General features: G+C 54.0%; 54 protein-coding genes and 2 tRNA genes (1 of these 56 running past the window's edge). 29 read left to right on the forward strand and 27 right to left on the reverse strand.

Annotated features, from left to right (window positions below; genetic code table 11):
* Positions 1–247, forward strand: a 247-nt coding sequence (locus QEH53_RS03670; RefSeq protein WP_309021778.1) for a hypothetical protein, incomplete at its 5' end; no start/stop codon positions are given.
* A gap of 783 nt (positions 248–1030) precedes the next feature.
* Here QEH53_RS03670 and QEH53_RS03675 read toward each other — a convergent pair.
* Together QEH53_RS03675 and QEH53_RS03680 are read right to left on the reverse strand one after the other, a co-directional pair.
* Positions 1031–2770: an RHS repeat-associated core domain-containing protein gene (locus tag QEH53_RS03675; protein WP_309021779.1), complete on the reverse strand. Its 1740-nt coding sequence runs from the start codon at positions 2768–2770 to the stop codon at positions 1031–1033.
* A gap of 77 nt (positions 2771–2847) precedes the next feature.
* Positions 2848–2922: transfer RNA gene (locus tag QEH53_RS03680), tRNA-Glu, on the reverse strand.
* A 263-nt stretch (positions 2923–3185) separates the two neighbouring features.
* Here QEH53_RS03680 and QEH53_RS03685 point away from each other — a divergent pair.
* The 3 genes from QEH53_RS03685 (at position 3186) to QEH53_RS03695 (ending at position 4684) form a co-directional block, all read left to right on the forward strand.
* Entirely contained in the window at positions 3186–3467 is a 282-nt protein-coding gene (locus tag QEH53_RS03685; RefSeq protein ID WP_309021780.1) for a hypothetical protein, read from the forward strand.
* Between the two features lie 294 nt (positions 3468–3761).
* Positions 3762–4415 (forward strand): hypothetical protein, encoded by a 654-nt coding sequence (locus QEH53_RS03690; RefSeq protein WP_309021781.1) that lies wholly within the window; start codon positions 3762–3764, stop codon positions 4413–4415.
* Between the two features lie 56 nt (positions 4416–4471).
* Positions 4472–4684 (forward strand): hypothetical protein, encoded by a 213-nt coding sequence (locus tag QEH53_RS03695; protein WP_309021782.1) that lies wholly within the window; start codon positions 4472–4474, stop codon positions 4682–4684.
* A gap of 308 nt (positions 4685–4992) precedes the next feature.
* Here the strand turns inward: QEH53_RS03695 and QEH53_RS03700 are convergent.
* Positions 4993–5070, reverse strand: a tRNA-Glu gene (locus QEH53_RS03700).
* 183 nt (positions 5071–5253) lie between these two features.
* On the opposite strand from QEH53_RS03700, the gene QEH53_RS03705 reads away from it, so the two are divergent.
* The 8 genes from QEH53_RS03705 to QEH53_RS03740 all read left to right on the forward strand — a co-directional run bounded on the left by QEH53_RS03705 (position 5254) and on the right by QEH53_RS03740 (position 15719).
* Positions 5254–7116 (forward strand): FHA domain-containing protein, encoded by a 1863-nt coding sequence (locus QEH53_RS03705; protein WP_309021783.1) that lies wholly within the window; start codon positions 5254–5256, stop codon positions 7114–7116.
* A gap of 67 nt (positions 7117–7183) precedes the next feature.
* On the forward strand, positions 7184–9301 hold the full coding sequence (locus QEH53_RS03710) for a hypothetical protein (RefSeq protein WP_309021784.1): 2118 nt from the start codon (positions 7184–7186) through the stop codon (positions 9299–9301).
* Positions 9298–12303, forward strand: coding sequence for a hypothetical protein (locus QEH53_RS03715; RefSeq protein ID WP_309021785.1), 3006 nt, complete (start codon positions 9298–9300; stop codon positions 12301–12303). Before QEH53_RS03710 ends, QEH53_RS03715 begins: the two co-directional genes overlap by 4 nt.
* 204 nt (positions 12304–12507) lie before the next feature.
* The gene (locus QEH53_RS03720) at positions 12508–12972 is read left to right on the forward strand and encodes a type IV pili methyl-accepting chemotaxis transducer N-terminal domain-containing protein (RefSeq protein ID WP_309021786.1); all 465 of its coding nucleotides are present in this window, start codon (positions 12508–12510) and stop codon (positions 12970–12972) included.
* Between the two features lie 193 nt (positions 12973–13165).
* Entirely contained in the window at positions 13166–13693 is a 528-nt protein-coding gene (locus QEH53_RS03725) for an N-acetyltransferase family protein (RefSeq protein WP_309021787.1), read from the forward strand.
* Positions 13694–13787: 94 nt separating this feature from the next.
* Entirely contained in the window at positions 13788–14711 is a 924-nt protein-coding gene (locus tag QEH53_RS03730; RefSeq protein WP_309021788.1) for a phosphoribosylaminoimidazolesuccinocarboxamide synthase, read from the forward strand.
* Positions 14712–14722: 11 nt separating this feature from the next.
* Positions 14723–15202 carry a DUF2127 domain-containing protein gene (locus QEH53_RS03735; RefSeq protein WP_309021789.1) on the forward strand — a complete coding sequence of 160 codons (480 nt, stop codon included), beginning with the start codon at positions 14723–14725 and terminating at the stop codon, positions 15200–15202.
* A gap of 91 nt (positions 15203–15293) precedes the next feature.
* Positions 15294–15719 (forward strand): cytochrome c, encoded by a 426-nt coding sequence (locus QEH53_RS03740; protein ID WP_309021790.1) that lies wholly within the window; start codon positions 15294–15296, stop codon positions 15717–15719.
* A 69-nt stretch (positions 15720–15788) separates the two neighbouring features.
* Here the strand turns inward: QEH53_RS03740 and QEH53_RS03745 are convergent, their stop codons facing one another.
* Positions 15789–16052 carry a YecH family metal-binding protein gene (locus QEH53_RS03745; RefSeq protein WP_309021791.1) on the reverse strand — a complete coding sequence of 88 codons (264 nt, stop codon included), beginning with the start codon at positions 16050–16052 and terminating at the stop codon, positions 15789–15791.
* Positions 16053–16252: 200 nt separating this feature from the next.
* On the opposite strand from QEH53_RS03745, the gene QEH53_RS03750 reads away from it, so the two are divergent.
* A complete protein-coding gene (locus tag QEH53_RS03750; RefSeq protein WP_309021792.1) occupies positions 16253–16693 on the forward strand; it encodes an Rrf2 family transcriptional regulator in 441 nt (146 codons plus the stop codon).
* A 55-nt stretch (positions 16694–16748) separates the two neighbouring features.
* Here QEH53_RS03750 and QEH53_RS03755 read toward each other — a convergent pair whose 3' ends face one another.
* Positions 16749–17096 (reverse strand): hypothetical protein, encoded by a 348-nt coding sequence (locus QEH53_RS03755; RefSeq protein WP_309021793.1) that lies wholly within the window; start codon positions 17094–17096, stop codon positions 16749–16751.
* A gap of 355 nt (positions 17097–17451) precedes the next feature.
* On the opposite strand from QEH53_RS03755, the gene QEH53_RS03760 reads away from it, so the two are divergent.
* Positions 17452–18537 carry a hypothetical protein gene (locus QEH53_RS03760; protein ID WP_309021794.1) on the forward strand — a complete coding sequence of 362 codons (1086 nt, stop codon included), beginning with the start codon at positions 17452–17454 and terminating at the stop codon, positions 18535–18537.
* A 17-nt stretch (positions 18538–18554) separates the two neighbouring features.
* Here QEH53_RS03760 and QEH53_RS03765 read toward each other — a convergent pair whose 3' ends face one another.
* Positions 18555–18908, reverse strand: a complete 354-nt coding sequence (locus QEH53_RS03765; RefSeq protein WP_309021795.1) for a metalloregulator ArsR/SmtB family transcription factor — start codon at positions 18906–18908, stop codon at positions 18555–18557.
* 299 nt (positions 18909–19207) lie between these two features.
* Between QEH53_RS03765 and QEH53_RS03770 the strand changes: the two genes are divergently transcribed.
* The 4 genes from QEH53_RS03770 (at position 19208) to QEH53_RS03785 (ending at position 22331) form a co-directional block, all read left to right on the forward strand.
* Positions 19208–20071, forward strand: coding sequence for an SHOCT domain-containing protein (locus tag QEH53_RS03770; protein WP_309021796.1), 864 nt, complete (start codon positions 19208–19210; stop codon positions 20069–20071).
* A gap of 169 nt (positions 20072–20240) precedes the next feature.
* Positions 20241–20603, forward strand: a complete 363-nt coding sequence (locus QEH53_RS03775; protein WP_309021797.1) for a DUF4112 domain-containing protein — start codon at positions 20241–20243, stop codon at positions 20601–20603.
* Positions 20603–21640 (forward strand): SMP-30/gluconolactonase/LRE family protein, encoded by a 1038-nt coding sequence (locus QEH53_RS03780; RefSeq protein WP_309021798.1) that lies wholly within the window; start codon positions 20603–20605, stop codon positions 21638–21640. Before QEH53_RS03775 ends, QEH53_RS03780 begins: the two co-directional genes overlap by 1 nt.
* Positions 21641–21692: 52 nt before the next feature.
* Positions 21693–22331, forward strand: coding sequence for a MarC family protein (locus tag QEH53_RS03785; RefSeq protein ID WP_309021799.1), 639 nt, complete (start codon positions 21693–21695; stop codon positions 22329–22331).
* A 24-nt stretch (positions 22332–22355) separates the two neighbouring features.
* Here QEH53_RS03785 and QEH53_RS03790 read toward each other — a convergent pair whose 3' ends face one another.
* The 7 genes from QEH53_RS03790 to QEH53_RS03820 form a co-directional block, all read right to left on the reverse strand.
* Complete coding sequence (locus tag QEH53_RS03790; RefSeq protein ID WP_309021800.1) at positions 22356–23294, reverse strand: calcium/sodium antiporter; 939 nt, start codon at positions 23292–23294, stop codon at positions 22356–22358.
* Positions 23295–23304: 10 nt separating this feature from the next.
* Positions 23305–23748: a DUF2721 domain-containing protein gene (locus QEH53_RS03795; protein WP_309021801.1), complete on the reverse strand. Its 444-nt coding sequence runs from the start codon at positions 23746–23748 to the stop codon at positions 23305–23307.
* Positions 23749–23895: 147 nt separating this feature from the next.
* Positions 23896–25920: a glycoside hydrolase family 3 C-terminal domain-containing protein gene (locus QEH53_RS03800; RefSeq protein WP_309021802.1), complete on the reverse strand. Its 2025-nt coding sequence runs from the start codon at positions 25918–25920 to the stop codon at positions 23896–23898.
* A gap of 173 nt (positions 25921–26093) precedes the next feature.
* Complete coding sequence (locus QEH53_RS03805; RefSeq protein ID WP_309021803.1) at positions 26094–26666, reverse strand: gluconate 2-dehydrogenase subunit 3 family protein; 573 nt, start codon at positions 26664–26666, stop codon at positions 26094–26096.
* Between the two features lies 1 nt (position 26667).
* The gene (locus tag QEH53_RS03810) at positions 26668–28374 is read right to left on the reverse strand and encodes a GMC family oxidoreductase (protein ID WP_309021804.1); all 1707 of its coding nucleotides are present in this window, start codon (positions 28372–28374) and stop codon (positions 26668–26670) included.
* Positions 28375–28639: 265 nt separating this feature from the next.
* Entirely contained in the window at positions 28640–30025 is a 1386-nt protein-coding gene (locus QEH53_RS03815; RefSeq protein ID WP_309021805.1) for a GH1 family beta-glucosidase, read from the reverse strand.
* 581 nt (positions 30026–30606) lie between these two features.
* Positions 30607–30747, reverse strand: coding sequence for a hypothetical protein (locus tag QEH53_RS03820; RefSeq protein WP_309021806.1), 141 nt, complete (start codon positions 30745–30747; stop codon positions 30607–30609).
* 134 nt (positions 30748–30881) lie between these two features.
* Between QEH53_RS03820 and QEH53_RS03825 the strand changes: the two genes are divergently transcribed.
* On the forward strand, positions 30882–31820 hold the full coding sequence (locus QEH53_RS03825; RefSeq protein ID WP_309021807.1) for a glycoside hydrolase family 5 protein: 939 nt from the start codon (positions 30882–30884) through the stop codon (positions 31818–31820).
* 174 nt (positions 31821–31994) lie between these two features.
* Here QEH53_RS03825 and QEH53_RS03830 read toward each other — a convergent pair whose 3' ends face one another.
* Complete coding sequence (locus QEH53_RS03830) at positions 31995–32918, reverse strand: metal ABC transporter solute-binding protein, Zn/Mn family (protein WP_309021808.1); 924 nt, start codon at positions 32916–32918, stop codon at positions 31995–31997.
* A gap of 197 nt (positions 32919–33115) precedes the next feature.
* On the opposite strand from QEH53_RS03830, the gene rpmH reads away from it, so the two are divergent.
* From rpmH to QEH53_RS03850, 4 genes are all read left to right on the forward strand, one after another.
* Complete coding sequence (gene rpmH / locus QEH53_RS03835) at positions 33116–33253, forward strand: 50S ribosomal protein L34 (RefSeq protein WP_185661099.1); 138 nt, start codon at positions 33116–33118, stop codon at positions 33251–33253.
* Between the two features lie 35 nt (positions 33254–33288).
* Positions 33289–33696 carry a ribonuclease P protein component gene (gene rnpA / locus QEH53_RS03840; protein ID WP_309021809.1) on the forward strand — a complete coding sequence of 136 codons (408 nt, stop codon included), beginning with the start codon at positions 33289–33291 and terminating at the stop codon, positions 33694–33696.
* Positions 33697–33780: 84 nt separating this feature from the next.
* Positions 33781–35607, forward strand: coding sequence for a membrane protein insertase YidC (gene yidC, locus QEH53_RS03845; RefSeq protein ID WP_309021810.1), 1827 nt, complete (start codon positions 33781–33783; stop codon positions 35605–35607).
* Between the two features lie 47 nt (positions 35608–35654).
* Positions 35655–36401, forward strand: a complete 747-nt coding sequence (locus tag QEH53_RS03850; RefSeq protein WP_309021811.1) for a YebC/PmpR family DNA-binding transcriptional regulator — start codon at positions 35655–35657, stop codon at positions 36399–36401.
* Positions 36402–36559: 158 nt separating this feature from the next.
* On the opposite strand, the gene QEH53_RS03855 is transcribed toward QEH53_RS03850, so the two are convergent.
* Both QEH53_RS03855 and QEH53_RS03860 read right to left on the reverse strand, forming a co-directional pair.
* On the reverse strand, positions 36560–38200 hold the full coding sequence (locus QEH53_RS03855; protein ID WP_309021812.1) for a hypothetical protein: 1641 nt from the start codon (positions 38198–38200) through the stop codon (positions 36560–36562).
* A 48-nt stretch (positions 38201–38248) separates the two neighbouring features.
* Complete coding sequence (locus QEH53_RS03860; RefSeq protein ID WP_309021813.1) at positions 38249–40021, reverse strand: hypothetical protein; 1773 nt, start codon at positions 40019–40021, stop codon at positions 38249–38251.
* Between the two features lie 76 nt (positions 40022–40097).
* Between QEH53_RS03860 and QEH53_RS03865 the strand changes: the two genes are divergently transcribed.
* Both QEH53_RS03865 and QEH53_RS03870 read left to right on the forward strand, forming a co-directional pair.
* Positions 40098–40913, forward strand: coding sequence for an ion transporter (locus QEH53_RS03865; RefSeq protein ID WP_309021814.1), 816 nt, complete (start codon positions 40098–40100; stop codon positions 40911–40913).
* A 50-nt stretch (positions 40914–40963) separates the two neighbouring features.
* The gene (locus QEH53_RS03870) at positions 40964–43387 is read left to right on the forward strand and encodes a prolyl oligopeptidase family serine peptidase (RefSeq protein ID WP_309021815.1); all 2424 of its coding nucleotides are present in this window, start codon (positions 40964–40966) and stop codon (positions 43385–43387) included.
* Positions 43388–43558: 171 nt separating this feature from the next.
* On the opposite strand, the gene dctP is transcribed toward QEH53_RS03870, so the two are convergent.
* From dctP to QEH53_RS03900, 6 genes are all read right to left on the reverse strand, one after another.
* The gene (dctP, locus tag QEH53_RS03875; RefSeq protein ID WP_309021816.1) at positions 43559–44587 is read right to left on the reverse strand and encodes a TRAP transporter substrate-binding protein DctP; all 1029 of its coding nucleotides are present in this window, start codon (positions 44585–44587) and stop codon (positions 43559–43561) included.
* A gap of 118 nt (positions 44588–44705) precedes the next feature.
* Positions 44706–45617 (reverse strand): TRAP transporter TatT component family protein, encoded by a 912-nt coding sequence (locus tag QEH53_RS03880; protein ID WP_309021817.1) that lies wholly within the window; start codon positions 45615–45617, stop codon positions 44706–44708.
* Positions 45618–45730: 113 nt separating this feature from the next.
* A complete protein-coding gene (locus tag QEH53_RS03885) occupies positions 45731–47026 on the reverse strand; it encodes an ammonium transporter (RefSeq protein ID WP_309021818.1) in 1296 nt (431 codons plus the stop codon).
* A gap of 135 nt (positions 47027–47161) precedes the next feature.
* Positions 47162–48004, reverse strand: coding sequence for an anti-sigma factor (locus QEH53_RS03890; RefSeq protein WP_309021819.1), 843 nt, complete (start codon positions 48002–48004; stop codon positions 47162–47164).
* Positions 47997–48626, reverse strand: a complete 630-nt coding sequence (locus QEH53_RS03895) for a sigma-70 family RNA polymerase sigma factor (RefSeq protein WP_309021820.1) — start codon at positions 48624–48626, stop codon at positions 47997–47999. Before QEH53_RS03895 ends, QEH53_RS03890 begins: the two co-directional genes overlap by 8 nt.
* A complete protein-coding gene (locus QEH53_RS03900; RefSeq protein ID WP_309021821.1) occupies positions 48604–49170 on the reverse strand; it encodes a hypothetical protein in 567 nt (188 codons plus the stop codon). Before QEH53_RS03900 ends, QEH53_RS03895 begins: the two co-directional genes overlap by 23 nt.
* A gap of 197 nt (positions 49171–49367) precedes the next feature.
* Between QEH53_RS03900 and QEH53_RS03905 the strand changes: the two genes are divergently transcribed.
* Positions 49368–50507, forward strand: a complete 1140-nt coding sequence (locus QEH53_RS03905; protein WP_309021822.1) for a homoserine O-acetyltransferase — start codon at positions 49368–49370, stop codon at positions 50505–50507.
* Here the strand turns inward: QEH53_RS03905 and QEH53_RS03910 are convergent.
* Together QEH53_RS03910 and QEH53_RS03915 are read right to left on the reverse strand one after the other, a co-directional pair.
* Positions 50504–51013 (reverse strand): hypothetical protein, encoded by a 510-nt coding sequence (locus QEH53_RS03910; protein WP_309021823.1) that lies wholly within the window; start codon positions 51011–51013, stop codon positions 50504–50506. The genes QEH53_RS03905 and QEH53_RS03910 overlap by 4 nt on opposite strands.
* Positions 51014–51151: 138 nt before the next feature.
* The gene (locus tag QEH53_RS03915) at positions 51152–51754 is read right to left on the reverse strand and encodes a methionine biosynthesis protein MetW (RefSeq protein WP_309021824.1); all 603 of its coding nucleotides are present in this window, start codon (positions 51752–51754) and stop codon (positions 51152–51154) included.
* A 470-nt stretch (positions 51755–52224) separates the two neighbouring features.
* Between QEH53_RS03915 and QEH53_RS03920 the strand changes: the two genes are divergently transcribed.
* On the forward strand, positions 52225–53424 hold the full coding sequence (locus QEH53_RS03920; protein ID WP_309021825.1) for a glycosyltransferase: 1200 nt from the start codon (positions 52225–52227) through the stop codon (positions 53422–53424).
* Here QEH53_RS03920 and QEH53_RS03925 read toward each other — a convergent pair.
* Complete coding sequence (locus QEH53_RS03925) at positions 53387–54643, reverse strand: glycosyltransferase family 2 protein (protein WP_309021826.1); 1257 nt, start codon at positions 54641–54643, stop codon at positions 53387–53389. The genes QEH53_RS03920 and QEH53_RS03925 overlap by 38 nt on opposite strands.
* 117 nt (positions 54644–54760) lie before the next feature.
* Here QEH53_RS03925 and QEH53_RS03930 point away from each other — a divergent pair, with 117 nt between their 5' ends.
* Complete coding sequence (locus QEH53_RS03930; protein WP_309021827.1) at positions 54761–55570, forward strand: ABC transporter permease; 810 nt, start codon at positions 54761–54763, stop codon at positions 55568–55570.
* Positions 55567–56940, forward strand: a complete 1374-nt coding sequence (locus QEH53_RS03935; RefSeq protein WP_309021828.1) for an ABC transporter ATP-binding protein — start codon at positions 55567–55569, stop codon at positions 56938–56940. Before QEH53_RS03930 ends, QEH53_RS03935 begins: the two co-directional genes overlap by 4 nt.
* 65 nt (positions 56941–57005) lie before the next feature.
* Here QEH53_RS03935 and atpC read toward each other — a convergent pair whose 3' ends face one another.
* A complete protein-coding gene (atpC, locus tag QEH53_RS03940) occupies positions 57006–57410 on the reverse strand; it encodes an ATP synthase F1 subunit epsilon (protein ID WP_309021829.1) in 405 nt (134 codons plus the stop codon).
* Positions 57411–57433: 23 nt separating this feature from the next.
* Positions 57434–57671 carry the 3' end of a F0F1 ATP synthase subunit beta gene (gene atpD / locus QEH53_RS03945; RefSeq protein ID WP_309021830.1) on the reverse strand. It continues 1181 nt past the right edge of the window, so only the last 238 of its 1419 coding nucleotides appear in the window; its start codon lies off the right edge, out of view; the stop codon is at positions 57434–57436.

The following is a 57671-nucleotide window of genomic DNA, read 5'->3' on the forward strand; positions in this document are numbered from 1 at the left end:
CTGCCGCACCCGGGTCTCCCAACTGCTCCAACTGAAACGGCTTCCCGAGGACATCAGAAAAAAGCTAGAGCACGCCCCCGAGAAGCTCGACGTTTTGATCAACATCCATTCCCTGCGGAAGCTGGTCGCTTCCAAAAACCAACGGATACAGCAAAAACACGCGGGCCAACCTCTCAACGCCTTGCGATTGCGAAAACAACTGTTGAAATCCGTCGAACATAGCGAAGACAGTCGCATCCATACCTAGTTGTTGGCGAGGTCGCGGGGCTCTTGAGTGAAGCCTAGGCATCGTCCGTTGACGGGGACAAGCGCCACGAGGAGGGCCAGGCGTTTGGGTGTCCTGAGCGATAAGGCACACTTCCCTCGATATCGACATACGACATTTCCGGTAGCGGAACAGCTTCCTTCTTGCCGTTGGGCCAAGGCGAACCAGCCAGCCCTGCAGGGAAGCTTGCCGAGCGAAACCTCAACATGTCCGCGGGGCTTCAAGGCTAAGAAGCTGCTCTTTCGCGTTTCGTTACTGAAGTTGGCATCCGCTTGGCAGGCGTGCTATTGGTTGGCCTGTACGTTCTGAAATTATGTAAGGAGGCAAGAGTTCGGCCACGTTGGCCGAACGTGCCGACGAAGCAAAGCAGATGACATGACAGGCGGAACGACTGGCGTGAGTGCGAAGCACCGACGACTCCGGAGGAGCATCTGCCACTATGCAGGAGTTGAACGAAGTTGGATTTTGGATCGATCAGGAGGTATCAGGTATTGGATTGACCCTATTTTATCTCCTTACAGTGCAGGAGAACGCAAGTTGATCGTAATTGATTTTTGGGCAAGACGAACAACCAGGACAATCATTCCTTTTTATCTTTCTTTCCACCGAGGAAGATAATGTAAGCTACAGCAAAGCATACTCCCACGTAGATAAAGCTCTGGGGGTGGACCCATTCACCCCACTCAAATCTGAGCTTTATTAGATAGGCAGCTATCACCAAGCCAACAGCGGTGCAGAAGATAGAAGAGATTATGTATCCGATTCTCATTCGCAGTGCTCAGCGTAGTCGCTTCGAGCTTGGTCAACCTTGCCCTGCTTCTGCACCTTTAGCCCGCTAAAAAACTCGATGTCTTGGCGTGCCCAATTGAGCTGCTGGCTAGCAATTGAGACTTGCTGGATCTCCAATGCTCCAGTGGCTGCTATTTCCGTCGGTGTAGTTATCCATGCACCTGCTCTCTTAAATAGCTGCTTCCAGGCAGCTTTTGACTTAACATTGGAAAGGATGGTGTTCGCACCTGTCGCGATAAATTCACCAGCACTCTGGAAACCGCCTCCAATATCGCCATCACGGAAGTTGACTGAAGCCGATATAAACTGGTCATGCAGGGAAACGAAGGCCGCACTGTTACTAGCCCATATGCCTCCGATCTCTTGCCACTGCTTCTTTCCATAAGTTCCCAATATGCCACCTGCGAGGGCAAGACCTCTATTTCCTCTTCGAACCGTCTCAAGCAAGTCTGGATCATTCGACCTATTACGAGCCCCGTCGATGGACTCTTGAGCTCGCTGCACAGACAACTCGAGATTTCCGATCTGCGACTTCAATTCAGCACACCGTTTCTCGTCCCACTGATCCTTTTGGGCCGGTGGAGGCTCGCCATCAGCGGGATTGCCATATGTGGGATTGCCATCAGTAGGTTGTTGGGTCCCAGATTTGTAGGGAATCGAAGCATAGGACTCACCCTCCGGAATCCAAACTCGTGACCAGTTACCACACCTCCCGGTCGACTGCACCTTAAATCCAAAAAGCTTACTGTCCCATTTCATAGTTGCTTCGTAGCCTGCACACCATTCAAACCAATATAAACCAAATGCATCCACCCGATTCACCGGATCGTTGCCGACGAAGCGGTGGAGGTTGAGGCCTCCGGCTTCGCCGATGGGGTCGCGGGTGAGGAAGCGGCCCTTGCTGGGGTCGTAGTAGCGGAAGCCGTAGTACACGAGGCCCGTTTCGTCGTCGGTGTATTGGGTCGAGAAGCGGATGGGGTTCTTGTTTTTCATGCCTCCGATCGCCGGTTCACCGGACGTCTCCAGCTTGCCGAAGGCGTCGTACTCGTACCAGGCGACCCAGGTGCCGGTGTCATCGAGCAATCCCGTCACGTTTCCGTTCAGGTCGTAGCTCGGGTAGTAGGTCTTGCCTGTCTGGTAGTCGCACCACATCAGCAAGCCCATCGCGCCTCCGGCCCCGCCGCGGGACTCGGACTTGTCGAGGCCCCAGTGAAAGCTCTTGCGCATACCGCCCGAAGCGTCCATCTCGGCCACCAGCTCCATGCCTTGATAGGCGAATTTGAGGTGGGTGCTTTGCCCGCTCGCCCAATGCGATTCTGTAGTGAGACTCTTTGGTCCGGAGTCCCAAACCTTCTTTTCCACGCGGCGCCCCATGTAGTCGTACTTGAACTCGAGGGACTTGCCGGACTTGGTCATGCGGTGGAGGCGATTGTTCGCGTCGTAGGAGTAGGTCCAAGTACCGTCCGAAGTCAAACTACCGTCCGCGTCGTAGCCATGCTGGTTCGACTGGTTGAAACCATTATAGGTCAGAGTAGTCCCATCAAAACCAGTTGGATTTCCGGCAGCGTCCCAAGTGTAACTCGATTCAGTCCCGGTCTCACGGGTGGTGTCCCAAGTCTTGACCTGACCCAACTTGTCGTAGGTCGCGTTGTAGTAAATATGGCCGCCTCCAGACTTTATCTGGTCGTTGAGCGAGTTGCTCCCGTAGTCATACATCAGCTGCTGCGTGATTTGGCTCTGGGTGGTGCGGTTTGTGACAACGTATCCAGCCCTAGATTCGTAACCAGATCCGCCGTCCCGTAAAGGATTCGAACCTCTGTCTCTTGGATGAAATCCAAGTGTCCTAAACCTGGCTAGACGAACGGGACCGGCAGGCAAAGCAGCGAAAGCTAGAAATCGGCCTATCACATGCAAGTATTTTAACCAGACGGACTCCATAGGCGGCTGAATTCACATAGTCCGAGGGCGCTTCTACCGCGGGAATCCGAAAGCCGATTACGTCGAGAGCCCTTCTTTAAACTCTCGAGGATTATGTGAAGCGAAGATAAGAGCTCCGCTGAAGCTCGGCAATCAATCTGTATTCTGTCTCCGACCATTATACGGAAGGGATGTAAGCCGACGCACTACAGGAATGGCCAAGCCAATCAAGCAACAAAGAGCGTCGACGAGGAGGACATTCGAGGCAGACGCCGGAGATAGCGTCTTGATTATAGTCTCGGAACAGGTTCCGGAGGGTGAAAGCGAATCGCTTTTCAGACCGAACATCAATCTCTTCGATCCAGACGGCGAACTACTCGACTTCACAAATGGAGCGATCAGCGCCCACCTAAACGAAACATTGCCAAAAACAGGCCAATATACCGTCCGGGTGAATGGATTGTCCGATGTGTGGTCCGCTTACTACGCTCTCTGACTAGTAAAAGCCCCGGGTGCCAACATGACTCCAGAGGGGGACGAAGGTAGACTTCTGGAAAACGGGGCGAACGAAACTGGATACCTCGACGTGGGCGATATCGACGGCTGGAGAATCGAAGCGAACTAGGGCGATGCCTTTTCGCTCTCTCTCACCCGGATCGGACCTTACGGCGAAGGCTTCGCATTCGAATAATCGATCCCGATGGACAAGAAAAGCGGGACGAGACCAATGATGTCGCGGGAGAGGTATCCTTTCGCGCCGAAAAGTCCGGATCCTATTCGATAGTGGTCAATGACGAAGACAGCGACAACCCCCGGGGCACCCGGGATGTACGAACTGCGGTTGGTCCAATTCCCCCATCCGATGGGGGTGGACTCCAACGACGAATACGGACAACGAGATAACGGGGGTTCCCGTACCGGCATTATCGAAACAGGAGATATCGACTTTTTTGTTTTCACTCTCGAGAGCGTTTCCAAATTTGTCCTCAACCTTTCAGAAATCATCGAGACCGGACAATCTGAAACACCCTTCAGGCCCAGCTTGAGATTATATGACAGCGATGGAACGCAGCTGCTCGACCTCGTCAATGACACAGCCGTTGAAGTCGAGAGATCCAACTATGCGGCCGGGACCTACTTCCTTCTCGTTTCAGACGGAACAGAAAAGAATCCCGGGCCCTATTCCTTAAATCTCATCCACTTCCCTGTGACGATAGAAACGGCAACCGTTCACTCGATCTATGGCTCAAGCGAGACGATCGTGGAAATCACCGCAGTAGATCCCGAGAACCCTGCAAAGCAAACCGTCTTGGCAATTCAAGACGCGCCCACTGGTATGACGCTAGAAACAATCTCGCCATCCACCGCCCAAATCAAAGGGACTCCGTCAGACGACCAAATCCCCAGCACGCGCGAACGCTTACCGCCACGAATACGTATCTAGACAGTGAATACACTTCGACTAAGAAAATCCTGTTCTATGTTCGAGAGCTCGTCATCGTGCAAGACATCGCCAGTTTCGCCGCGAATTCATCGGAACAGCTAAACATTGCCATAAACGGCGAGGGGGAAAGCAACTATCGCCTGGAGAGGTCAACAGACCTCCAAACCAGGGAAACAATACAAAGCTTCCAAGGCACCTTAAACTTCGAGCTCGATTTCGAAGACGTAGAGCCAGACGGACACGTCTTTTACCGCGCCGTGTTGGAGTAACCCCTGCCCTAAGGCGAGAAGATGTTCAATGAACCTTAAGCTAAGTTTCACGGGTTATTCATTCTCGTACTAAAAGGTCACCGTACACAGAAAAAACGCCACTCGCGAAAGTGACGGTTTTACGAAAATGGTACCCCGTAGGGGATTGATTCGCTACGCTCAGGGCTACGCCCCGGCCTCCGGTCGCCCCTCTTCGCTCGCAAGCTCGCTTCGTCGCCTCCTCTGACAGGGCTTCTCATCCCCGTACCCAAGGAGACCATTTCTCCAACAAAAAACCGTCACTCGTGAAAGTGACGGTTTTATGAAAATGGTACCCCGTAGGGGATTCGAACCCCTGTCGCATGGATGAAAACCATGTGTCCTAGGCCTGGCTAGACGAACGGGGCGCTTAGCAAGAGTCGCAGAAGCTAGAAATCCGCATCCCTCGTGCAAGGCTTTTTTGAAAAAAAGTTATATCTTATTCTAAATCAGCGACTTTTAATGAGCCCCCTCTCCACGATCCCGAACTTGCCATCCCCAAAACTCCTCCTCAGTCTCCTTTCCGTAGCTAACTATCCCTCCTCCTGCCTATGGGCCTGCTCGACTTTTTCCGACCCAAGATACGCCTTGCCATTGGCGACTGCTCCTCTCGCTCACTCACGCACGCCGAGACCTTCCCGGTAAACCTGAGCGGCCGAAACCTCGATGGCACCAAGTCCCCACTGTGCCGCATCCACCAACTAGACGGCGAATTCTCCCTAGAACCCCTATCCAACGAACATCCCATCAAGCTCAATGGGCAAACCGTCGCTCGCGAAACGCCGCTCAAGCCCAACCAGAACTACGGACTAGCCCTCGACAAACACCTCATGGTCCTCCGGCTCACTCGCAAACCTCAACGCATCGGCGATGGCTTCAGCGAAGGGAATTGGGATATTGCCCCCCGAGACAATCCCGAAGACCGTGAAACACTTCCCCCTTCTCAGGTCACCCCAGAAAGCATCGCCACCCATATTGAGCGCCCCGAGGACCATCTCGCTTTCCCCACCTACGGAGATACCTGTTTCCTCCTCTCCGACCTCCTCTCCAGTCTCGACCCTAGCGCAGCACCCGCCAGTGACGCGCCTCCGCCAGCCCCTAACACGCAGCACCCAAGGACCTCCCGCCCCCTCTTACCCAAACCACCCTCGCCCGCCCCCCACAAGCCGGAACCCGGGAGTCAATCCTCCCCTTGCCCTTACTGCTGGAAACCTTTCACCGCCGGTGACGCCCTCAGTATCGCGGTGCACGATTCCCTGACCGGAGACCCCGTCCTAGGCTCACACGTCAAGCTCCGCTTTGCGGCAGAGCGCTTCAACTCCCTCGGCCAAGCCCTCGATGCAGAAGGCGTCCCCTGTCCCGACCACGCATGCCCCCATTGCCGCGGTCGGCTGCCCCCTTCCTTCTTTTCCCAGCCCCAGCACATCCTTTCTCTCGTTGGAGCTCCTAGCTCCGGCAAGTCCTACTACCTCTCCGTACTGCTACGTCAGCTTCCCGAAGACCTTATCCGCCACTACTCCGCCAACCTCCAAGACGGCGATCCCTCCGGCAACGCCCAGCTCAACGAGATGAAAAACAGGGTCTTTTCGGCCAACACTCCCGAAGACGCCTTCATCTCCAAGACCGACTTCGAAGGCGTCATGTACGAACGCCTCTACCGCGATGGCAAACTCGTCCCCCTGCCGCGTCCCTTCGTGTACTACCTGCAAAGCCTCACCGACCCCGAATGCCGCGCTTCTCTCGTCTTCTACGACAACGCAGGCGAGCACTTCAAACCCGGCATCGCCCTCGACGAGTCACCGGGCGCGCTGCACGTGGCCGCATCGGCCGGACTTCTCTTCCTTTTCGATCCCTCTTCCTCGCCCGCTTTCCGCAAACTACTCCGCCGCAAGCGCGATCCTCAGCTCCACACAGACGCCTCCGACGAGCAAGACACCATTCTCTCCGAGCTAGGCGTCCGCGTAAAAAAGATGCGAGCCCTGGAAAGCCATGAAAAAGTGGATACTCCCCTCGCCATCCTCGTAGGCAAGTTCGACCTCTGGCAAAATCTCCTGCCCCCCGAAACCCTTCACCTCTCCGAAGACTGCCCACTCACCCCCGAAGCGATCGCCCAAAACTCGCGCCACGTACGCAGCTTGCTCGCTCAACTCTGCCCCACCATCGTCGCCAACGCCGAATCCATCTCAACAAACGTGACCTACTTCCCGCTCTCCTCCCTCGGGCATTCACCAAAGGAAATCCCCGAAGGTCCTCTCGCCGGTCGCCTCGCACCCAATCCCAAACGACTGAAACCCATCCAAGCCACAGCCCCAGTTCTCTGGATCCTCTCCCAACAATCCCCCAGCCCCATTCAAAGAGTGAACGGTGCAATGAGCGAAGCTACGCTTGAGGAAGCAAGCGACGAAACAACCTGAAGGGTCATCATTCAATATTTCTCAGCTCGACTCCTAGAAACTAGAATCCGGTACGCGGAACCCACCCTTGAGCTTCCAATACATCCACACCAGCGCTAAACGCGGTCTAGAACCCGGCAAGTCGGGATTCTGCTGCGTCGCCCGCGACCGAAGCTTGCCTCCGGACCTTATTTCGGAACTGGAAAGCCAAAGCCGCTACACCACCGATTCCCATGGAGCCTCACCCCTCATTCTACGCCACCGCATCGTTACGCTCCGATCGGGAACCTACCACATTCTAAGTCGTATCCACGAAGCGGGTACTGACTATTCCAAGCGCAACAATCACATCGCCCATCACCTCGCCTTTCCCCAAGCAGATATCCCAGGTCTGCCCAATCCTGCCGGCATCCTCTTAAATTGGCGCGGCTGGCGGGAAAAGTGGGTCGAGCCCCCTCGCATCCTCGAACCCTTCGAAGCCTTCGACCTCCAAGACATCGAGTCGTACTGGGCCACCCAAACGATTCCCGATTCCTTTAAGAGCGTAAGCCCGAACGGCAATCTAATCAGTAGAGTATTTAGGGTTTCAATACCCCAGGAACGTCTGCTGATCGAGCATCTCCGTCGCTGCATCAACGAGCTCCCTACCAGCTATCGCTGGCAACATAGCTTCACGAGCTGTCTCCTCCCCACCGACCAACCTCAAGACTACGCATGGGCAGGCCACCTACCCAGCCTATCTCTTCCTTACGATTTACCCACCTATAACCTCCCTCTTAAGGCATCCGCCGCTATTCCAGTCACCCCCAAAAACGCGCCTAACCCAAGACGCCAACAGCCCGCCCCAGAGCCTCCCCCGCCGGAAGACACAAGCTCAGACCCAAAAACTCCTCAAAGAAAATTCGCGGCTCCGCGGGTCGAGATCCCGGAAGAGTATGACCACAGAAAACGAAAGCGCCCAAAACGCCATTTCGGCCAACGCGAGTTCACGCGCACCATAAACATCTCCATCGCTGGAGTCGCTCTCATCTGCATCGCACTCGTCGTCTACTTCGTCCAAACTCACCGCGCCAAAAGCCTAGGCCAGTCGCAAACCCTAAGCTCAAACGATGCCGAACGTGCCCTGCAGGCCCGTCACGACGTCTGGCAAAGATTCGCAGACTCCGGCTACCCAAGATCCGAGCTGGAAAACGCTCGAGCCACAGCTAACTTTCTCGCCAAAGCAGGCGAAGACACGCCCTTGCAGATTATCACCTTCCTCGATCGCCTGATCGCTCGCACAGCCGCAGACAATGCAGGCGGCATCATCGTGCCCAAAAACCTTATACAGCTAGAAGGCCAAGCTCACATCCTTCCTCTTTCGCCCATCAGCTACCCAGAGCTGAATCGACTCGCCCTTTTACCCATTCCCGTAGCCCAACAGCTCGACTTCCCACACCTCGACCAAAAGCTCGCCCCCCTGTCCGCCATGCCTCTGGCGAGCTTTTCGGTCGAAGCCCTCTCAGATTCCCTCGGGTCGTACCTGCTACTCGCAAACGGGCGCCTCGACGCCATTCCCGCCGCGACGCGACAAGCCATCGAGTCCTACTTCACCCAGCTCGAAGAGATTCAAGACAACCACCAATTCTCACCTATCCTGACGCTTCCCCAAGCCTTCGGACTCTCCCACCAGAGCTCCTACATCGCAGTTGATTCCCGACGCCTGCTCATTCCCAGCACCCCTATGAGTCTCGCCCAATACCTTCGCGAGCTCTTCCTCGGCGCAGTCGAGCGCAGCGACGACCAAGCATTCCTGTCTTCCGTTTTCCAAGATGCGCTGGACAAGCTCCTCACCGAGACCCGCAGCTCCCCCGCTGAAACTGCGACCATGATAAACGAAGCCCTCAACCTCCTCGACCTTCAAAGTCGCACCTCCCAAGACCCCTTACGCAAGATACAACTCCAGTGGCAGTATACCTTCACCCACCCCGACCTCATGGAGCAAACCATTATCGGCTACAACCTCGACGCCCTCCAGGCAGCCAAGCTACGCCTCGCAGAGACCCGCAGCCAGTTTAGCCAAACCGAACTCTCTCTCTATCTAGCCAGTCAAAAACGTGCCGAAAAAGCCGCCCAGCTCATAACCACCGCCAAAGAAGCCATCTCCGGCAAGGATTGGATTGTCATCAGCAAGCAATCTAACAAGGCTCCACTTTCCCTGCCATGATCGCCTCCGCCTATCCCGAAGCCAACCGTCTCGCCTACCGCATCCGTACCGCCCTCACCGGCGAGTCAACCGGCCTTGAAACCGCTAAGCTCGCCTGGCAACAGGCCGAGGCCGTCGACCGAGCCAACAAAGCCCTCCACGAAGCCCTCAAACTCATCTCCGATGGATCGCTCCTCGATTGCCTCCTCCTCGAAAACAACCACCCAAAACTCCTCGAGACCGCTCGCTCACTCGACCATCTAACCGTAGCCGACTGGAAGAAACGGTGCGAAATCTTCGGCTGGCGCGTTGCCGCCCCCCTCGACCACGAAAGCGTATCCAAAATCCAAACAGCTATCGAGACCCAGAGTGACCTCAAAGACTGGCTCTTCAAACAGTATCGAGCCGCCGTACGCTCCAAAAATGAAAGCACCCGCGCCTTCCAGATCATCGAACTCATAGCCGCCCGCTTTCCCGATGACGCCAACGCCCAGGAAGAGGTCGCCGCCAAACGCGCCCAATTGATAGAACAGGCTACCGCCGAAATAAAAGACGCTACCGAACAACTTCTTCCCGCCGAAACTCCCAAAGCAATCGCCCATCGATACGTCGCCCTTGGGCTTCCGCTTTCAGATTGCCACGACGCAACCCTCGCCAGCACGATAGCCGAGGCGGCAGCCGACCACCTGGACGCTCTAGCGGATAAAGTTCGTTCCGTCGTCGACAACGCCAAAGACCTCACCGAAAGCACTAACTGGCGAGAAATCGAAAGTGCCTACCTTGCATGCGACTACAGTCTCGCCATCAACGAGGCCCGCGGAGAACTGCCTACCGACCTCCGCGACGAATTCGAGAAAGTAGCCACCCAGCTTTCTCGCATTCGGGCCAAATATGAATCCAGTATTTCGATACGCCTCGCTATTATCGAAATCCGTGCTGGCAAAGAAAACAAAGGCAAGCCCGTCCCCATCGCCAATCGAGTGGCCAAACTCAAGTCTCTCGAGAGCCAAGCCCTAAAAACGGGAAACCAAATCCCTGGCGAACTGAAAAACGAAATCAAGTCCGCTTACACCTACGCTCGACGTAAGCGCCTCCCCCTTTACGGCAGTATCGCAGCCACCCTTCTCGTGCTTGTGGCAAGCTTCCTCTTCCTAAGCAACCAAAGCCAAGAACGCGAAGCAGCCGAATCTCTGCAAGCTAAGGCCCTCGCAGCCCTACAGGCCACTGAACAATCCGGAAACACTTCCCAGATTCGTACCGCATTGAAAACCTGGGAGGAGCAAATCTCTCTCGCTAAGCCAGACTCTAGCCTCGCAAACCAAGCCGCCTTGCTGACGGACTGGCTGGCCCTGCAAACGTCACTAGAAACCGAATACGAAGACTCAATCGCAGACCTTGAGAAACTCGCCTCCAGTACCGACGCTCTGAAAAATGCACAAGCCATCGAAGTCCTCGCCAACGACCTGCGAAAGTCTAGAGCAGACCTCGCCCCTGATCTTGGCCAAGGTGCCGATCTACGCTTAGGAGCTCTGCTGGCCGACTACCAAGAACGCCAAGCAGCCGATCTCGATAAAAACCAACGCGAACTTGCCCGCTTCGAACGTGAGCTCCGCATCGCAGCCAACAACGCCACCCAAGCAAAAAGTCGCGCCGAATTCGAACGCCTGCAAACCGCAGCCGAAGCCCGTGTCCAAACACTCAACGCTCTCCTGCAGGAAGACTTCGCAGTGAACAGCCGTAGTCAACTCACTCCACTCCTCAAAAGCGTCACCCAACAACTCAAAGCCATAGAAACCAAATGGGCCGCACTGGACAACGCATGGCTACAGCTCGCCCAAACCAAAGAACTTACCCCCTATCTCGCTCAGCTCGAACGTATCCACAGTTTCGATATACTGCCTGCTGAGCAGAAGACCGCCCTCTCTCAAACGCTTCGTCTCAAGGAGAGTTTCTCGAATCTGAAAAGTAGCCAAAACCTCATTTCCAATAAGGAGGCTTCAGCCGCATTCCCTGCGAACCAAAGCTACCTAGATACCCGAGTCGAACTCAGCGAGGCAGAACAATCCTACCTCACCCGCCTGCAAGAACTAGACAACTTCGCAAACGTATATCAATCCACTGTCCAATACTTCGAGGGCAATGCGGAGCCACAAAGCGAGTACCGCATCTATCTCGTCGAACCCATCTCCAAGTCCGACTCCGAACAAAACGAGACTAGCGTCACTTTCACCTTCAACGTCCGAGGCTTCGACGAGTTCGGAAACCCCGAACCAGCGCCTCGTGAAATCCAATTCATCAGCCGCGCCGACGGATCCTTCTGGGGCTTCTTCTACAAGCCTTCTACCTTGTCCCCAGAATCCGAATACTACCAGCGAACCATCTCCAACACGCTCAGCCACCTCCTTGCCGGAGCCAACCGTTTCGCCATCCTAGACCAACTCACGGACCTGGAGAAGCAGACCGACCTCAGTCCCGCCTTCCGTGTCTACTGGCAACAGCAGTTTATCAACTTTACTAAACTGAACTCGTGGAAGTGGGGGCTGGCCCTCAGCCCCAGCCTGAAAAAGCACGCCGGCATGCTCGACAAACTTCCCAATGCCGAGGAAAACGAACGCCTCTGGCTTTCCATTATCGAGCAAACCGTGCCCTCGCCGGACATCAGCGTACTCGCCAAGGAGGAACTCGGAGAATTGCCGCGCAAAGAAATCACCGCCCTATCGCGCTTGTACCAAAACGCGGCCAACGGACAGTATCTGCTCGCTGGATACGTATTAGCCGACGGCAAGCTAGACCTGCTCGACGACACAGATCCCAACACGCCCCTCTGGAGCGTGAACGCGCTCACAGGCAGCATCGACCGCATCCAGGAAAACCGTCAGCTTACCCCATTCGCCCCCGTCCTGATCTACTCCCTTCCCGGAGGCGATACCCCCCAGAAGCAGCTCGAGAAAGCCGTCTTCGCTTCCGGCCTAAAGCTCCGAGAGCCGCCTTACGCCCAGCTTCTACCCGCCCTCTACAAGTAGAAGCGAGCCTAGGCAGGGCAATCGCCCGCGAAGTTGAGGGAAATCCATTCGCTCAAAATGTTTCTCCTCACAGTATGGGGTTCCATGGAATGTATGAATAAAATCGATACACTATGGCTGTTGTGTTAAAAAGTAGCGAAGACTTGAAAATGCCTCCTTCAGGCATGAGCACTGCTCGGAATCAAAATTCAAGTCACTCGTCCCATGCCGCTACTCGAAACCAAAACTGACTCCTTAGCAAAACGCCTCGAATCCCTAATCGCCGAAATCGAACGCTCCGCCAAAATGGCGAAGATGGTATCCATGAACGCAAGCGTCATCGCCGTGCGCAGCCGCACGGACTCTAGCGAAGCATTCGCGTTCGAGGCAGTGGCATCCCAGATCATGAATATTAGCGAGGCCTCACTCGCCCGTATCGAAGGCCTTCGCGACATTCTAAGCGAGATGGACAGTCTGACGACCATTATCAATAAAGCCGGACGGCAACGCATGCTCTCCCAACGCTATATGAAACTCGTCCTCTCCGCCCGCATTACCGGCGACTCACACTCTGGCGATGAGCATACCAAGCTGAAGCAGCTCTTTGAAACTAGTCACCGAGAGCTTATATACTCCTCACTCAACAGCGAGCAAATCACCCGACAGCTGGAGCGCACACTAACGTGCTGAGAATCCTTCATCCAGAGCATCGAGCAAAACGATTTTGCGGGCGCCACCGAATTGAACGAGACCGTCCTCGTCGAGATGAACAAAGCAGTCGTCCTCTACGAAAACTTAGTACACAGTAAATAGCGTCGCGCTCGCATGCAGTGAGAGTGCGAATCTGCAAAGACTAGGCTCACGCAAACTTCCTATCTGTCCTATGCCTCCAGCAACGTCCCACCCGTCACTCTCGATCCGCCTCGCAAACGAATTGGATCGCGACCGCATCGCTGAGATCTACAACCACTATATCAAAAACACCGTCATCACCTTCGAAGAAGAACTGGTTGACGGAACCGAAATCGCTACTCGCTTGGCCAAGGTCTTCAAAGCCGACCTTCCTTGGCTGGTGGCGGAAGAGAATGACAAGGTACTTGGTTACGCTTACGCTTCCCCTTGGCACGCCAGATCCGCCTACCGCCATACCGTGGAAGTCTCGGTCTATCTCGACCATCAGACCACCGGTCGCGGAGTCGGAAGCGCCCTCTACGAAAGGCTCTTCGAAAGATTGAGAAAGAAGGACATCCACGTCGTCATCGGTGGGCTCACCCTACCCAATCCCGCCAGCGAAGCCCTTCATCAAAAGTTCGGCATGCGAAAAGTCGCCCACTACCAGGAAGTCGGCCATAAGTTCAGCAAATGGCTAGACGTCGGCTATTGGCAGACCGAGTTCGAAGCTACCCCTTGATCCGTAAAGCCTCGCGGCTGTTTCGAGAGTGAGCCTCGGCATTACACCCGAACAAAATTCTTTCCACGCAAGTGCTGCACGCTACAGTCGCCGCATGATTTCTGGCGAAGACCTAAAAGCAGCCCTTCCTACCGAGCCCGTGCGCGAATTGATCGAAACGATCGACGCACCCAAAATCGCCTCCGGCAAGGTGCGCGAAATCTATGACCTCGACGACTCCGTGCTGCTCGTCGCCACGGACCGTATCTCCGCTTTCGACGTCGTTCTCCCGGGAGGCATCCCTGGCCGAGGTCTCATCCTGACCCAGCTCAGCCACTTCTGGTTCGAGCAAACAAAAGGCATCGCCCCCAACCACATCATACCCAATGAGGGAGAGATCCTGTGCAACACCCTCAAGCTCTCGCGCGACTCACAGCTCCGCTCCATGGCCGTGCGCAAGCTCAAGCCGCTCGAGATCGAATGCGTCGTGCGCGGCTACATCGCAGGCTCGGGATGGGAATCCTACAAACAAAACCGTACCGTTTGCGGCATCGAACTCCCCGCAGGCCTGCAGCTCGCCTCTCGACTCCCCGAACCAATCTTCACTCCCACTACCAAGGCAAGCGAAGGCCACGACATGCCCATCACCGCCGAGGAAGCAGCCAACGTCGTAGGGCGAGACGTCTTCGAACAAGTCCGCGATATCAGTCTCAAGCTCTACGACTTTGGCAGCAAGCTCGCGGCCAAGGCCGGTATCATTCTAGCGGATACGAAATTCGAGTTCGGCACCGACGCAGACGGTACAATCTACCTCATCGACGAAGTCCTCACGCCCGACTCCTCGCGCTACTGGGACGCAGCAGAGTACAAGGTCGGCAGCAGCCCTGCCAGTTTCGACAAGCAGATCATCCGCGACTACCTCGAAACCTTGGAGGGTTGGAACAAAACCGCTCCGGGCCCCGAACTCCCATTAGAAATTGTGCAAAAGGCGCAGTCTCGCTATTTGGAAGTCTACTCCAAACTCGTTAGCGTAGTTTAGAGAATACCGCCATGCAGCCGCGATTCGCTTCCAAAGGACTCAAAGCGGTCGCGGTACTCGAAATAACGAAAGGGCTCTTCGCTATTTTAGGAGCTGCTTGGCTTCTCTACACGCTCGGCCAAAACTGGGAGATTGCTCTCTCTTCGATGATCGAGAGGTTCGCTCCATCCCTCGCACTTCCGGGGCGGATTTCCGTTTTGCTCGCCGGCTTCAACAACGAACGTCAAACCATCGCGGCCATCGCCCTTCTCGCATACGGAGTCCTCCATTCCATCGAGGGCTACGGGCTCTGGCTCGCCCTCCACTGGGCCGAATGGCTCGGCACCATCTCTGGAGGCATCTACATTCCCTTCGAGATTTGGGAGATGTTCGAACACCCGAGTTGGTTCACAGCGACCGTTCTCGTCATCAACATCCTCATCGTCGCCTACCTGATCTACGTGATCAAAACGAATCCACGACACGTTGGAAAGCCGCAGCAGTTGAGTTAATCGAACGTATTCCCTACTCAACTACTTGTCGCGGGAGGCGATATCCGTGCAAGCGTAAGGCCGCGAATCGCCGTATACTGGTCAGAAACGTATGAAACCTCTTCGCTCTTCCTTCCTCTTATCCGCAGTCCTGATTTCCGGCATCGCATTCTCACGAGCCGAAGATCCCGATTCCTTTTTCGAGCGCGGCAAACAAAAGTTCGAGCAAGTTTGCTTCGCCTGCCACAAGTACGAGCGTGGACCCGCCATGATCGCCCCGCCCGCATTTGCGATCCAGATGCACTACGGAGATCGCTACGGCAAAGACGAAGCTGCCTTTCGCGAAGCTGTCATCCATTGGGCAAGGTTGCCGGACAGAAGCAAAACGTTGATGCCGGGCGCCATCACGAAGTTCAACTTGATGCCTCCACTGCCGCTCCCCGATGCAGATTTGGATATGATCGCCGCCTACCTCTACCGGGCCGACTTTACAGGTGAGTGCGACGTGCCGATGAGGAACCGTAACTCGGAGCTTTAACCCGCGACCGCATTGGGCAGGACCGATAACCTGCTGACGCAGGCCAAGGCTTAGCTCATTGGCTCACCGCTAATGGCTACAGCGATTTCCTGACTCGAAAACAAATGCGTCCGGATTTCCGGTAAACTTCCCCTTCATCCACAAATGCTGCACAATGTCGTAAGCATCGAGACCATGTCCTGAACAGGTGTGAAAGGTAGATTCCTCGCCAAACACCTCTACGATCTCCGCCGAAAGGCTTTCGTTCGTATAAGTTTTCTCGGTACGGATCATCATCTCGAGGATCTCGTGCGCGTGGATATCGGGTTTTCTTAGATCAGTAAACTTGCTCATTAAACCGAAGTCTTTGGACGATACCACCAGGGTTTCAATAATTAAATACCTTTTTATATTGTTTTTCTTTTAACCTTTCTCATCTTAAGTGGGAGATGGGATTCAAAGGGCGCGACTTCAACCTTACCGAGCTCGAACTGAATCATAGAGAGATCCGCTCCGGGGCCACCCGATCAGTCTAGAGTCGAGTCCGACACACTATGCTCAAGTACGGCAAAACCGCCCAAAACGCCATTATGGCGATCAGCTACCTAGCCGAAGTCTACGACGGGGGAAGTACCCGCTTGAGCTCGCGCGATATCGCGTCCAACCGGCACCTGCCTCAACCCATCGTTGCGAAGCTTCTCGTAGCCCTTTCCCAAGCTGGGCTTGTGGAAGGCGCTCCCGGTCCGAAAGGTGGTTACTGGCTAGCGAAGCCTCCCGTCGAAATCAGTCTTCTCGCCGTCGTGTCGACTTTCGAAAAGGTGGGCGATCGTATCTCTTGCCCTTTCGGCACCGGAGCCTGCAATTGCGAAGACCCTTGTCCTCTCCACCACAAGCTTCTCGACTTAGACCGCCAGTTGGTCGAATTCCTTTCCGACAACAAACTCGACGCCTTCGCCAGACTCCTACCGAAGCAGGAAGCCTGTCTCAAAGTATGATAACCAATCGGGCCAAAACCTTCGATGCCCGTTGGACTAATTAAGTTTCCGGGCCTCAACCCCAAAACTGCTCCTGCAAAAACGCTAGCTGCACTCGGCACGATTCGTCGAAGAACGGGCTTGGATAGCGAATAGTCCCCAAATGGCCGCAGCCTATGACATGGAGTTGCATGGGGCCGGGAGCTCTCTCGAAAACCTGCTGTGACACTTCCGAACTGCAATAGGGCATTTCGTCGTGCTCGTCGACGCTCATCAAAAGCGGTGCCTTCAGATGGTTGATAGTATTCACTGAGACGAGGTGAACGGGAACGTCAGGCGTCACCCGCGTCAGGGTATTTATCCTATTACTGCCGTTGCTCCCGCCGCATCCGATGAACCAGCGGAACGCAGGGCTGGGTTTCATCACGCATTCGAAGTGCTCTGGCGAAGCGGAAACGACAGGCACCGGCCCCCAAGTCGTTTCGGAAGTCCCGTCGATGTTTCCGTTAAAGAACGTATCCAGAATACTCGCGAACAGAGCACCATGCTGGTCTTCTCTCGGAAGATCGGCGCTTCTGGCCTGACGCCAACCGTTTACTTCCTGCCGGGGCTTGCCAACGCTGATTCCGAAAGTTTCTAGGATCGTACAGAAGCACCGCGAAGCCAGCCTCGTAAAACACCTCAGCCAAATTCCGACCTGGCCCACCTCCACCGCCAACCATCGCTACATAACTCTTTCTGATGGCTCTTGTTCGACCAAAGCGTAGAGTTCGTTCTTCATGCCGATCCCACTCCACAAAATCACCGACCGTTGGAAGTTTCATCCGCTGGCAATCGTTTCGCCAACAGATTTCACGCTCGGCGAAAGTCAGCCGATCGAAATTTCGGATATCGCGAGCGACTCACGCTTTTCGCTCTACTGCTTAGACTTCGAAGAAGAACAAGCCTGCTGGGTACGCACCCCCGAAAATATCGACATCACCAAAGGCAGTTTCATCTACACGACCCAGTTCGAGCTGGCCCAGGAAATGGCTATCTCCTCCTTCGACGAGCTCGCGGATATCGTCAGCGGAATCGATCTAAAAGAAAGCAATATAACGATCATCCACTCCGTTGGTCGCTGCGGGTCAACCTTGATCAACCGCGTATTCGCTTCTCAACCACAGATTTTCAGCCTATCCGAGCCAGACACCATCACCCAAATCTGCGAAGCTCTAGGGGCGGAACGTATTTCCACCGCAACGGCAGCCCGACTGCTTCCCCTCGTATCGAAAGCTGTCATACGACCAGTACCGGGATCGACGAGACGTGAAAACGTCGCCATCAAACTACGCAGCCAATGTATCAGTATTGCGGAACAACTTTGCGAAGCGCTCCCGCAGGCGCACAACATCTACCTCAAGCGATCCCCCGAAAATTGGCTGCGTTCTGCCTACCGAGCCTTCGTGCCACCGGACAAGGTAGACGACCGCGAGTTCAAACAAATGTGTGAAGACATCTTCGCAGCTTTCATTCCCATCGTTCGCGCGGAAAGAATCGAAAACGAACCCATGAGCCTCGCAAAGGTTTGGATCTTAAATTGGATTCACAACACCCTCTGCTACCGTGAAGCCAGCGAGCGCGGCCTATCCTTCCTAACTCTCGACTACTCCGAAATACAATCCAACCCGCGGGCTGCCATCGGATCTATCTTCGCTCACGCTAAAGTCGACAATATCGACTGGGACGCAGTTGACGCCACCCTTGTCCTCGACTCCCAAGCGGACAGCCCCGTCGCCCGCGCGTCCGTAAAGGACAATGCTATCACCGATCACCATTTCAAGGAAGCGATGGAAGTTCTGGCCGGTTACCTTCCAGACGAGTAGCGATCCCCTGTCATATTTTAGTACTTCCACATTTCTTCGTCCTCGACGACGACTTGGGCAACAATCTCGGACTTGATCGCATCCTCGCGAACATCCCAGGCTCCCGCGATCTCCTGCATGCGCTCGATCCCTTTCTCGAAAAACCCCGGATTTAGCCGGAAGCGATTGAATTTCCCTTCCTTGACCCGGGTGACCAGCCCTGATCGCTCCAGCACCTTTAGGTGTTTGGATATTGCTGGACCCGACATATCGAATGGCTTTGCCAGCTGGCCGACCGTCGGATTGCCCCTAGCAATTTCGAGCAAAATCGCTCGTCGCGTAGCGTCCGCAAACGCTTGGAAGATCAGGTCAAGCGAATCTCCTTTAACCATATAGTTATCTATCTGGCTGGACTGACGCAGCTATGTCAACACGTGATATCGCTTCGACAGAGTCCATGTAAATGGTGCTCGTCTTCGAACGCCGCTCCCGTAAACGTGGCATACTTGGAATAGTCCGCGGTTTTCGACACCGTAGCAACGGGCATAAAAGAATTTCGTCGTATCTTACGGCAAGCCATCCCAGTTTCCATCGACCAACCACAATTAGGATAGGACGAAGCCAGTCTCAGTAGATCGTTTTCGGGTCAGGTAACTTTTCAAAGTAACCCTCATTCCAAGGGAATACCAACATGCAAAATTTCACTAACTATGGCCGAGAGGCCATCAACTCCATCTCCCAGCGATATGGCATTTCAACCGATGCGGTAGCTCATATGCTAATCGCGGTCAGCAATGGCGGCGGAACCATGGCCCAATTCAATTGCCCGGAACTGGGCGGTGGCGGCCAGTGGATGCAAGGTGGCATGACCATGGTGGGCGACATGTTTAACAACGGGCTCAAAAACACGGTAGATAGCCTCTGCGGCGAACTCTCGAATCTGCTCTACAATCAAAATAACCCCATTTTCGCTCCGATCCAGAGGCGAGCCTCCTCGCAATCCAGCCAACAGCAGTACCAAGGCGACGGCCACGGACAAAACAGCATCTTCATTTCCGGTGGAAACCAAGGAAACTGGTGGATCGAAGATCTCGGCCAGGCTTCCTCCACCGGAGGACAAAACAATGTCCGCTATGCCATTTTCCCACAATCCCGACGCTTGGCTATCGAAATCAATGGAAGCGTCACAATCTACGACACGCTCGATCACCAAATCGGCGGAGTCTCCCAACAACAAAGCGGCGATTCCTCCATGTCATTCACGAGCCAGTACGGCCTTGTATACGTTTCGCAGCTGCCCGTCATCTCAATCGACGGCAACCGCCAGGAATCCGCGAATTCTCAACCTCCTCAGGCTCAGCCAGCCGCTCCCGCTCCTCAAAACGAATCTCCGCAGCCAGTGCCGATTCAAGAGAATCAGTTCGAGCCCGCAGAATCCGAACTCGAGCACGACATCTTCGACAAGATCGAGCGATTGGCCGGACTCAAGGACAAGGGCATTCTGAGCGAAGAGGAATACTCCACCAAAAAAGCAGAGCTGCTCGCGCGACTGTAGATTCAACACTACGGGAGCTTAATTAGCGAGAAAGGCTTCGCTTCTTAAACGAGCCCCCCGCTCCCTACCGAGATCTCACACCCGCGGTTCAGGCACACGACTACCTCCTTCGATTCCGTGTTGCAAGAAACGGGAGTTCCACTGTTTTATAAGTGGTTCACCCGACGTGATGCCTACCCAACTCGAAACCGACCTGAAAAATGCTGACCGCGTAGCCACCGTTATGGATTCAGCGTTCCAGATTCCGGGTACAACTATCAGGATTGGTTGGGATGCGCTGATCGGATTGATTCCGGGAGCGGGCGACACCCTAGCCGCCTTGCCACTCGCCTACTTCCTGTTCATCGGCTGGCGCCACAAACTTCCAAAGCACCTGCTTATGCTCATGGTCGGACGGCAACTTCTCGACCTGCTCATCGGCTCCATTCCGCTGCTTGGCGACCTCTTCGACGTCGCCTACCGCGCCAACCAGAAAAATGCCCGCACTTTGCGAGATGCGCTCGCCAACCACGCGTCCCTTTCCAAATCCTAATGAACAATACACTGCATCTCTTCGCTAGCGCCTTCGCGTTCGCCCTGCTTTCGCTCGGCCAAGCTCAGTCTGATCCCTCCGGCTTGCCTTCCCCTTTCGAAACTCGCGGCAGTATCGAAAGCTACTCCCCAGAGTTCGACGAGTTGGTTTCACCCGACGCCAAAATCGAAATCCTAGCGGAGGGCTTCCGTTGGTCGGAAGGCCCGGTCTGGGATGCCGCTAAAGACCGACTTCTCTTCACCGACGTGCCAGAAAACACCGCCTATGCGTGGTCCGAAGAGGATGGCCTCAGCATCTTCCTCCAACCCAGCGGCCACTCAGAACTAAATCCTGAAGGATTTCGGGAAGCCGGAGCCAACGGACTCGCTTTCGCCCCCGACGGACGACTCGCGATCTGCCAACACGGCAACCAGCAAGTCGCCCTTTACGACGAAGACAGCGGTCTCATCACCCCACTCGTGGACCGCTACGAAGACCAAAACTTCTACAGCCCCAACGATCTGGTCTACGCAAACAACGGGACACTCTTTTTCACCGATCCGCCATACGGCTTGCCAATGGAAAAGCACGAAGGGATCGAAACTCACTACGTCTACCGGCTAGATCCAAACGGAAACGTTCAGAGAGTTGTCGACTCGATCCGCTACCCCAATGGTGTCGCTCTTTCACCCGATAACAACACCCTCTACGTCGCCAGTTCCGACTGGCGCACCCCCGCTGTCTACTCGATCCCTCTCGACAGCGAGCTCAACGTAAGTGGAGAACCCACTCTTCTGTTCGACGCCACCGCATACCGAAGCGATTCCCTCCGGGGCGGATGCGATGGCATGGCAATCGTCAGCGACGGCAACATTTGGACAACCGGTCCTGGCGGGGTCTACGTCATCAAACCAAATGGTAAATTGATCGGATTCCTGAACGTCGAAGGCCGCATCGCCAACTGTGCCTTCGGTGGACCGCAAGGAACCACTCTCTACATGACCGCAGCCAACAAGCTGCTACGTATCGAAACATTAGTGACAGCCGTTCAAAACTAGCGGCCGCTTTTCCTACAAACAAAGGAACGCCCCACAACCAACCCCATTCTTAATGAGCGTTCTAGAATACGGACTATACTGCTTCGTTTCACTTTTCGTAATCGTAGAGCCCATCACCATCGCGCCCGTGCTGCTGGCCATGACCCCGCACGACAGCGCAGAATCGCGTATCCATATGGTACGCATCGCTTGCCTCACCGCTGCAGGCGTGCTGCTGGTTTTCGCCCTCACCGGAAATGTTCTCCTCTCCTTGCTCGGCATCACCCTCTACGCTTTCCAAGCAGCAGGAGGAGCCCTCCTCTTCTTGATCGCTCTGCAAATGCTACAGGCAAAGTCCGAGACGCCGGAGCGTATCACGCCGGGAGAGACTGCAGCAGGTAGAGTCAAGGACGACATCGCAATCAGCCCCTTGGCCATCCCCCTGCTCGCAGGTCCCGGAGCTATCTCCACTTCCATCCTTCTTTACCAACAGGCCGGAAACTGGCACCACAAAACCGCACTCTGCACAGCGATTATCCTCGTCGCCTTCGTCTCGTACTGGATTTTACGCTTCGCCTCACAAAGCGCAAAGTGGCTTTCACCGCTCGTGCTACGACTCGTAACTCGCTTGATGGGACTGCTCCTAGCTGCTCTCGCAGTTCAATTCATTTTCAACGGCGTGCGAGCCGCAGAGCTCTTTAGCTCGAAGTAGCATCCCCTTCCCACAGCGTCGCTTCTAAGGCCACAAGACCCAGAGGTACACGACATAACCCAACATCAGGAAAGCCCCCTCTACTCTCCGTAAAACGTAGCCGCTCCAGATCAGAGGGAGCATCGCCAACGAAAAGAGAACCATCACCAAGAGGTCGAATATTTGGATGCTGGAGCCCGCAATGGGACTTACCATGGCCGAAATGCCCAAAATTCCCAAGATATTGAATACGTTCGAACCAATCACGTTCCCGATCGCAATGTCCGGCTGACGCTTCAGTGCTGCCGTCACGGAGGTGACAAGCTCAGGCATGCTGGTCCCAGCGGAAACGATCGTGAGGCCGATCACCGCTTCGCTCACTCCCCATCCTCTTGCAAGTTCGGACGCGCCCCACACCAAGAGCTTCGACCCTCCGATCGAAAGCCCCAGCCCGAGAACGAACCAACCTAGGTCCCACCAGAGCGAACGTCTGTGACTCTTTACCGATTCATCTGGTGCGGCCACATCGACAGGTGTCGTTCCGACATTCGCCTGCTTCAAGTTCAGCACCGTGTAGAGCAAGCACCCGAAGAGAAAGATCGCCGCTTGCAAGCGCCCCAAACTTCCGTCCCAAAGAAACCAACAAGCGAGCAAGGCAACAAGCAACATCACCGGTGCATCCACTTTTACGATACGCCGTTCTACCCCAATGGGACAAATCAGAGCCGTCAGTCCTAGGATCACACCTATATTGAAGGTATTGGACCCAACCACATTTCCCACCGCAATGTCGGCCGTCCCTTCCAATGCTGCTTGCAAGCTCACCACCAGCTCAGGCGTGCTTGTTCCATAGGCGACCACCGTCAAGCCAACCGCTAGGGGCGAGAGGCCCAGCCGAGAAGCAAAAGACGACGCGCCTCTCACCAAAAACTCCGCCCCAAGGAACAGAAGGCAAAGAGAGAGAATTACAGCGAGTATCAGCATGATGATCTATTTAGAGGTCGCCAAAGGCGCTCTCAGAAAGACGGAACGTTTTGAGGGAGAGATTCACGTCGTGCAAAAACAAGCCGAGAGCAGCCACGAAACAAACCATGCATGCCGCGAACAACAAAAAGATCAGCCAAGCCCAATTAAGCGCCCAAAACGAAATGGTGAACAGAACGCAAACCAGCAGCGCTGCAAACAACAGGCTTAGCGAATTGAACAAAATCGCAAAGCGGCCGCTCCTCGCCCGCATCGCCAAGATCGCCAGTTCCTGCTTGGCCAAACCTTCGGGAAGCCGAGCCGCCAGATCCGGATTCTCCCTCAAGGCGCGAGCTCGGTCCGTCACACGGCCATAACGATTTGTCATAGCAAGGAGAATCAAACCAACCCCCGAAATCAAGATCATGGGACCAATGGCAAGCTGAAGCGTAGGGACGAGTTCGTTCACATTCATAAATAGCCGAAGGATGAGCGGAACTGGTTCAACTTACTACTTATTTCATTGTCGCCAACCTCTTTGTTCTCGGACGGTTGAAGTTTAAACCGGATCGCAGCTCACAAATCTGACACTTAGCCACGCGGCGACGACCAACAGTCTTCGCTAAACGAGCTCCACCCACGCTGAGAGGCGCAAATCGCGGCTGGAGGCTCCCACCTGCAGTTCGAAGGTACCTGCTTCTGCGACCCAGTCCTTGGACTCGGGCGACCAGAAGCTGACGTCAGCCTTGTTCAGTTCCAGCGTCACCTGTTGCGACTCACCTGGAGCCAGCTGCACCTTGCGGAAGCCTTTCAGCTCCTTCGCAGGTCGCGGCAGCGAACTCTCTTCGTCCCGCACGTAGAGCTGGGTAATTTCCGAGCCTACAACATTTCCCGCATTCTTAAGCGTGAAACTCACCTCGATTGATTCATCCGCGGAAAATTTCTGTTTTGAGACCTTGATGTCCGAGTATTCGAACTTCGTATACGAAAGCCCATGCCCAAAAGGATAGAGCGGCTCGATCCGCTTGCTGTCGTACCAGCGGTAACCGACGAAGACGCCTTCTTCGTACTCGATGTCGTAGGTATCGCGGGCCGCTTCCCACTGGTCGTTCCAACTGCTGTAGAGGTGCTCTCCGTGCGGGACATAGTCGGGGTCCACGCTGTCAGCGAATTCCCGCTCGATGGTTATGGGTAGCTTCCCGGACGGATTGGTTTTCCCCGAAAGGATTTCAGCTACGGCCGTGTGGCCGTTCTGACCGTTGTACCAGCAATAGACGATGGCCGCCGCCTTCCCTGACCATTCTGTCATGCGAATGCCAGATCCGCTCTGCACGAGCACGACCACATTGGAATTCAAGCTCATCACCTTGCGGGCAAAACTCTCGTCGCCCTCGCCGAGCGCGAAGGGGCGATCCCAGCCTTCGCTGTCCATAGTTCCAATACTGTAGACCACTCTCTTCGCCGCCGCGATCCGTTCCCAAGTCGGAGCCTTGTCGAAGGCGATTCGATCACCAAACTCTGCCTTCAGAGCGTCGAGCAACTGCACGGTATCGTAACCGTCGACCCGAGCCGAGCCGCCGCCATGGGCTTTGCTGGTGAGGAAGTCGCCGATCACCAAAATCTCATCCTCACCCGCCAACGGCAGGATCCCGCCTTCATTTTTCAGTAGGACCGTGCCTTCTCGAGCAGTCTGGAGAGCGATTTCCTCATGCATTGGGAAGTTGTCGACCAACTCAGGACGCGGCTCCACGTCGAAGAGGTTCATCGCCTTGAGGGTGGTTAGAATTGATTTAACCATACGGTTAACATCTGCCTCGTCTACCTCACCAGAACGCACCTTTTCGGCTAGTCCGACGGTCGCGAGGCAGGCTGGCATTTCTAAATCTTGTCCCGACTTGGCTACCTTAGTCCCATCGAACACCGACCACCAATCCGTCATGACCAACCACTTGAAACCGAGATGGCTGCGCAACAAGCCCTTGATCACCTCTTCGCTCTGTCCCGCCCACTCGCCGTTGACGAGGTTGTAGGAAGTCATGGCCGCCATCACGCCCGCATCGATGCCCGCCTTGAAGGCAGGCAAGTAGATTTCATTGAGCGCGCGCTCGTCCACAACCGAATTGCTCTTGCGGCGGAAGTAGTCGGTGTTGTTGGCCACGAAGTGCTTGATGGTCGCCACCACGCCGGTGTCTTGAGCTCCCTTGATGTAGGTCTCGATCATGCGGGATGTGAGGAAGGGATCCTCGCCGAAGTACTCGAAATTGCGCCCGCACTGGGAGTGGCGATAGATATTGAAGCCTGGCCCCAGCAAGATACCGATCCCCGCAGCGAGCGACTGCTCCGCCACGCTCTTGGCGAATTCCTCCGAAAGCGCCGGATTCCAAGTAGCCGACAGCTGCAGCGGGCAGGGGAACGCCGTCGATTTCTCGATAGCATTCTGGTAAGTGAACTCATGGAAGCGGTTCCGCAAATGAATGCCCGCGGTGGCATCGCTCATCATGACCCGCTTGATCCCAAGGCGCTTGATGGCCTTTGTGTAGAACATGTCTTCGCCTCCCACATAGTCGCACTTCTCGTCGAGAGTCATTTGGGAGAGGATTTCATCCGCCCAAGCGGAGGAGTCTTCAAAGGAATTTATAGGATACATAGCGTGGCGTAGGTCCGAGGGTTTGGAGGAAAATGGAAAACCGACTTCAAAGCTTCCACTTCAGCTACACCAGATAATTGCTACTCTCCCTAACCAATGGCCTCAGGCCCCGCTACAATCTAGGTCAACCACTACTCGACCATTGGACGAATTCCGAGAAGAGTTGCGCTCCTTTAATGCTCGCTCATAAGTACGTTTCCGACTTCATCGACGGAAACGCAGCCATTGTATTTTCCAGGAACTGGATCGTAGCGAAGCATGGTCTTGGCGACCTCCTCGGAAGTGAAAAACCCAGTTATCGTCAACTCGCGAAGCTGACGGATGAAGCTCCTCAAAGTTCGGGACGGAGCTTTTAAGGCAGCGATTTGCTTCGACTGTTCCGCACTATCGAATCCCGCCTGCTTCAAGCCTGCCAGCCCCAACTCGAAACGCTCCCTCTCTTCGTCAGACATGTACTCGCCGTAGATCAAATCGATAAACTGCGGCACTCCCACATCGATCGCTCCTGGCGTATCGCTTTTCGGCAGGATCAACTCCGCGGCCAAGCTTACCGTTTTCGCCTGGCTACTGTCCAAATACTTCGGCGTCCAATCCGGACCAGTCCCCAACTTCGCTCGGTCAGCGTAAAGACTCCCCGTGATCGTCGTCGAGGACAACGCAGCTCCGAGAATCAAGGCCGCTCGTTTAATTGCCTCGCGGCGATCGATCCCGTATCCGTTTTTCTGATCTTTTTGAAAAGTGCTCATCTTAAAGGTTTCCTTTCTTTAGCTCGTTCACGGCATGGTCAGCGGCACGTGCCGTAAACGCCATGTAGGTGAGCGACGGGTTCTGGCAGGCTGAGGAGGTCATGAACGCACCGTCGGTTACAAAAACGTTGGGCGAGGCATGAACTTGATTGAAACCATTTAATACAGAAGTCTTAGGGTCGCGTCCCATGCGAGCTGTACCCATTTCATGTATACACTGTCCTGGAGCGGAAAGGTGATCAAAGCCAGTGATGTTCTTGAAACCGGCCGCGTCCAAAATCTCTTTCGCCGATTCTTGCGCATCCTTGCGCATGGCCAACTCGTTCTCCTTGTAATCGCAGTCGAAGGTAACCGTCGGCAATCCCCACTTATCGGCATTTTCGTAGTCGAGAGTCATCTTATTGTCGTGGTACGGCAAATGCTCTCCCCAAGCGCCCATTCCCATGCGCCAGGGCCCCGGCTCCAAGAGGTCAGCCTTGAGGTCAGCTCCGAGGCGATCAAACTCCGCGATTCCGCGCGACCAGTTCAAGCGGCTCGCGCTCCCTTGGTATCCATATCCTCTTACAAAGTCGCTGCGCATCGTCTCCTTATTGACGTTGCGGAAGCGCGGGATATAGAAACCCGTAGGACGGCGACCAGAGTAGTACTTGTCCTCAAATCCATCAATCACTCCGTTAGCTCCGACAATGAAATGATGGTCCATCAGATTGTGCCCAAGCTCGCCGCTGTCGTTGCCGAACCCCTCTGGGAAGCGGTCGGACTTCGAGTTCATGAGAATGTAAGTCGATGCCACCGCCGAAGCGCAGCAGAAGATCACATTCGCGAAATACTCTATGCTTTCGCTCGTCTCCGCATCGATAATACGCACGCCAATCGCTTTTCCCTTCTCGTTGTCGTAGATCAATTCGCTCGCAATCGAAAAGGGCCGCAGCGAAAGGTTTCCAGTAGCGTAAGCGGCAGGTAGAGTCCCCGAGTTACTGCTGAAGTATCCAGCATATGGGCACCCACGAATACAGCGGTTACGCGCTTGGCACGGGCCACGGCCTTTATGTGGAACAGTTAAGTTTGTGGTACGACCCATCGTGATGATCCGGTCCCCGAACTTCTTGCGCACTTGCTCCGCAGCATGCTCCTCCACGCAGTTGAAATCCCAAGCAGGGAGAAACTTGCCATCTGGCAAATGTGCCAGCCCTTCAGCCTTGCCACTAAGTCCGACAAATTCTTCGACGTGGTCATACCAAGGAGAGAGTTCCTTGTAGCGAACGGGCCAATCCACTCCGTGCCCATCCTTGGCGTTCGCTGTGAAGTCGAGGTCGCCCATCCGGTAAGACTGCCGACCCCAGAGCAAGGAGCGTCCTCCCACGTGGTAGCCGCGCATCCAGTCGAAACGTTTGGTCTCGTTGTAAGGGTGATCGATATCGTCCACAAACCAGTGGGCGCACTGTGGATGCGTGGTGTAGCCTGTGCGGCCTTGCTTAGCTTGGCGCTCCTGACTCTCCTTTGCGACTTTACCGCGACCTTCGAAATCGAAGGTATCCATCATCGCTGTCGGATACTCGCCGTGCTTAACGTCGCGGCCGCGTTCCAGCACGAGGGTTTTCAGACCTTTCTCGCACAATTCCTTGGCGGCCCAACCGCCGCTGATTCCCGAGCCGATTACGATCGCGTCAAAGGTGTTAGCCTCTGTTCCTTTGCCTTGTATATTCAATATTTTTGGGGGGTTGATGCTATAGCCCCAAGTACCGAAATACAGGGAGACCTCGGGGGGGTCGACGGGGCACAGATTCGAAAATCAGCAAGAGTAAAAGCGTACGAGACAAACCTAGTCAATGCCCCTGATCTCCAAACCCTACATTCGTAAGCGTACAGTCAAACCCACCTTTGCCCATAAAAAAGTCGCCCCGAAAAAGAGAACGACTTCAAAGCAAATGTTGGGACTGGCATACGAGCAACCCCCCGGAGAGGGATTATAGCTAGAACCCGTTTTTCTTGACTGTTTGTGCGTACCACTTGGCCGACGCCTTGGGCTGGCGCTCGCCGGTTTCGTAGTCGACCCAGTGCAGGCCGAAGCGGCGCGTGTAGCCGAGCGCCCATTCGAAATTGTCCATCATGCTCCAGCACATGTAACCGCGCAGATCGACTCCGTTCTGGATCGCTTCATGGCAGGCGCCGATATAGCCCTTGAGGAACTCCACGCGGCGGGTGTCGTTGAGAGCCACTTCGCGGTTATCCTCGTCCGGCATCGCGCAGCCGTTCTCCGTTATGTAGATCGGCGGGTGGTCATAGCGTTTGTCGATCCACTCAAGTAGTTTGCGGCAGCCCCAAGGCACGATGTTCCACCCCATATGGGTTTGTTCCCACGAGGGATCGGCCGCCAATTCGACCTGCTGATCCTCCATCATGCCACCGTTACCTTTAACGTCTCCTGGACCGTGAACCTCTTCTTTCGGCTGGGAGGCAATCATGGTCGTGTAGTGGTTCAGGCCAAAGAAATCGGACGAGCCCTTGAGGAGCGCCGCGTCTTCCGCGGTGAATTGCGGAAGGCGATCTCCCACCCGCTCGCGCATCACCGCCGGATAGTCGCCAAAGTAAACTGGATCTGCGAACCAACCTAAGAAAAACTCTAGCGCTCGTTGCGCCGCAGCTTTGTCTTCCTCGGAATCCGAGGCCGGCTCGCGCCAATCGCAATTGTTGGTGATGCCGATCTGCCCCTTTTGCTTGGCTTGGAATTCGCGGCGGTAAACGTCCACGATGTAAGCGTGAGAACGAAGCAGGTTGTGCGCGGCGAGATACGGCTCGGAAGCGGAGCTGCGACCCGGAGCGAAGTATGCGTTGCCGTGGCCGAGGAACGAGCTGCACCATGGCTCGTTGAGCGTGATCCAATTCTTCACCCGATCGCCAAAACGTTCGAAGCAGAGCCGGCCGTAGTCCGCGAATCGATTCGCGATCTCCGGATTGAGCAACCCGTCGTGCTCCAGTTGCAAAGCAAGCGGCAAGTCCCAATGGAAGAGCGTCACCCAAGGGGTGATGCCAGCGTCGATAAGTCCGTCGATTAGCTTATTGTAGAAGGCTATTCCCTCCTCGTTTACTTCGCCCTTTCCTTGCGGTTGGATGCGAGACCAAGAGATCGAGAAGCGGTAGCAGCCGACTCCCATTTGCTTCATGAGAGCGATGTCCTCTTCCCAGCGGTGGTAGTGATCACAAGCGACGTCACCGTTGTGCCCCTCTGCCGTCTTGCCGGGAATGTGAGAGAACGCGTCCCAAATGCTGGGCCCGCGCCCGTCAGTCTCGGCCGCTCCTTCAATTTGGTAGGCCGCCGTAGCAGTGCCCCACAGGAATCCGTCTGGAAAAGTCTTCATAATGCGCAACATCCCCACAAAACCGAGGATGCCAAGTCACAAACACTAATTCGCATCGAAACCAGCCAATTTCCATCGCATTCTTCCATTCACACAAATGAACGCATTCCGCCTCAATCTCGCAGGACTAGCAAATCTCCTTCAACGAAGCGAAATCCTAATGCGCCAATAAAACGAAATCCGATGGAACGCGGTTAACTAGTTTTCGGCAAAAGCCCCGGACATTTAAGTATTATTCTAAATCCGCATTTCGATTCGCACCGAACTGGTTTTCGTTTGCCGGCAGGCTTACGAGGAACGCGTTCCGTATTTGAACCTCAACTACGTAAGCTATCATGAAATCGTGTGTGATTGTGTGTGGAGCAACCACGCCACTAAGAGCGTTGCAATCTCTGCTGCTGGTCTCCTGCTAGGAGCTAGATTGGCCTCCCAAACCGACAAGGAAGAAATCTACCCTTCCTCGAAAGCGGACCCACTACGATTTGTAGACGAATCCGAGATCGAAATCAGCAATAGATATATCGTATTCAGCGATTGGTGACGCACCTAGCGATACCGAATTTAAAAAAAGGGTCCTTAAACTAAGGGACGGAGATCAGCCTACCACCTACTTTCGCAAGCAGGAGATCGACTCCGCACAAGATGAACAGCTTCAGCAGCGGATCGACGGCTTGACCGAGCGCCGCAGCGCCTCCTTGGATGCAGGCTACAACTAGGACCATTCTACTGAAAGAGTTCGGTAAGTTGCAGTGAGATTCGACCTCGTGGAGTTGACCCTTTTGCTGGAGTCCAATATCCGGACCCAAACTGCAAAATGACCCGCCTGAACAAACTCCTTTTATTCGCTCTCCTGACTATGAATACTGCTTGCCAAGCCATGGAAGCGTCAAGTCCCCCTGAAATCCCGCAGCTCAAAGTCGAAGGAACGCAACTAGTTAACGAAAGCGGGGATGCAGTGGTCTTGCGAGGAGTGAGCTATGGCTGGCACAACTGGTGGCCACGATTCTACAACAAGGAGAGCGTGCAGTGGCTCAAAGAAGACTGGGGAGTCGATGTCGTGCGGGCCGCCATGGGCATCCATTTCAAAGAAAAAAGACGCACCTACAATGCCCATCCCAAAAAGGCGGTTGAAATCATTTCTAAGGTCATCGACGGAGCCATCGAAAGCGGCATCTACGTCATCATCGATTTCCATAGTCATCACCTGGAACTAGATCTCGCCAAAACCTTCTTCGCTGAAATGGCGACCAAGTACGGCGAGTATCCAAATGTCATATACGAAATATACAACGAGCCAATCCACGATAGTTGGGAAGAAGTGAAGGCCTACTCGGAGGAGGTTATCGCCGTGATTCGCGCCATTGATCCAGACAACGTGATTCTCGTCGGTAACCCCCACTGGGACCAGGATCTGCACATCGTGGCGGACAATCAAATAGAGGGCGTATCCAATATCATGTACACGCTTCACTACTACGCTGCGACCCACGGTGATTATCTAAGGGAGCGAGGTGACTACGCTCTCAGTAAGGGCGCTCCACTATTCATTTCAGAGTCCGCGGGCATGGAAGCTACCGGAGACGGACCGATGGACTACGAAAAATGGAAAGTCTGGCAAGACTGGGCAGAGGAGCGAAAGATCAGCTGGATCACTTGGTCAATTTCCGACAAAAATGAGACCTGCTCTTTCCTCAATCGCAGTGCATCCTCGAAAGGGAAATGGGAAGAGAGGGATTTGAAAGAATCCGGCAAATCCACCCGTTCCATTTTAAGAAAAAAAGCCGGCCTAGAGTAGGCGACTTTGTTCATTCCGTGCTTAGAAAATCCAAAGGCGATATTCATGAGGTGAAATTTCACGCTTTGTTCGTTAGGACCGCCGCGCAGGTGAGCATACGGACCTGAAGCTCAAGCGACTACGCCCTACCCGAGATCTGCAACCCGCAATCATCGGGTTTGCTTCGTTGATCGCTTATTCAATAAGACCGTTAACGATGGTATCTACATTATACTTAAACATCCCTAAGTAGGTGCCCACGTCGTACTGCTCGCCTTCGGATCCGATATGCATTTCTCCCCGCGCCCCGAGTGCATCAGAAAAGAGCTCCCCACCGATCCTCGCGCCCGAGTCCTTGCTGATCCTCTCTATCGTAGCAGGCGACACGCTACTCTCCACGAAGATGGCCGGGATCTTGCGCCTTTTGATGAAGTCGGCTGTTTTGGTGATGTCAGCAAGACCCGCTTCCGAGGCTGTGGAAACGCCTTGTACGCCGACCACCTGAAAGCCGAATGCGCGTCCAAAGTAGTTGTAAGCATCATGGCTGGTCACGAGCACTCGCTGCTCCACTGGAACGGAATCGATCCGTTTCTGAGCCCAAGCGGAAACCGATTCCACTTCTCTTTTATAAAGAGAGGACCTCTGAGCAAAATCTTGGGCGTGGTCCGGATCAGCTTGTGCCAGTGACTCCTCGACGGAACTAATAACGTACGCCCATAAGGCTGGATCGAACCAAACGTGCGGATCGTGGGCGTCCTCATAATTGGCCGAGGCGAGCAGCTGCTCCGCGGGTATGGATTCTGCAACCGCCACAACTGTTCGCCCGAGCTTGTTTACTTTGGAAAAGGTTTCGGCCAAGCGGCCTTCGAGGTGGAGACCGTTGTAAAGAATCAAGTCCGCCCGCTGCATTGAAACCACGTCACGAGCAGTAGCCTTGTAAAGGTGAGGATCCACACCGGGCCCCATCAGGACGGTTAGATCGACTTCGTCGCCTCCCACGTTTCGCACGATGTCGGCGATCTGCGAAGTGCTCGCCACCACACGAAGCTTAGCATGACCGTTCGTGACGACGAACAGGGCGGTGAAAAAAAAGGACCAGCGTAAGATCATAGACTTCATATAATGTTTAGGACAACCCACCGATTACTGCCAGCTTCTTTGAGTACCTGTCAATTGCTACTTTGACCTATCAAAATCAAAGTTGATCCCCGGAAACCACCTTATTTCTCGATTGCGCAGGCGAATTTGGGGCATACGGGCTTGACAGTACCACGGAGGGGCGACCATTTTCTCGCTCTTTTTCCAATTTTCACGTCATGAGACCTACATTTAGACCACATCGCCTCAAGAGAGTTCGCAAGATCGGCTTCCGCGCCCGCATGGCCACCCGCGGTGGACGCGCCGTTATCACTGCACGCCGCAAGAAAGGCCGCGCCCGTCTTTCCGTCGCGTAAACGCGGCGTCCGCGAGCGCCCCAACCGGCTTATCGATGGTCAGGAGATTTAGACTCCGTCCTGCAAGCCGTTTGCGTCGCAATGCTGACTTCCTTCAAATTCGCAGTCTTGGCAAGCCTTACCGGTGCCAATTCTTCGCCCTATTTTCCCGCATCCGTGCTGTCGAAGGCACGGATGTTTTGTGTCCGCGCGTCGGCATCTCCGCCGCGCGCCGCGTGGGCAACGCAGTTACCCGCAACAAGATCAAGCGGCGCTTTCGCGAGCTGTTCCGCTTACATCAACACGAACTACGCCCGGAAGTGGATATCGTGCTCAGCCTCCGACAGCCTGCTGGCAAGGCGAGCTACGAGGAGCTGGAGCAACGGTTCCTGCACGCCCTAAAATTCAAGAACCTCCTCAAGCGGAACGAAGCGCCCGAGGAGCGTTCCCAAGGCGCGGAATAGCTTGCTAGCTCCAAAGCCGAGCCTTTTATGAGCCCTTTCCTCTGACGGAAGCCCGTCGGAATTCCAAATTTTCCAAGCACATCGATGGACAAGAAGAACACTATAATAGGGGTAGCGCTGCTGATCGTCGGCACCATCCTCATGTTCAAGAACGGCCAGCAGGCCCAGCAGCAACGCCTCCTCGAAGAGCAAGCTGCCAGAGAGGCAGCTGAAGCTGCGCAAAACGCTCCTGCAATCGCTTCCGATGTACCGTCGGCCGACCCGACCGTTTCCGCTCCATCCGGCAGAGCATCTACACCTCCCGCCGTCATCGCGAATGGCCACGCCCAGATCGAAATCAATGACGAGAAGACCGGCGAAGAAATTGTCACTCTGGAGAACGGACTCGCTGAGTTTCGCTTCACCAACTATGGCGGAGCTCTGCGTGAAATCGTGCTCAAGGACCAGCCAAAGTCTCTCGACAGCGACGAGCCTTATATCATGAACCACCTGCGTTACGCGCCGGCCCTCAACCTCACCACCTACCTCGGCGACGCTCGTAACATCGCCTTCGAGCAAGTCCCCTCCGCCAGTGGAGACAGCGTCACCTATCGCGGCGTGCTCAACGAACAGCTCGAAGTCATCCGCACCTATACCATTTCCCAAGAGCTGGAAGGGGCCGCCCCCTACAACGTTTCCCACGAACTCACCGTGCGCAACCTCACTGATGGGCTGCTCCCACTTGGAGAGATGCTGCTTAATATCGGTACTGCGGCGCCCTCCGGCGACCAGGACCGCTTCCTGCAGACCTTCGGCTACTCCAACGGAGAAGACGTGGAGTTCACTGAACAAAGCGACTTCATGGGCGGCGGGATCCCTTTCTTCAAGAAAGACCCCAAAGATATGGAGCAAGTCAGCGACACTATCGAATGGGCCTCCATCAAGAATCAATTTTTCATCACTCTCCTCACTCCCAACGAACCCGCAGCCGGATACATCGCTCGTCCCGTCGACTTTCCTGGCGACAAGGACGGAGAGCCTAAGACAGGCATCACCGCTGACATAAAATTGGAAGGCATCAACTTGCCAGCCAACGCCAGCGTGACCAAGACCTTCGACTTCTACGCAGGACCAAAAGAACACGGCCGCATCGCCAAGCTCAGCAAAGGCCAGGAGCAAGCCATGCAATTCGGCTTCTTCGGCTTCATTTCCAAACTGCTTCTCCAGATCATGAACTGGGTACACGGCATCGTCGGAAATTGGGGTATCGCCATCATCCTGCTCACCATCATCGTCCGCGGTTCCTTGCTTCCGATCACGCTCATGAGCATGAAATCGATGAAGAAGATGTCCAAAATCTCCGAGCCCATGAAGGCCCTCAAGGAGAAGTTCCCCGATGACACGCAGAAGCAGCAGCAGATGATGATGGAGCTCTACAAGCTCAACAAGATTAACCCCGTCGCCGGCTGCCTGCCAATGCTGGCCCAGATCCCAATCTTCTTCGCCCTTTTCTATATGCTGCGCAGCGCCGCGGAACTCCGTTTCGCCGACTTCCTCTGGATCGCGGACCTTTCAAAACCGGACACCGTCGCCACCATCCCAAACATGCCCTTTTTCGGCGATTTCGCGGTCAACCTGCTCCCCTTCGTATGGCTCATTTCGTTGGCGTACCAGATGTGGACCATGCCCACGCCATCAGTCGATAACGCCCAGGCCAAGATGATGAAGTTCATGCCTTTCATCTTCTTCCCTTTCACCTACACTTTCTCCTCCGGACTGGTTCTATACTGGACCGTTAGCAACGTCTTCACCATCGGCCAGCAATGGCTTGTGAAGCGTGGCGGCGACGAGTTTGAAGTCGTTTTACCCCCTGCCCTCAAAAAGGCCCTCGAAGGTGGCGACACTAAGAAGAAGCGCCGCAAGAATAAGTAGTTCTCCCTTTTCACCCAGCACCCACAACCCAGCACCTAAAAAGCACCATGTCTGGACATAGTAAATGGTCTACCATTAAGCACAAGAAGGGCGCCGCTGACGCAAAGCGGGGCAAAATCTTCAGCCGTATCTCCAAGGATATCACCTTGGCTGCTAAGAACGGTGGCGGCGACGCCGACATGAACCCTAAGCTCCGTACCGTCCTCCTGAAGGCCCGGGCAGAGAACATGCCGTCCGACAATATCGACCGCGCCATAAAGAAGGGAACCGGCGAACTCCCTGGCGTCGTTTACGAAGAATTCGTCTACGAAGGCTACGCACCCCACGGAGTTGCTGTGATCGTCGAAGTCACCACCGATAACAAAAACCGCGCCGCTTCCGAAATCCGGTCCACCTTCACCAAGCGCGGCGGGAATCTCGCCGGCACCAATGCGGTTGCCTTCATGTTCAACCACTGCGGCCAGTTCCTCATCGCCAAGGACCAGACCGACGAGGAAACGCTAATGGAAGTCGCCCTCGAAGCGGGGGCCGAAGACATCAAGACCGAGGACGAAGGATACGAAGTCCTCGCTCCTATCAGTGCCTACGACTCCGTAAGCCAAGCCCTCTCCGAAGCCGGCATCACGGTCGAAAGTTCTGAGCTCGCATACATCCCGGAAACGATTACGCCGATTTCCGACGCATCTGAAGCTAAGTCGATCATGAACCTAATCGATGCACTGGACGATTTGGACGACGTGCAAAACGTCTTCCACTCAGCCGACATCGCGGAAGGCCTGCTCGACGAAGAGTAACTACCCACTAAAATCCTTCCTCCCCAAAGGCCGTTCCCAAATATCGGGGACGGCCTTTTTGTATGAACCACGTAGAAGATGGCCACGATAAGAGTCTATCCTAGCCAGGCATCCCGCAAAGTAGTATACTATTCCGAAGCCCTCGCACGACACCCAACCTAACGCCGGAAACTCAAAATAGCCGAACGATCGCCGTCTTTGTACACAAGCTGCACAGACGCAAAGCTCGTCGACTCCGGAACTACTGCCCATAAAGGAAAGCTGCCATCGATTTCGGCTAGGCCTGCCTCATCCCAGCTCGGAAACTCAAACTCTTGATCGGGCTGCTCCACTTCTATCCCATATAATACCTTTTCCAAGGCTCCGCGATAGGGCATCAATTGCGTGAAATATAAAAGTACTTGGCCATCGTATGTCCGGAAACTTGCCCAACTCGAGGAGGTTGCCTCCAATAACCGACGATTCGCATCATCACTCCGCTTCGCTCCTTCGAAATCGAAAAAGTAAGGGCCTTGCTCCACACCTGCCAAATCCCTGTAGCGTACCTCTACTTGCGTGTCTTCCTGCTGCTTCGGGAGATTGAAGAAGCTTCTTGGCATTGATTGCCCAGTCCGGGGATCAATCGAGCCACTTGATCCGGTGCTAACCAGTTCATCCCCATCCTTTAAACGCCAAAGGATCTCCAGGACCGGCTCGCCAATCTGAACGGTGCCTGTCCAGCCTTCATTATTCGGAATACAATTAACGGCTACAGGTTTGTCCAGCAACTCTGCAGCATCGCCCCGCAGCAGGGCAGCCAGACGTTCTTCCACATTCTCTCGCCATTCTTCTACCAAGGTCTGGTCAATCATGTATCGGATCAGGCCACCCGCTTCGTCTCGTTTTTGAAACGAGTTTAGGTAAGCGAGCTCTTGTCGCTGGTCAGCCAAAGTCTGAGATCCAAGCCGAGCCAGTGAATAATCCAGGCTCAGGTGATAAGCCACCGGAGCAAACTCCGGCGAACGATCAAACTTGTTTTTCAAGCCAGCGACGCGAGCCGGCTTGTCTAGCAAGAGCAGTCGAACATAGTCCGACAAATCGCTCGAACTGCGGGCTGTCACATCGCCGTAAACCTCGCAAGCACCTGCACGTCCTTCTTGTACCCGAAGAAAGGATACGAACCTTATATGTGGATCCAGTTTATCGAGGTCGCTTTTAAAATACTCCAAATAGGATCGTCGTGCAGCGGCATAATCGCCGCCAAGTTCATGCAAGCGAGCATTGTGGTAATGTTCTTCCGGCGACTGAGGATCTGTAATGATACCATCGCTCGAGACCGCGTCCAACTTGCTACGAATTTGGTCCAGTGATCCGATCACCACATCTGATTTCGACTCGATCCGTTCCGCGCTAGACTTGAGGCTCTCCGTATCCCCTTTGATCGAATCCAGCTTCTTTTCAATCAAACCCAAACGCTCTTGCAATTGGGAAACTGCCGGAACAGCAGCCGCCACCACTCCCTGCTTTTTAGCTTTGTCGCCTCCACCTTGGAGGATGACAATCAAACCCGAAGCTAAACAACTCATCCCGACCAAAGCCAAGGCTCCGACGAGACCTTTTTTCCCCAAGAAATAGAGTATTGAAAGAGTAACTACTCCCAGTAAAGAAAGCCCGAACAGGTAGATGGCAAACGGTGCCAACGGCTGCAAAACATCCGCCACCAAACCGCCTACCGTGCATAACCAGCCCGATACGACGAGAGATGTTTTACGAACATTGGAAAACGACTCGCCGCTGACGAGGGATTTAAAATAACTCATATTCGGGGCGGAATCTATAAGCTAATATTGACGCGGATTCACGTTCGCTCAATCGATGTTCTCTTTGAGAATCCGACTACCCTCTAAGCGTCCCGTCAACATCCACTGATTGAGCGGCGTACGATTTCCTCCACTCGAATAGTTTTTGAATGTATTATAGAACAAATAGTATTTGTCACCCACCTTTTCTGCGGTGGTCACTTGAAACTGCTCCCACTTGTAGTGATATGAAGTAATCGTTATATAAGAAGCGTTCGAGGATAGATCCCCTTCTTTCTTTTCGCGGGCGACCTTCGGCGAATTTATCACCATCGCTTGAATTTCATGGATATCTTCATAATCCCCGGAAGTAAGCAAATCTTGAGCGATCCTTAGCACCTCACGATCACTGCTTGCAGGTTCCGGCATTTTAACGCTGGCGAGGGCACCTTCAAAACGAGCCTCGAGATCTCCCTTAAGGGCCCCGATCTCTCGCTTCATTGCAGCCGCCCTGGCCGCTCCATCGGCGTCTCCAGTAAACGTATACAATTGCTCCGCTCCCTTAATATTCAATTCCACCTCACCAATTCTTTTAGACCTTTCCGCGAAGCCATCCCCACGTGCGAGTTGAGAGTCGTTTTTCGGATCCTTGAAAAAGTCCATCGTTGTGCGCTCGTGGCCCAGCATTGCAGTTACATCCCGCATCGTTTGACCCAAGTTTTCAGAAACTGTGCGAAGTCGATCCCGTTGCCAGTAGATGCGGCTATTCAAGTTTTCGGGAGCGAAAGACGATCCCTCTAGAGTTTGGAGATAAGCGAGGTCTTTCTCGCTATCCGACTTCACTTTCTGAATACGAGCGATAAAGTCCTCGACGCGTTCTGAATCGAGCGGTGATTGGAGGGCTGGAGGCGGACGTTCCTCCCGACTGCGATTGTCAATTTCAGCGAGCTTCGCTTCGTAGTTACCCAAGGCCTGTTTGCTCTGACCCGCTAGCTCGCCACGCTGATTTAGTAGTGTCTCGATACTTTCGACTTGGACAATCAGACGGGCGACGTCCGGATGGTCAGGACGGTTTATCTTTTGCAGCTGGGACTGGTAGTTTCGCACGCTACTGAGGAAGCGGTCTTTAAACCCCGGCTGCAGCACCTCAGCTTCGTCGGCTGAATTTATCGCATCTACCGTGCCTTGAGCTTGGCGGGCCAACCGTTTGTAAGTAGAAAGCTGATACGAGAGCAAAGGTTCCGCATTCGGATTAGCACCTGGAGGCAGGGCTTGCGGAGTAGAGCCTGGCTGCTGGTTTGCCTTAGCGGCCAGAGCGTTGTTGATCGTGTTGTACTGCTGCACGACAGCGGAGTAGCTGCTATGCGACTTGGTCGTAACCGCGTTTATTTCGGCCGCTAGCTTGCCGAGGTCGTCAAGGTGACGTTGCCCGGTGGTGACATCTCCAGCGCTCATCGCATCAAGCTTGGTTTGGAAGGTAGCCAACCGAGTCGCAATTTGCGCGATGCGTGGATCTGGGGCTGCCGCGCTGTTCTTAAACTTTTCGGGAATTCCCGTGTTGAGATTGTTATACAGAGTGGCCGCTCCGATCCAAGTCGGGTGATTCTTGTCAGCAACCTTCCCCAGCGTCGCGCCGATTGGCGAGAGGCGGTTCATCAGCGATTGGGCAGTCGCTTGGTCACCGGGCTGCATTGCCTCGTAGGCTTGGTAGATGCTGCGAAGCTGCTGGATCGCATCATTTACCGTGGAATCGGGATGCGGATCAAGCTGGGCGAAAGCTTTACTACAGGTTAGAACAAGGGTGAGGGTAACAACAAAACGGAGGATTTTAACATAGAACATGCCACACAGTCGGGTAATACTAAACGGTTTCCAAACACAAACTTGCTGGGTAGGACGATCGTTCTAGGCTGCAAAAATGAATAAAGAGAAGGTCTACACGCTACTCGAAAAACCGGGACAACCTCTCGTGAACGGAGGGTGGCTGAGAGCGTTCCTGCTAGCGTTGATTTTGCTTAATGCTTTGTCCGTCATCCTCGAGAGCGTCGCCTCGTTGAAGGAGAACTTCGCTTTCGTTTTCATAGTGTTCGAGCGTCTGTCGGTCTCGCTCTTTGCACTCGAATACGTCCTCCGACTGTGGGCGATCAATACGAAGGGCCGGTTCGCTGGGAGCTGGGGCCGCACCCGTTATCTATTTTCTCCCATGGCCCTCATCGACTTGGCTTCGATATTGCCGTCCTTGCTCGCCATGAACTTCATCGACCTGCGTTTTCTCAGGATCGCTCGACTGCTACGGTTATTGCGAATTTTGAAGCTAGGACGCTACAGCAAAACCTTGCAAACCTTCACCCGAGTCGCGATCGAAACACGGGCGGAACTGACGCTCACGCTCCTGGCAATGCTGATGCTGCTCATAGTAGGGTCGGGGCTCATGTACTACGCGGAACACGAAGCTCAGCCCAACGTCTTCGCCAGTATCCCTGGGACGATGTGGTGGGCTATCACCACACTCACGACCGTAGGCTATGGTGACGCGTATCCGATAACCAGTTTAGGAAAACTGATCGCTTCCGTCCTAGCCATCATTGGAATCGGAATGTTTGCCTTACCCAGCGGCATCTTGGGTGCGGCGTTCTTGAAGCGGATAAAGCTGGAAGAAAGCCTCACTTGTCCACATTGCGGCTACAAAGCCCACGAACCTAAAGGCTCAGATGTCCAGCGAACCGAGGGCTAACTAACTATAGGGTTGCGCGTACGTACATACGCTGATGACATCGGTGAAAGATGAAAACCCCGATCGTCTTCAGAATTGTCACCTGCCTCTTATACCTAAGTTTAACGACCGCCCTTCTTGGCCAAATTGAAATGCAGGTCGACCACGAAGGCGAATTCCGGCCTGTCGTCTACTTTCAAGGATTCACTCCTGTCGTCGAAAACGAAAAAGGTCGGCGGAAAAAGGCGAAACACGAACGCACTCGATTCGTATTGGTCAATAATTTTGCCGATGGAAAGGTAGAGGTGGATTTCCTGGGAGCCCGCGATCCGAGGCAAATTAGGAACAACCGGATCGAAGCAGGCAAAAACAGCTTTGAGATGGAAGTAGAGCTTACTTCCGACCGGAATTTGACGGGTTGCCACTATATCCTTCTTTTCTCCTCAAACGATTCGATGGCTACCTACTTCGATTCGATCGGGTCTCTGTCCGCTGGTAAAACGAAGAAAATCAAAATCAAGATGCCCGCACAAGTCGACGCGATCGGGTCGCTGCACATCTTCGAGCAAGGGCGCGAAGTACGCACTCAAGACTCGGTCGCTAAAAGAAGTTTGGACGACGAATTCAAAGAATTAGTCCAATCTGAATCCGCTGTTCCCAATACAGTACTGTTCAAAAGACCGAGGCATTTCCGACACGTGGTATCTCCCAGTGGCAAACATATCGCGACTTTTCGTGATATAAAAACGAACGTGCGAGTCGTCGTTTTTGACGCAGAGACGATGCAAATTCTCCAATCGGTTGATATCGGCGAATTTGACGAGGAGCTAAATGATATCGAATGGCTAAACGACGAACTCGTCCTCTATATATTCGAAGAGGACCTACACTCCCTAAACATTCAATCAGGAGAAATTCGTAAACTATACAATTCGGTTCACTACATCACACACGTCTCGCCTGATGGAATCCATGCGGTAGCATACGACCGAAGTGGTACCTACTACAATCGCGACGACGACTTTATCACTATCGACTGCATCGAAGGAAAACGAGTTTCAACTGAAACCGGAAACGCCTTCGACTCAAATCGATTGGATTCCGAAGGTAAGCTTCGAATGAAGCGTGAGTACGACACCGCTGGATTCACTTTCAAATATCGCGAGGTAGGGTCGAAGCGTTGGCGCAAACTTGACGACCTCAACAACGACCCTAACATTCGATTCAACTACTCCCCTAGGGATGCTGTTGACCAGCCTGTTTACGTGAATGGTTTCGCAGGTGACCCTAATTCTATAATCGTGAGCAGTAACCTCGGTCGAGGCACGTATGGACTTTACAAATACGACCTTCAGCTTGCAAAAATCTCAGAGGTATTGCTCGAGGATGATCGTTTCGATATCGGAGGCGATGGACCTGAGTTCCGCCTCCTTCGAAATTCTCGACACAATGTTATCGGAGTTGGATACTGGAAAGACGACTACACAGTAAAGTGGTTCGACGAAGCGTTCGATACGACCCAACGAGCAATCGAAGATGCTCTACCAAAATTGCGCCACATGCCGATTGCTTGGGACGATAATGCAAACTCGATTATATTTAGAAGTTTTAGCGAAAAGAACCCGAGCACCTACTATCTTTTCAATCGCGCAACTAAATCGATTCGTAATATCTACGACGTAAATCCTGAAGTCCTGGAATATGAGCTAGCGGTCACAAAACCGATTTGGATCGAAGCCGCAGATGGAAACAATGTTCAATGCTATCTAACCCTCCCTCCAAATTGGGATGGCGAACCCCTTCCTCTTATTACTCACATTCACGGCGGACCGACGACAAGAGACTTGAACCGTTACGACCCGATCAACCAATTTTTCGCCACGCGAAACTTTGCGGTCCTTCAAGTCAACTACCGAGGTTCGACTGGCTTTGGCCGCGATTACAAGCTCGACGGCATTATTGGAAATTTGGATACCACTCCTATTGATGACATTGCCTACGCTGTAAGGCATCTCGTCGACACAAACGTCGCCCTCGCTGAAAAAATCGCGATCATCGGGGGTAGCTGGGGCGGCTACTCAGTGTACCTTTCAATGCAACGCTACCCTGACTTATACGCCTGCGGCGTCGCCTCCGCCGCACCTTCCGACCTGAAGAACTTATTGAAGAATGACAAAGCAGTAAGAAACCGCTTCGCATTCCACTTCTGGGACGAGATTCTGAGAAAGCAGGTTGAGGATCCGGAGTACATATTCAGAGCTTCCCCGATCTCCCGAGTCGACGACCTTCAGAAACCGGTCCTCATTCTGCAAGGTGAACAAGATTGGAGAGTGAATAAGAACCAAGCCGATAGGATGGCAGATGCCATGAAAAAGGCAGGTAAAGAGCATACTCTTATATTGTATCCAGAAGACGGACACGGCCATAACGCATTTGGTTGGAACCATTCGCTTAACGAGACCGAGGCGTTCATACGCACTAACCTCGGCCTCTGAAACGCAAAAGGCCCGATAGGATTCCAATAGTCGGTTTAGTCCATCTCTAGTCTCTTTAAAATCGTCTTGTTTTTACCGCGACAAAGAGCTCGACAGGAACGCTTTACTAAAAAATTGGCGTCCCCGATCAGGGACGCCAATTTCATTTCAAATTCGTCGTAGCTTCCAAGCCTAGTTTTGAGAGCGGTACTCTTCGAGCAGTCGCACGACTTCGTCGAAAATGTCAGCTGGCACCGTGTTGTCTCGGATGAGCGAATAGGCTTGTTCCGAGGCCTTCTCCCAAGATTCCGTTACCGCTTCGTCCGCATCGCGGATCTTCAAGCCCCACTTCTCCTTCATCACCTTGATCGCTTCTTCGTTCTCCTCGCGACCCGCCAAAGTCATCTCACGGCCGTAGCGCTGAGCCGACTCGAGCATAACCGCTTGATCCTCCTCGGAAATGCGGCTCCAAGCCTGCTCTGATACGACGATCGCTCCCACGATGGGCGTGTAGCGGATATCAAGCATGTTCGGAGCGGGACGGTAGCTCTGAGTAGCCAGAGCGAAAAACGGAGGGAGAGGAACGATATCGACCAAGCCCGTTTGAAGACTGGATGTCACCTCAGTGGCATCGATAGGCACTGGTCGGAAGCCCATATTCTTCAGCAAGTCGGTCTGACGGTTGTCCCCAGCCCAAGTGTAGAGCTTGCCCTTTTTCATGTCGTCCGGAGTAGCGAGCTCTTGCTTGCTGAAAATCTTTACCCAACCAGAATCGACCCAGCTGAGAACGATGAAACCCTTTTCCTTGATTCGCTCTTCGAGCTTAGGCCCCAGCTTTTCCATGACGTACTCGAGTTCCTCGTACGTGTGAAACATCATGGGGATTTGCTGGAGACCCGCTACCCCCGGGTCAATCTCCGACAAACCAACACCCGAGATAAGAGCGGCCTGCAATTGGTTGACCCTCATGCGGTCTATCATAGCCGTCTCACCGCCTTGGACCCCACCGGAGAAGACGATCAAGTTAACCTGGCCGCGCGTCTGGTCCTTCCACTCTTGGCCCATTTTACGGAGCGACTTGTCGAAAGAGGAGTCCTTTGGAGCAAGCGTACTCAAGCGAATGTTCATGCGGCGCGCGTCCGCGTCCTGCGTTAGTGAAAAGGTCGCTGCGGCAAGCGCGCCAAAAGCGAAGAAACGGGTGAGTTTGGAAAATACAGTCATCTTTACGAGAGCAGGTTTTAGAGGCTCGATTCATCCGTAAGACGGACAAAGCCCCTCGAAGCTTCAATGTTTTATACAGGCACGCCGCGTAAACGTTTCATTTGCGCGGGAGATTCGTCTATAAAAACAGCCAATCCAGACGTGTCAGCAGCCACTCGGCACGACGCTGGTAGAGCAAATTGTTGAGTCGCAGCGAAGGGTTCGCGTCGACGTCGATTTCGAGAGCCTTGTTGAGCATAGCTAAGAACAAGTCCTTATCCTGCTGAGCCACCGCGACCGCTTCGGCATACGCCACGTAGACCGAGGCCAACTTCCCACCTGACAGCTCCAAGGCCCGCTTGAAAAAGCGAGTCGCGTTCGCAACGGGATCGCCCTCCCCGTTCATCCGGCTCATTTCATAAGTGATGAAAAAGCTCTGTATCGAACCCATTTCCCAATCTGGATCGAGCTCGAGGCAGCGCCGCATCATCGCCTCCACGTAGGCTAAGTCGCCGACCAAATCCATGTTGTCTAACGAGAGCGAAATTGCCCCCGCCCAGGAGAGAGCCGACCAATAGAGCGTTTCTACGTCTCCCGCCTTGACGCGGCTGAGAGCAGCCTCGGCATCCTCCTTCAACTCTTCGCCGATTCCTGGGTACTTCGCCTCGAGGGCCCGCATCCCGTAGCGATTGGCTCGCTGGTAGAGCTTGATTGCTCTTTCGCGCAGTTCCTCCGCTCGGTCGTAATCCTCGTCCTCGATCTCATCCGCGTCGAGCTGGACCCAGCCATAAGCGTATTGCGTAAAACCACTGGCGAGCGAAGTGAGCAGGCCTTCATGCTCAGGCGTTTCCGCCAAAACGCTCTCCATCAACTTCAGGCTAAAGGGCAGCGCATCTCCTACAAGTTCCGGATCCTCATCCGAAGAAAAGACATCGCCACCTCCTGAGAGAGCATCTCCGATCTGATTCAATGCGAGCTTTTTGACGGAGCAGCCGCCGAGCAACAGGCTCATCGTGGCGATTTGGATGCAAAGAAAGCGACGGGATATCATAGTCAGCGCACCCTATGCCGGTGATTGGCTTTTTCAAGTCCACACCAAGCATCAAAAAGCCCAGGTGCGCAAATCGCGCCTGGGCTTGGCAAAATTAATTCTAAGGAAGAGCTTTAAAGCTCATATGCTTGTTCGTCATGATCGCTCAAGTCGAGGCCGCGCAACTCATCGTCAGACTCGACGCGCAGTCCCATCACCTTGTTGAGAACGAAGAAGAGGATAAAGGATACGAGGCCGCTCCAGACAACCGTGATGATCACGCTCATAAATTGGCCCCATACTTGGGTAGCCATTCCGATGCCTTCGCCGTAACCCGTTCCTCCGAACGACTCGGAAGCGACCACACCCGTGAGGATCGCCCCTACGATACCGCCGATTCCATGCACTCCGAAAACGTCGAGCGAGTCGTCGATCTTCAGGATAAACTTTAGCTTAACGGCGACTAAGTAACAGCAAACCGCCGAGCAAATTCCAATCAATATGGCGCCCATAGGACCGGCGTTTCCAGAGGCTGGAGTGATGGCGACCAAGCCGGCCACAGCACCCGTCGCCACTCCCAAAGCTGACGCCTTGCCGTGTACGAATAGCTCAATTAGCATCCAAGTCACTGCACAGGTGGCACACGCGATTTGCGTAACCAGCATCGCCATGCCGGCGGTTCCGTCAGCTGCTACCGCACTGCCAGCGTTGAAGCCGAACCAACCGACCCAAAGCATCGCGGCGCCCACCACCGTAAGAGGAAGGTTGTGTGGCTTTATCGGCTCCTCAAACGCCTTCTTACGCTTGCCCACCATCAAACAGCCCACCAGTCCGGCCATTGCTGCGTTGATGTGGACAACGGTTCCGCCTGCGAAATCCATTACGCTCCAATTGTGGAAATAGCCGTTCTCCGACCAAGCCATGTGCCAAACAGGAATGTAAGAAAAGATAAACCAGAGGATCGAGAATATCAGAACTGCGGAAAATTTAACGCGCTCTGCGAAGGCACCAATAATGAGAGCGGGGGTGATGATCGCGAATGTCATCTGGAAAGTTACAAAAACCGATTCGGGAATCGTGCCGGAGAGGGAGTCGACCGTGAGGTGATTGAGGAAGGCGAGGTCGAAGTTTCCGATAAACGGATTGTCGCCGCTCACCGCGAGACTGTAGCCGAAGATCACCCAAAGCACGGACATGACCGCACAGATAGAGAAACACTGCATCAGTATAGAGAGCACGTTTTTGGCGCGAACCAAACCACCGTAGAAAAGGGCCAGTCCCGGCAAAGTCATGAAAAGAACCAAAGCAGTAGCCACGATCATCCATGCGGTGTCACCAGAGTCGTGGTCGGGGATTCCTTCCTGAGCGTGAGCGAGGGTCGGAAGCATTAGGAGGAGGGTAGCGGGGAGGAGACGGAGCAATCGTTTCATGATTCGAGTTAACAGGGGAGGTTTTTGCGAAAGTCGCGAACTCGATGAGCAAAAAAAGCCGCCCAGAGGGCGGCAATGTTAAAATGTAAGAAGAGCATAAAGGATACTCTCCCATTGTGAGTCGAAGCTTATTCCTTAAACATCACTTAGCACCACCATCTGGCTCGGGGCTGTCGGGTCCTCGCTTTCCTCCTCAGTTACGAAAAAACTGAGCGAATCAAGCGAAGCGCCTTTGGGAAGCGTCGAAAGGTCAAAGAAGAACAGGCCACGCGACTCTTCGCCTATCGGTAAAGTGCCCGCACGAACCGGGGCAGCGGACGGATCCGTCTTGGCCCAGACATGATAGCTTTTGTTGGGAGCCTCGCGAGGCAAGTTTTCCACCGCGATAAAACCGATGTTGTAACGGCGATCGTAGATGGTGAACCCTCCCGACATCTCAGCAACTTCCGTGTCTTCCTGCCCATCGAGCAATTGGCCAGCAGGAATGCCTTCGCGAGAGAACCAATAAGCCTCAGCGAGGCCCGCCAGTTCGAGCATGCGATCTTCCACAGCGAAGTCTTCTGAGGGAGTTTGCACCGCAATGATGCGCGGATTGGCCAAATTGTTGAGCACGATATCGGACTGGGTATTCACTCCTCCTTTAGCTCCGAAGTAGCTGATCATTAATGCAAGCGCCGCACACGCTGCTGCCGCCCAGCCGCCCCAAGTCGCAAAGGAGACAAGCGTCGAGCCAGTAGCACTCGCGGTATGCGGCTCGCTCGCTCCATCGATTTCTTCCATGACCTGTGAGTAGGTTTGGAATGAAGGCTCCGCCCTTGCCGGCCTCGCTTCGAGCTCGACGAGTCGCTGGTACTCGTGCACGAGCGACTGCAGTTCTCGATCTTCGCGGACCTTGCTTTCGAATTCCTTCTTTTCGGACTCGGGTAAAATGCCGAGAGCGTAGAGTTGGGCTTTTTCTTCTATGAGTTCGTTATTCATAGCTTGGTGCCATCATGTTTTTGAGTCGTTGCATGCCGCGGCGCATGGCGGTTTTCACCGTGCCAAGCGGCATATTTAGCTGATCTGAAATTTCTTGTTGGGTTAGCCCCTTATTCATGGCGAGTTGGAGGCTGAGGCGTTGGGAATCGGGGAGACGCTCCACCATCTCCTCCAAGAGACTGAGCTGGTCGTCCATTTCCACACGTTGTGATGGGTCTTTCTCGGACTGCCGCTGTTCGTCGACCGGTTTAAGCGCCATCGGGTCATCAGTTACCGTCACTGGCTTCATGGCACGCATGCGGTCTATGCAAAGACGCTTAGTTATCAAGACGCACCAGCTGAATGGACGCGAGAGGCTGCGGTCGTAGCGAGGAGCCGAGCGCCATATCTTCACGAACGCGTCTTGAAGGACCTCCTCAGCTAACCCCCTGTCACGCAGAAACTTGGCAATATACGAAAAAAGTGGACGCGAGTATCGAGCGTACAGTTCGTCAAACGCGGCTCGCTCCTGCCGGGCAATCCGCCGTATCAGCTCAGCCTCGATACTAGCATCGTCCATGGAATGCGTATTGTCTCCTTCCATTCGCAACGAAGAATCGCTACTCGCTTTTTGAGACGTCATCTTCGCCTTCCGCTGCGGCCTTTTCCTCCTCGATCAAACCGACCGATAGTCGCGTGTTGAGCTCCATCACCATTTCCTCGATCGCTTCCTCCATAACCTCGTTGTGAGCTCGTATGATCCGATCATATCCCCCGAAAGGCGAAGGTGCTCGAGTGAAGTAAGTGCCGAGCTTGTTTCTCGTGTAGTCGCGCTTGATGCTGGCACTGAAACGCGCCTCGACCTCGCTCAAGCCATTGTCGCCCCACTTGAATATGGTCAGATCCAGCCGAGGTTGGTTTGGCGGCGTCTGCTGGGCGCCAAAACGCTCGATCTTGTAGTTGAGCGGAAAATTGATGTCCTCGAACACGTCTTCCAACGTTTGCTCGATGCGATGAAAACGGTCCGTTTCACCTATTGAACTCCCATTCATGTACACACTGTCCATGACTTGGATGTACAGTGTATCGGTCGGTCGCAGGTTGATGAACGGCACGTCCTTCTTGGGCCGAGCAGTGCCGAGGCAAGCCAAGCTTAGGAAGCACGATAAGAGTAGGGCGATTTTCATGAATTTACTCGAAGGAGGTGCCAGTCGACAGTCGCAGCACCTCACCTGTGGGTTCGAGGGGGATAGGTAAGTGGATTCAAATTCTGTCTTAACTTCACACTATTCAAACGAAAAAAACGACCTCTCCATCTCCCCTTCTCCACAAGTCCCCTTCTTCGCTCTCGACACCTGCTCAAGCCCACACAAAAACTCCCTACATGAACGCAACCGAAGAGGATCACGGGCTGGACGATGCCGGCGAGGTAGGACTCGTCGAGCCTGTCGACTTCTACTACCCGCAACCCTTCACCTTCGAAAGCGGTCAAAGCATTCCTGAGTTCACGCTGCGCTACGAAACCTACGGGCGGCTCAACGCTGACGGGACGAACGCTATCCTCGTCGCCCACGCCCTGACAGGAGACCACCACTGCGCAGGCATCTATAGCCTCCGTGACCGCAAGCCGGGCTGGTGGAATAATATGATCGGCCCCGGGAAGCCAATCGATACCAATCGCTTCTTCGTGGTATGCTCCAATTGCATCGGTGGCTGCCAAGGATCAACGGGCCCCAAGTCGATCAACCCCGAAACCGGCACGCCCTACAATCTCACATTCCCGTTCGTGAACGTGGTCGACATGGTACGAACCCAAAAACTGCTTCTTGACAGCCTCGGAATCAAGAAGCTCCACGCCGCGATCGGCGGCTCGATGGGCGGTATGCAAGTACTGCAGTGGGCAATCGAATATCCAGACTTTATCGAGCGTATCCTTCCTATGGCTACCACCTGGAGGCAAAAGTCCCAAGCGATTGCCTTCGACGAAGTCGGCCGCCAAGCGATCATGCAGGATCCCGAGTGGAAAGAAGGTAACTACGAGCCGGATAAAGGCCCGAACATGGGCCTCGCAATCGCTCGCATGATGGCTCACATCACCTACCTTTCTGATACCAGCATGGACCGGAAGTTTGGCCGGAGGCGCCAAGCTGGCTACGACAGCAAGTACACTTTCGACATCGAGTTCGAGGTGGAGAGCTACCTTCGCTACCAAGGCGAAAGCTTCACCAACCGTTTCGACGCCAACACCTACCTCTACTTCACCCGAGCCCTCGGGTATTTCGATCTAGCCGGGTCCTACGGAAGCTTGGACAAGGCAGTCGCCAACATGAAGTGCCGCGCCTTAGTGGTCGGATTTACCTCCGACTGGCTCTTCCCTCCTGCTCAAAACCGAGAGGTCGTTCTCGCCATGCTGCGACAAGGGAAAGAGGCATCCTACCTGCAAATCGATATGGACCTCGGACATGATTCCTTCCTCGTAGATTCCGACGAACTGTTTGAGCTCACGCGGGCGTTTCTCCTCTAGCTCGCCAAGCAATTGAAAGTTATCAAAACGCGAGTGGCGCGCTTAGGCTGCCGGATGTAACGCAGCGAAACACCAAACGCTTCGCACAGCGCTCTCGCCATGCCCTCGATGAAGGAACAACAGCGACGGGCTCCTTCGCACGTTACCCTCACGCGATCATTTGTCACAGCGATGACCTCAACTGAAAAAGCTTCCATACCAGGTAGTGGGGCCTCCGCAGACGGTCTAAAGCGAGCAAACAAGATCCGCAATGCCTCGCTAGGCCCCTCATCTCCAGAGTCACGCAGGGTTTCTGTCAGCAACGTTGACCCCTTTAACCATCGAGCTCCGATCTGCCGCAAAAGCTCCTCGGTATCGACCGCTAGCCGTTGAGCGAGTGACCAAAGAGCGAGGTCGAACTCGACGTCGTCACGGACCGAATCTAGCTTAGGCAAGAATTCGCGAACGATATCGTCGCGATTCGTAGGGGATATTTCGTGGGTGGCTAGTTCGAGAAATGGAGTCATTGGGATGCGGTCAAGGTGGCGAAAAGCAATGGCTGATCCTAGCTAAAACCTATCTCGAAACCAGTCGGACAGGCAATTTAGTCCAATTTTTAAGATTAGGGAACGTACCAGCCAAATCCACCCGCACTCGGAATACACCTAAGCCGTCGCCTTAAGATCGAAGACCGCGTATCCGCTGAGCAAATTGAGCAAAATACGCTTTTGGGTTTCCCAATTGCCGCCAAGGCAGAGGTGTCTCTCCACCTGGATGCCACGTTTGCGGCAGAATATCTCGAACTGTTGGACAGAAACCGGATTGCTTGGACGCGATACCGACCAAGGCGATGGATAGACCTCGTTTCGAATAACGCGGCCGTTGAGAAGCATGCTCAGACGATTGCGCCAATATGCGTAGTTTACAAAGCCCACTAACATGTGGCTGGAAACTCGCAGAGCTTCCTCGATCACTACTGATGGAGAACTGAGTTCCTGCATGGTACGGGAACAGATAACGTAATCGAAGTGCTTGTCGGGGAAGGACTTCATGAAATCCATCATATCGCCCATATACACGCTAATACCGCGTTTAACGCAGGATCGGGCTTTTTCTGGATCGAGATCAACACCGACCGCTTCTACCCCCAGTTTTTGCTTTAAATACTCGAGCAATACGCCACGTCCGCAGCCAAGATCGAGAACGCGCGAGCCAGGCTGTACCCACTCGCTCATTACGCGCATATCCACTGTTCGCTTGTCTTTCATCGATTTGCCTTAGCTGGCAGGAATCGTTTAGAAAAGCCCTGCCACGCTTACCGCACAAGGATGAAACGTTCTATCAGACTTTACCGCCCCTGACGCTTCAACCTCAACATAACAATTAGCCCTAAACATAGGGCTCCTATTAGTCCATAAGATCCATGGACACTCGCAAAGACGGGGGCCTCCATAGCCTCAATTTTCAGATCGTCCGGCAAAAATTCCGATGCGACAGAATCCGCCAACGAGAGTTGAGTAAGTCCAAACACGACTAAAACAGCGAATAAAGTTTTCATGGCACAAATCGAGAAGGGACATCAAAGATACTCCCCCGACATCGAACAAACAGCATGCATACATTGGTAAATTTACGGATCAAGATAATTATAAAATTTCTGTTATAAATTAGACATTGAAATACTACTCTCGGTGCAAATGGCTCGCCATCGACCGCCTACCCTACAGCAAAGAAGAGGATGACACTGACTTCACAACGGCTGCTCACAGTCGCCTACGACATTGCTCGCCTATCCGCTGGTGGCACCAACGGGGGAATCAAGGTGCATCACTACGAATTTCTCCGCCGCTTCGTAGAGAAGCACTCTCAAGAAATCAGGCTCTTCGTGTTCTGTAGGGAGGAAATCGTGCCGGAACTCTGTTTTCTCGGGCTGGACGGACTTCATCAGATCCACGTGCTCGGTCCCCGCAGAGCCTACGAGCCTCGAAGCAGCAACGGGACGCTACCATCGCTCCGATACTGGCCTGATTTGCCAGAAAATTTGCTCGCTTTGCTCCGGGTCGACGCGCTGTACGCCGGGTTTGGATTCTCCGAGCTCTACACGCCTGAAGTCCCACAAGTCAGCCTTATAGTCGACGTGTTGCATCGAGGCTACCCAGAAACTCTGCCACCCGCTGAAGTCCAATTTCGCGATCGCTGGTACGCGGAAGCCGTCGAGCGTTCGGTTTTGATCCAAACCAATTCTGAATACTGCAAAGACGAACTGGTCAAAGAATTCGGAACGAACCCCGAAACGGTCTTTTCCATCGGCCTCCCCTTGCACGGACGCTTCAACAGAGTGGAGATGGGAAACCTCCCTTCTCAAATAGCGCACCTCCCGCATCGCTATTTCCTTTATCCGGCCAATTACTGGTCACACAAAAACCACGAGCGTCTCATCGAAGCCTATTCGATCTACAAGGCAAAAGCTGGCGACCAAGCCCTCCATCTCGTGCTCACTGGTCAAATTGACGAACGGGGAATAAGGATCGCTCGAATCATTTCCGAAATTGGGCTCGAGGATTACATACATCCGATCGGGCACACGACCCTCACCGACTACAAGGCTGTTTGGGAACTCGCTCACTCGCTTGTATTCCCAAGCCTGTACGAAGGATTTGGACTGCCGCTATTGGAAGCGCACTTTTTTCAAAAACCGGTGCTGCGAAGCAACGGCTACGACTCACACCTACTGGCTCCTCAGGCTCTGGCTGTCGATGCCACAAACGTGCCTGAAATCGCAGACGGGTTGGCGAAACTACAAGCCAACCCTCACCATTACCGCGACGACGGGGCCACCCTATCCAGCTTCGACAATTCAGATGAGAGCAGCATTCTCTTGGGGTACCTTGGGAAAGCCGCTAATCGTCGTCGCAAAGCCGACGCCACAAACGCTTGATCAAGCCCGCCCAGGTTTCGCGTTTCAACCGGAACAAGGTGAAGGGTTCATGCAAGTATCGGTCGAACTTATCGAAGCCCGAGAATCCATTCCAAAGTAGGCGTAAAACAACCGGCCAAGGCGCGAATTTGGCCACCATCCACACCCGGTTCCTCAATGAGAAAAAGATGTTCATGGACGACAGCACTCCGGAAGTCGCCGAGCCGTGGTGCCTCACCACGCTGCGTGGCTGAAACAGGATTTTACAGCCAGAACGGCGAAGCCTCAGGCAAAGGTCGCTGTCCTCGAAATACGCGAAAAATTCCGAGTCAAAAGGCTCATCGGTGAGAGCCGCCCTGCGTATGAGCAAAGAACAGGCACTACCCATCTCTAGTTCCTTCTCCTGCGAAAATGCAGCACCATCCCTTTCGTAAAGCCCAAGCTCACGCAGGCTCCAGTCCTCTGCGAATTCGCTTCCGGCACTATTCACCACATCGAAAAGCGCGTTCTCGGAAATGGGTAAACAGACGGTCTGCCTCTCGCCCGTGAGGGTGACTCTTTGCCAATCACCTCCCTCAAGGCGAAAGTCCGCAAACTTGCCAAACTGGCTCGCGTGCGACGCGATTTCTACCCTGAGATCTCCCAGCGTCTCTACCGGAAAATAAAGGGCCGCACGCTCCTTGGTCCAAATCCAGTGGTCGTCCTCAACCAATTCCAAGCGGTGCGTCCCCTCCCTGTGGTAGAGTGAGATTTGACGTTCAGCCAACTTCACTCGGATACCAAGCAGGCGATCGTCCTGTACTCCATCTTCTCGGTCCGGCCGAAAGACAGGAGCTTCGATCTCTAGACGCACGTAACGATCGTAGAAAAGCACCTTTCCACAAACCGCGCCCACGTCTGGCTCCGCCTCCATGGTTAGAACCAACTCCATCAGCCAATCTGCATGCGGCACCGCGTCATTATTCAGGAGAGCCAAGTATTTCCCGCAGGCTCGACTTGCCCCATAATTAACGCCCCCAGCAAACCCCAGATTCCCCTGCCCTCGCAGATGCGTGATCGAAAAAGTACCCAGCCTTTTCGGTATGCTGAGAGGGCCACCGTTTTCTACTACTATTAACTCGAAATTTCGAAAGGTCTGCTTACCCAAAGCTTCAAGCAACTCTGGCCAAAAACGTTGCCCATTATAATCAAGGACCAGCACCGATACCAACGGTTTAGAATGCAGTTTGTCCTCGATCATCCCACCCCCAAACTCATAGTCGGCAAAAATGTCAATAGGTCCTAGACTCAGCCATCAAACAAGCCGCCTCGCCCCGCGGGTCCACGCCTCTCTCGCGGAAGCCAAAGCTAGCCATCGATGAAACTTTTCACCGCTTCGGCGAAAGCCGTCCGATCCATATTCTCGCACTGGCACCTCACACTCCAACTGGCCGCTCGGAACATTCAAATGCAATACCGTGGGAGCTACCTCGGTGTCGTATGGACACTGCTCTCCCCGCTGATGATGTTGGGAATATATTCCTTCGTTTTTGGGTATGTATTCAGCGGCTCCTTCGTCAACGAAACACCGCTCCAGCACGCGCTCGGGATTTTCGTCGGACTCGCTATTCATAACTTTTTTGCCGAAACCATTGTGTTGACGCCCCCTCTCATCCAATCGCATTCGAGCTTCGTCAAAAAAGTAGTCTTTCCACTCGAAACCCTCGTCATCGCCCGCCTGATAGCTTCACTGCTAACACTTGCCATAAAGTCGGCCTTGATCTTGGCAGCAGCACTCATCATGGGCAACGGAGTGTCGCTCGCCCACTTTGGCATCCTGGCAATGCTTCCCATCATGTTTCTGATGGCCACGGGCATCGGTATGCTTTTCGCCAGCGTCGGCGTCGTAATTAAGGACCTCGGCAACGCGTCCCAATTCCTCTCCATGGCTCTCCTCTTCGGCAGCGCCGTCTTCTATCCGGTCGACAAGATCCCACCCGGTGCTTGGACCTACCTGCAATTTAACCCATTGGTTTACATGGTGGACGGTATCCGCGACATCGTCCTGTGGAATAAGCCCATGCCGCTCGAAAGCTACGTTGCGCCAGCAATCGCAGCTGTCATCATTTTCTTGCTAGGGAACTACGTCTTCCAGAAGCTGCGCCCCTCTTTCCCTGACTACCTATGAGCGAGAGCGAATACGCCGTTAACTGCGAAAACGTTTCGAAGGACTACAAGATTTGGCGGGACTCATCTTCTCGCCTTAAGGCACCGGTCTGGGCTCTCTTCCGCCGTGCCTTCGACAACGGCAAAGACGACAACCCCTACTACTCCACGTTCTCCGCTCTCAAAGATGTCAGCTTCAAGCTGAAACGAGGCGAGTCCATCGGTATCATTGGACGCAACGGATCGGGAAAGAGTACCCTCTTGCAAATACTGGCTGGTACGCTCCAACCCACTCGAGGAACCGCAAAAACCCGAGGCCGCGTCGCAGCCCTTCTTGAACTCGGCTCCGGCTTCAACCCAGAATTTTCTGGACGAGAGAACATCTACCTTTACGCAGCCATCCTCGGCTTCGACAGAAAGAACATCAACGAGAAGCTCCAAGAAATCATCGACTTCTCAGAACTCGAGAAATTCATCGATCAACCGCTCAAGACGTACAGCAGCGGCATGACTATTCGCTTGGCCTTTTCGGTTCGCATCCACCTCGAGCCCGAGATCTTGATCATCGATGAAGCTCTCGCCGTCGGAGACTTCTACTTTGTACAAAAGTGTACCCGCTTCATCCGAGAATTTATTAAAGACAGAACTCTGGTTCTCGTGACCCACGACCTCTCGTCGGTACAAAATATTTGCGAACGCTGCATCTGGTTGAAAGACGGCGAGATCATGTATGACGGTTCCCCCAAGGTCGCGGTCGAGCAATATCTAGCATTTTATCATAACGCTGAGAATGGCTCGAAGAACGCCACTGAGATCAACAACCAGCTTAAGTTAACCTATGAGTTAAACGAAGATCAGCTACACGATCAACGAGAAGAAGAAGCTCTAAAAAACAAACCCAACCAATGGGAAGTGCTGCTGCTTGAGGAACCCAGCGACTCATTCGGAAGTGGCGAAGGGCATATAGTCGACTGCTTCCTCGAGGATTCCGAGGGTCGACGCCTTTCCGGTGTCGTCGGAGGCGAGATAGTACGATTCACGATAAGAGCTAAAGCCGGAACGCAAATCGACCTACCTATCCTCGGCTTCAATTTGAAGGACCGTCACGGGCAGTATATTTTTGGAGACAACACTTATCTCTCGAATGCAGAGCAAAGTTTAAAACTTGAAGCAGAACAAGAAATCACTGCTAGCTTCGAATTTCGTATGCCGATTCTTCACCCCGGCACTTATGCTTTCATTGCCTCATTCTCTCGCGGTACGCAAGAGTCACACACTCAAATTCAATGGATCCACGAAGCTTTGGTAATCCATTCAAAGTCGCGAATCACCCATCAGGGAATCTGCGGCGTACCGATGCACAAGATCGTCACGAGAATACTCCAAGCGTAAATCTGAATCAAAAAAGAGACCAGCCTTGCGACTGGTCTCTTAGAAAGAATTTAAGCAAAAGAAGATTACCGCTTCTTTTTCAGCAACTGCTGAATGTTCGCGTATTGGATCGTCGTCTCGAGCTGGGCCAGCTCCTCTGCACTCATCTCCTTCGCGTTCTTGAGGGCGTCTTGGGCTCGGGCCATTGCCGCTTCGACCTCGTTCACGTTGATATCGGATTCGCTGATGGCGTTTTCCGCCAAGATAGAAACCTTGTCGCCGATACATTGCGCAAAGCCCTTGCTCACAGCGAGATGGACGACGGTTCCAGAACTGGAAACAGCGATATCACCTGGCTGAAGTTCGGTGAGGAGCGGAATGTGCCCCGGCATGATCCCGACTTCGCCTGTAGTGGTAGGCATCACGACAGAGTCGATCGTCTCGTCGTACACCTTGCCGTGCGGCGTTACAATTTCTAGTTGGAGTGACATATCCTACCGGGTGTTGCTCTGGCTTAGGCCTTAGAAGCTTCAAGAACTTCGTCGAGTCCGCCCTTCATGTAGAAGTCGTTTTCGGCGATGTGGTCGAGCTCGCCATCGAGGATTTGCTTGAAGCCCTTGATGGTTTCCGAAACGGGGACGATCTTTCCCGGGAATCCGGTGAAGACTTCAGCCACGTTGAACGGCTGGGAGAGGAACTTCTGGATCTTACGAGCACGGAAGACAGTTTGTCTATCTTCTGGCGAAAGTTCG

The organism is Pelagicoccus sp. SDUM812002, from assembly GCF_031127835.1.
In the GTDB taxonomy this organism is placed as follows: Bacteria; Verrucomicrobiota; Verrucomicrobiia; order Opitutales; family Opitutaceae; genus Pelagicoccus.

Bases quoted from the DNA above. Each gene is read 5' to 3' on its own strand.
- QEH53_RS03920 (WP_309021825.1), top strand. From the start codon at position 52,225: ATGACACTGACTTCACAACGGCTGCTCACAGTCGCCTACGACATTGCT.
- QEH53_RS03860 (WP_309021813.1), bottom strand. From the start codon at position 40,021: ATGTTCTATGTTAAAATCCTCCGTTTTGTTGTTACCCTCACCCTTGTT.
- QEH53_RS03825 (WP_309021807.1), top strand. From the start codon at position 30,882: ATGAATACTGCTTGCCAAGCCATGGAAGCGTCAAGTCCCCCTGAAATC.
- QEH53_RS03735 (WP_309021789.1), top strand. From the start codon at position 14,723: ATGCAGCCGCGATTCGCTTCCAAAGGACTCAAAGCGGTCGCGGTACTC.
- rnpA (WP_309021809.1), top strand. From the start codon at position 33,289: ATGGTCAGGAGATTTAGACTCCGTCCTGCAAGCCGTTTGCGTCGCAAT.
- QEH53_RS03765 (WP_309021795.1), bottom strand. From the start codon at position 18,908: ATGGTTAAAGGAGATTCGCTTGACCTGATCTTCCAAGCGTTTGCGGAC.
- QEH53_RS03795 (WP_309021801.1), bottom strand. From the start codon at position 23,748: ATGAATGTGAACGAACTCGTCCCTACGCTTCAGCTTGCCATTGGTCCC.
- QEH53_RS03865 (WP_309021814.1), top strand. From the start codon at position 40,098: ATGAATAAAGAGAAGGTCTACACGCTACTCGAAAAACCGGGACAACCT.
- QEH53_RS03675 (WP_309021779.1), bottom strand. From the start codon at position 2,770: ATGTATGACTACGGGAGCAACTCGCTCAACGACCAGATAAAGTCTGGA.
- QEH53_RS03800 (WP_309021802.1), bottom strand. From the start codon at position 25,920: ATGTATCCTATAAATTCCTTTGAAGACTCCTCCGCTTGGGCGGATGAA.
- yidC (WP_309021810.1), top strand. From the start codon at position 33,781: ATGGACAAGAAGAACACTATAATAGGGGTAGCGCTGCTGATCGTCGGC.
- QEH53_RS03730 (WP_309021788.1), top strand. From the start codon at position 13,788: ATGATTTCTGGCGAAGACCTAAAAGCAGCCCTTCCTACCGAGCCCGTG.
- QEH53_RS03895 (WP_309021820.1), bottom strand. From the start codon at position 48,626: ATGACGTCTCAAAAAGCGAGTAGCGATTCTTCGTTGCGAATGGAAGGA.
- QEH53_RS03790 (WP_309021800.1), bottom strand. From the start codon at position 23,294: ATGCTGATACTCGCTGTAATTCTCTCTCTTTGCCTTCTGTTCCTTGGG.
- QEH53_RS03740 (WP_309021790.1), top strand. From the start codon at position 15,294: ATGAAACCTCTTCGCTCTTCCTTCCTCTTATCCGCAGTCCTGATTTCC.
- QEH53_RS03820 (WP_309021806.1), bottom strand. From the start codon at position 30,747: ATGGTCCTAGTTGTAGCCTGCATCCAAGGAGGCGCTGCGGCGCTCGGT.
- QEH53_RS03770 (WP_309021796.1), top strand. From the start codon at position 19,208: ATGCAAAATTTCACTAACTATGGCCGAGAGGCCATCAACTCCATCTCC.
- QEH53_RS03830 (WP_309021808.1), bottom strand. From the start codon at position 32,918: ATGAAGTCTATGATCTTACGCTGGTCCTTTTTTTTCACCGCCCTGTTC.
- QEH53_RS03885 (WP_309021818.1), bottom strand. From the start codon at position 47,026: ATGAAACGATTGCTCCGTCTCCTCCCCGCTACCCTCCTCCTAATGCTT.
- QEH53_RS03890 (WP_309021819.1), bottom strand. From the start codon at position 48,004: ATGAATAACGAACTCATAGAAGAAAAAGCCCAACTCTACGCTCTCGGC.
- QEH53_RS03880 (WP_309021817.1), bottom strand. From the start codon at position 45,617: ATGATATCCCGTCGCTTTCTTTGCATCCAAATCGCCACGATGAGCCTG.
- QEH53_RS03870 (WP_309021815.1), top strand. From the start codon at position 40,964: ATGAAAACCCCGATCGTCTTCAGAATTGTCACCTGCCTCTTATACCTA.
- QEH53_RS03805 (WP_309021803.1), bottom strand. From the start codon at position 26,666: ATGAGCACTTTTCAAAAAGATCAGAAAAACGGATACGGGATCGATCGC.
- QEH53_RS03855 (WP_309021812.1), bottom strand. From the start codon at position 38,200: ATGAGTTATTTTAAATCCCTCGTCAGCGGCGAGTCGTTTTCCAATGTT.
- QEH53_RS03815 (WP_309021805.1), bottom strand. From the start codon at position 30,025: ATGAAGACTTTTCCAGACGGATTCCTGTGGGGCACTGCTACGGCGGCC.
- QEH53_RS03775 (WP_309021797.1), top strand. From the start codon at position 20,241: ATGCCTACCCAACTCGAAACCGACCTGAAAAATGCTGACCGCGTAGCC.
- QEH53_RS03760 (WP_309021794.1), top strand. From the start codon at position 17,452: ATGCCGATCCCACTCCACAAAATCACCGACCGTTGGAAGTTTCATCCG.
- QEH53_RS03935 (WP_309021828.1), top strand. From the start codon at position 55,567: ATGAGCGAGAGCGAATACGCCGTTAACTGCGAAAACGTTTCGAAGGAC.
- QEH53_RS03905 (WP_309021822.1), top strand. From the start codon at position 49,368: ATGAACGCAACCGAAGAGGATCACGGGCTGGACGATGCCGGCGAGGTA.
- QEH53_RS03705 (WP_309021783.1), top strand. From the start codon at position 5,254: ATGGGCCTGCTCGACTTTTTCCGACCCAAGATACGCCTTGCCATTGGC.
- QEH53_RS03745 (WP_309021791.1), bottom strand. From the start codon at position 16,052: ATGAGCAAGTTTACTGATCTAAGAAAACCCGATATCCACGCGCACGAG.
- QEH53_RS03780 (WP_309021798.1), top strand. From the start codon at position 20,603: ATGAACAATACACTGCATCTCTTCGCTAGCGCCTTCGCGTTCGCCCTG.
- rpmH (WP_185661099.1), top strand. From the start codon at position 33,116: ATGAGACCTACATTTAGACCACATCGCCTCAAGAGAGTTCGCAAGATC.
- QEH53_RS03910 (WP_309021823.1), bottom strand. From the start codon at position 51,013: ATGACTCCATTTCTCGAACTAGCCACCCACGAAATATCCCCTACGAAT.
- atpC (WP_309021829.1), bottom strand. From the start codon at position 57,410: ATGTCACTCCAACTAGAAATTGTAACGCCGCACGGCAAGGTGTACGAC.
- QEH53_RS03685 (WP_309021780.1), top strand. From the start codon at position 3,186: ATGGCCAAGCCAATCAAGCAACAAAGAGCGTCGACGAGGAGGACATTC.
- QEH53_RS03925 (WP_309021826.1), bottom strand. From the start codon at position 54,643: ATGATCGAGGACAAACTGCATTCTAAACCGTTGGTATCGGTGCTGGTC.
- QEH53_RS03850 (WP_309021811.1), top strand. From the start codon at position 35,655: ATGTCTGGACATAGTAAATGGTCTACCATTAAGCACAAGAAGGGCGCC.
- QEH53_RS03785 (WP_309021799.1), top strand. From the start codon at position 21,693: ATGAGCGTTCTAGAATACGGACTATACTGCTTCGTTTCACTTTTCGTA.
- QEH53_RS03900 (WP_309021821.1), bottom strand. From the start codon at position 49,170: ATGAAAATCGCCCTACTCTTATCGTGCTTCCTAAGCTTGGCTTGCCTC.
- QEH53_RS03690 (WP_309021781.1), top strand. From the start codon at position 3,762: ATGACGAAGACAGCGACAACCCCCGGGGCACCCGGGATGTACGAACTG.
- dctP (WP_309021816.1), bottom strand. From the start codon at position 44,587: ATGACTGTATTTTCCAAACTCACCCGTTTCTTCGCTTTTGGCGCGCTT.
- QEH53_RS03715 (WP_309021785.1), top strand. From the start codon at position 9,298: ATGATCGCCTCCGCCTATCCCGAAGCCAACCGTCTCGCCTACCGCATC.
- QEH53_RS03750 (WP_309021792.1), top strand. From the start codon at position 16,253: ATGCTCAAGTACGGCAAAACCGCCCAAAACGCCATTATGGCGATCAGC.
- QEH53_RS03915 (WP_309021824.1), bottom strand. From the start codon at position 51,754: ATGAAAGACAAGCGAACAGTGGATATGCGCGTAATGAGCGAGTGGGTA.
- QEH53_RS03720 (WP_309021786.1), top strand. From the start codon at position 12,508: ATGCCGCTACTCGAAACCAAAACTGACTCCTTAGCAAAACGCCTCGAA.
- QEH53_RS03755 (WP_309021793.1), bottom strand. From the start codon at position 17,096: ATGAAACCCAGCCCTGCGTTCCGCTGGTTCATCGGATGCGGCGGGAGC.
- QEH53_RS03930 (WP_309021827.1), top strand. From the start codon at position 54,761: ATGAAACTTTTCACCGCTTCGGCGAAAGCCGTCCGATCCATATTCTCG.
- QEH53_RS03725 (WP_309021787.1), top strand. From the start codon at position 13,166: ATGCCTCCAGCAACGTCCCACCCGTCACTCTCGATCCGCCTCGCAAAC.